The sequence below is a fragment of the Vibrio sp. 05-20-BW147 genome (genome assembly GCF_013369385.1).
Taxonomy (GTDB): domain Bacteria; phylum Pseudomonadota; class Gammaproteobacteria; order Enterobacterales; family Vibrionaceae; genus Vibrio; species Vibrio floridensis.
Window position 1 is genome coordinate 115,343 of sequence record NZ_SZTO01000004.1, and the last position, 57,671, is coordinate 173,013.

General features: G+C 45.6%; 49 protein-coding genes (2 of these 49 running past the window's edge). 13 read left to right on the forward strand and 36 right to left on the reverse strand.

Features of this window, described 5'->3' with window-relative positions:
• The 8 genes in view from FC652_RS04925 to FC652_RS04960 are tightly spaced (at most 12 nt apart) and all read right to left on the reverse strand, a layout consistent with a single transcriptional unit that may run on beyond the window.
• Positions 1-243, reverse strand: the 5' portion of a protein-coding gene (locus FC652_RS04925) for a glycosyltransferase family 4 protein (RefSeq protein ID WP_176297695.1). It extends 960 nt beyond the left edge of the window; 243 of the gene's 1,203 nt are visible here — the first part of the coding sequence; its start codon is at positions 241-243; the stop codon falls past the left edge of the window.
• Positions 240-1,238: a glycosyltransferase gene (locus FC652_RS04930; RefSeq protein WP_176297696.1), complete on the reverse strand. Its 999-nt coding sequence runs from the start codon at positions 1,236-1,238 to the stop codon at positions 240-242. The genes FC652_RS04925 and FC652_RS04930 overlap by 4 nt, the downstream gene beginning before the upstream one ends.
• Positions 1,231-2,658 carry a capsular biosynthesis protein gene (locus FC652_RS04935; protein WP_369597878.1) on the reverse strand — a complete coding sequence of 476 codons (1,428 nt, stop codon included), beginning with the start codon at positions 2,656-2,658 and terminating at the stop codon, positions 1,231-1,233. Before FC652_RS04935 ends, FC652_RS04930 begins: the two co-directional genes overlap by 8 nt.
• Complete coding sequence (locus FC652_RS04940) at positions 2,655-3,899, reverse strand: lipopolysaccharide biosynthesis protein (RefSeq protein WP_176297697.1); 1,245 nt, start codon at positions 3,897-3,899, stop codon at positions 2,655-2,657. The genes FC652_RS04935 and FC652_RS04940 overlap by 4 nt, the downstream gene beginning before the upstream one ends.
• A gap of 4 nt (positions 3,900-3,903) precedes the next feature.
• On the reverse strand, positions 3,904-6,054 hold the full coding sequence (locus tag FC652_RS04945; protein WP_176297698.1) for a polysaccharide biosynthesis tyrosine autokinase: 2,151 nt from the start codon (positions 6,052-6,054) through the stop codon (positions 3,904-3,906).
• A gap of 1 nt (position 6,055) precedes the next feature.
• Positions 6,056-6,634 (reverse strand): polysaccharide biosynthesis/export family protein, encoded by a 579-nt coding sequence (locus tag FC652_RS04950; RefSeq protein WP_176297699.1) that lies wholly within the window; start codon positions 6,632-6,634, stop codon positions 6,056-6,058.
• 12 nt (positions 6,635-6,646) lie between these two features.
• Positions 6,647-7,939, reverse strand: coding sequence for an outer membrane beta-barrel protein (locus FC652_RS04955; RefSeq protein ID WP_369597879.1), 1,293 nt, complete (start codon positions 7,937-7,939; stop codon positions 6,647-6,649).
• Positions 7,923-9,338 carry an undecaprenyl-phosphate glucose phosphotransferase gene (locus FC652_RS04960; protein WP_176297700.1) on the reverse strand — a complete coding sequence of 472 codons (1,416 nt, stop codon included), beginning with the start codon at positions 9,336-9,338 and terminating at the stop codon, positions 7,923-7,925. Before FC652_RS04960 ends, FC652_RS04955 begins: the two co-directional genes overlap by 17 nt.
• 767 nt (positions 9,339-10,105) lie before the next feature.
• Between FC652_RS04960 and FC652_RS04965 the strand changes: the two genes are divergently transcribed.
• From FC652_RS04965 to FC652_RS04980, 4 genes are all read left to right on the forward strand, one after another.
• Positions 10,106-11,653 carry a sodium:alanine symporter family protein gene (locus FC652_RS04965; protein WP_176297701.1) on the forward strand — a complete coding sequence of 516 codons (1,548 nt, stop codon included), beginning with the start codon at positions 10,106-10,108 and terminating at the stop codon, positions 11,651-11,653.
• A gap of 546 nt (positions 11,654-12,199) precedes the next feature.
• Positions 12,200-13,945: an ABC transporter transmembrane domain-containing protein gene (locus FC652_RS04970; RefSeq protein ID WP_176297702.1), complete on the forward strand. Its 1,746-nt coding sequence runs from the start codon at positions 12,200-12,202 to the stop codon at positions 13,943-13,945.
• Positions 13,945-15,720: an ABC transporter transmembrane domain-containing protein gene (locus FC652_RS04975; protein ID WP_176297703.1), complete on the forward strand. Its 1,776-nt coding sequence runs from the start codon at positions 13,945-13,947 to the stop codon at positions 15,718-15,720. Before FC652_RS04970 ends, FC652_RS04975 begins: the two co-directional genes overlap by 1 nt.
• 288 nt (positions 15,721-16,008) lie before the next feature.
• Positions 16,009-16,557 (forward strand): hypothetical protein, encoded by a 549-nt coding sequence (locus FC652_RS04980; protein WP_176297704.1) that lies wholly within the window; start codon positions 16,009-16,011, stop codon positions 16,555-16,557.
• Positions 16,558-16,631: 74 nt separating this feature from the next.
• On the opposite strand, the gene FC652_RS04985 is transcribed toward FC652_RS04980, so the two are convergent.
• The 4 genes from FC652_RS04985 to FC652_RS05000 form a co-directional block, all read right to left on the reverse strand.
• Entirely contained in the window at positions 16,632-17,108 is a 477-nt protein-coding gene (locus FC652_RS04985; protein ID WP_176297705.1) for a Dps family protein, read from the reverse strand.
• 137 nt (positions 17,109-17,245) lie between these two features.
• A complete protein-coding gene (locus FC652_RS04990; RefSeq protein ID WP_176297706.1) occupies positions 17,246-18,388 on the reverse strand; it encodes an HD domain-containing phosphohydrolase in 1,143 nt (380 codons plus the stop codon).
• Between the two features lie 366 nt (positions 18,389-18,754).
• Positions 18,755-19,960, reverse strand: a complete 1,206-nt coding sequence (locus FC652_RS04995) for an aromatic amino acid transport family protein (protein ID WP_176297707.1) — start codon at positions 19,958-19,960, stop codon at positions 18,755-18,757.
• A 175-nt stretch (positions 19,961-20,135) separates the two neighbouring features.
• Positions 20,136-21,047: a diacylglycerol kinase family protein gene (locus tag FC652_RS05000; RefSeq protein ID WP_176297708.1), complete on the reverse strand. Its 912-nt coding sequence runs from the start codon at positions 21,045-21,047 to the stop codon at positions 20,136-20,138.
• Positions 21,048-21,366: 319 nt separating this feature from the next.
• Between FC652_RS05000 and FC652_RS05005 the strand changes: the two genes are divergently transcribed.
• Complete coding sequence (locus FC652_RS05005; RefSeq protein WP_176297709.1) at positions 21,367-22,635, forward strand: HD-GYP domain-containing protein; 1,269 nt, start codon at positions 21,367-21,369, stop codon at positions 22,633-22,635.
• 109 nt (positions 22,636-22,744) lie between these two features.
• On the opposite strand, the gene FC652_RS05010 is transcribed toward FC652_RS05005, so the two are convergent.
• Positions 22,745-23,347: a 2OG-Fe(II) oxygenase gene (locus FC652_RS05010; RefSeq protein WP_176297710.1), complete on the reverse strand. Its 603-nt coding sequence runs from the start codon at positions 23,345-23,347 to the stop codon at positions 22,745-22,747.
• Positions 23,348-23,566: 219 nt separating this feature from the next.
• On the opposite strand from FC652_RS05010, the gene FC652_RS05015 reads away from it, so the two are divergent.
• Complete coding sequence (locus FC652_RS05015) at positions 23,567-24,526, forward strand: DUF4382 domain-containing protein (protein ID WP_176297711.1); 960 nt, start codon at positions 23,567-23,569, stop codon at positions 24,524-24,526.
• Between the two features lie 143 nt (positions 24,527-24,669).
• Complete coding sequence (locus FC652_RS05020; protein WP_176297712.1) at positions 24,670-25,614, forward strand: LysR family transcriptional regulator; 945 nt, start codon at positions 24,670-24,672, stop codon at positions 25,612-25,614.
• Positions 25,615-25,625: 11 nt separating this feature from the next.
• Here the strand turns inward: FC652_RS05020 and FC652_RS05025 are convergent, their stop codons facing one another.
• From FC652_RS05025 to FC652_RS05045, 5 genes are all read right to left on the reverse strand, one after another.
• A complete protein-coding gene (locus FC652_RS05025; RefSeq protein ID WP_176297713.1) occupies positions 25,626-26,531 on the reverse strand; it encodes a YjjW family glycine radical enzyme activase in 906 nt (301 codons plus the stop codon).
• An 8-nt stretch (positions 26,532-26,539) separates the two neighbouring features.
• A complete protein-coding gene (locus tag FC652_RS05030; RefSeq protein ID WP_176297714.1) occupies positions 26,540-28,099 on the reverse strand; it encodes a YjjI family glycine radical enzyme in 1,560 nt (519 codons plus the stop codon).
• A 118-nt stretch (positions 28,100-28,217) separates the two neighbouring features.
• Entirely contained in the window at positions 28,218-30,956 is a 2,739-nt protein-coding gene (locus tag FC652_RS05035; RefSeq protein ID WP_176297715.1) for an EAL domain-containing protein, read from the reverse strand.
• Between the two features lie 201 nt (positions 30,957-31,157).
• Positions 31,158-32,462: an inosine/guanosine kinase gene (locus tag FC652_RS05040; protein ID WP_176297716.1), complete on the reverse strand. Its 1,305-nt coding sequence runs from the start codon at positions 32,460-32,462 to the stop codon at positions 31,158-31,160.
• Positions 32,463-32,578: 116 nt separating this feature from the next.
• The gene (locus FC652_RS05045) at positions 32,579-32,845 is read right to left on the reverse strand and encodes a hypothetical protein (protein ID WP_176297717.1); all 267 of its coding nucleotides are present in this window, start codon (positions 32,843-32,845) and stop codon (positions 32,579-32,581) included.
• A gap of 191 nt (positions 32,846-33,036) precedes the next feature.
• Here FC652_RS05045 and mnmA point away from each other — a divergent pair, with 191 nt between their 5' ends.
• The 3 genes from mnmA (at position 33,037) to purB (ending at position 36,308) form a co-directional block, all read left to right on the forward strand.
• A complete protein-coding gene (gene mnmA, locus FC652_RS05050; RefSeq protein ID WP_176297718.1) occupies positions 33,037-34,161 on the forward strand; it encodes a tRNA 2-thiouridine(34) synthase MnmA in 1,125 nt (374 codons plus the stop codon).
• 10 nt (positions 34,162-34,171) lie between these two features.
• Positions 34,172-34,789, forward strand: coding sequence for a high frequency lysogenization protein HflD (hflD, locus tag FC652_RS05055; RefSeq protein WP_011080746.1), 618 nt, complete (start codon positions 34,172-34,174; stop codon positions 34,787-34,789).
• Between the two features lie 148 nt (positions 34,790-34,937).
• A complete protein-coding gene (gene purB, locus FC652_RS05060; protein ID WP_005460028.1) occupies positions 34,938-36,308 on the forward strand; it encodes an adenylosuccinate lyase in 1,371 nt (456 codons plus the stop codon).
• Between the two features lie 176 nt (positions 36,309-36,484).
• Here the strand turns inward: purB and FC652_RS05065 are convergent, their stop codons facing one another.
• From FC652_RS05065 to htpX, 9 genes are all read right to left on the reverse strand, one after another.
• Positions 36,485-37,018, reverse strand: coding sequence for a DUF3833 domain-containing protein (locus tag FC652_RS05065; protein ID WP_011150013.1), 534 nt, complete (start codon positions 37,016-37,018; stop codon positions 36,485-36,487).
• 1 nt (position 37,019) lies between these two features.
• Positions 37,020-37,583 carry a chalcone isomerase family protein gene (locus FC652_RS05070; protein ID WP_045620172.1) on the reverse strand — a complete coding sequence of 188 codons (564 nt, stop codon included), beginning with the start codon at positions 37,581-37,583 and terminating at the stop codon, positions 37,020-37,022.
• Positions 37,540-38,055, reverse strand: a complete 516-nt coding sequence (locus FC652_RS05075) for a DUF2878 domain-containing protein (RefSeq protein ID WP_176297719.1) — start codon at positions 38,053-38,055, stop codon at positions 37,540-37,542. Before FC652_RS05075 ends, FC652_RS05070 begins: the two co-directional genes overlap by 44 nt.
• A 4-nt stretch (positions 38,056-38,059) precedes the next feature.
• Entirely contained in the window at positions 38,060-39,316 is a 1,257-nt protein-coding gene (locus FC652_RS05080; RefSeq protein WP_176297720.1) for a cyclopropane-fatty-acyl-phospholipid synthase family protein, read from the reverse strand.
• A 35-nt stretch (positions 39,317-39,351) separates the two neighbouring features.
• The gene (locus tag FC652_RS05085; RefSeq protein WP_176297721.1) at positions 39,352-40,125 is read right to left on the reverse strand and encodes a DUF1365 family protein; all 774 of its coding nucleotides are present in this window, start codon (positions 40,123-40,125) and stop codon (positions 39,352-39,354) included.
• Entirely contained in the window at positions 40,122-41,414 is a 1,293-nt protein-coding gene (locus FC652_RS05090) for an NAD(P)/FAD-dependent oxidoreductase (RefSeq protein WP_176297722.1), read from the reverse strand. The genes FC652_RS05085 and FC652_RS05090 overlap by 4 nt, the downstream gene beginning before the upstream one ends.
• Positions 41,415-41,430: 16 nt before the next feature.
• Positions 41,431-42,156 carry an SDR family oxidoreductase gene (locus FC652_RS05095; RefSeq protein ID WP_176297723.1) on the reverse strand — a complete coding sequence of 242 codons (726 nt, stop codon included), beginning with the start codon at positions 42,154-42,156 and terminating at the stop codon, positions 41,431-41,433.
• Positions 42,153-42,572, reverse strand: a complete 420-nt coding sequence (locus FC652_RS05100; RefSeq protein ID WP_176297724.1) for a nuclear transport factor 2 family protein — start codon at positions 42,570-42,572, stop codon at positions 42,153-42,155. The genes FC652_RS05095 and FC652_RS05100 overlap by 4 nt, the downstream gene beginning before the upstream one ends.
• Positions 42,573-42,813: 241 nt before the next feature.
• Entirely contained in the window at positions 42,814-43,680 is an 867-nt protein-coding gene (gene htpX / locus FC652_RS05105) for a protease HtpX (RefSeq protein ID WP_176297725.1), read from the reverse strand.
• Positions 43,681-44,012: 332 nt separating this feature from the next.
• Here htpX and FC652_RS05110 point away from each other — a divergent pair, with 332 nt between their 5' ends.
• Positions 44,013-44,180: a hypothetical protein gene (locus FC652_RS05110; RefSeq protein ID WP_176297726.1), complete on the forward strand. Its 168-nt coding sequence runs from the start codon at positions 44,013-44,015 to the stop codon at positions 44,178-44,180.
• 89 nt (positions 44,181-44,269) lie between these two features.
• Here the strand turns inward: FC652_RS05110 and bioD are convergent, their stop codons facing one another.
• Genes bioD through bioB form a run of 4 tightly spaced genes read right to left on the reverse strand, consistent with a single transcriptional unit; the run spans position 44,270 to position 47,952 of the window.
• A complete protein-coding gene (gene bioD, locus FC652_RS05115; RefSeq protein ID WP_176297727.1) occupies positions 44,270-44,953 on the reverse strand; it encodes a dethiobiotin synthase in 684 nt (227 codons plus the stop codon).
• Positions 44,950-45,759, reverse strand: a complete 810-nt coding sequence (gene bioC / locus FC652_RS05120) for a malonyl-ACP O-methyltransferase BioC (RefSeq protein WP_176297728.1) — start codon at positions 45,757-45,759, stop codon at positions 44,950-44,952. Before bioC ends, bioD begins: the two co-directional genes overlap by 4 nt.
• Positions 45,759-46,916, reverse strand: coding sequence for an 8-amino-7-oxononanoate synthase (bioF, locus tag FC652_RS05125; protein WP_176297729.1), 1,158 nt, complete (start codon positions 46,914-46,916; stop codon positions 45,759-45,761). Before bioF ends, bioC begins: the two co-directional genes overlap by 1 nt.
• Entirely contained in the window at positions 46,900-47,952 is a 1,053-nt protein-coding gene (gene bioB / locus FC652_RS05130) for a biotin synthase BioB (RefSeq protein ID WP_176297730.1), read from the reverse strand. Before bioB ends, bioF begins: the two co-directional genes overlap by 17 nt.
• A 141-nt stretch (positions 47,953-48,093) precedes the next feature.
• On the opposite strand from bioB, the gene bioA reads away from it, so the two are divergent.
• Complete coding sequence (gene bioA / locus FC652_RS05135; protein ID WP_176297731.1) at positions 48,094-49,371, forward strand: adenosylmethionine--8-amino-7-oxononanoate transaminase; 1,278 nt, start codon at positions 48,094-48,096, stop codon at positions 49,369-49,371.
• A gap of 61 nt (positions 49,372-49,432) precedes the next feature.
• On the opposite strand, the gene serS is transcribed toward bioA, so the two are convergent.
• From serS to lrp, 5 genes are all read right to left on the reverse strand, one after another.
• Positions 49,433-50,740, reverse strand: a complete 1,308-nt coding sequence (serS, locus tag FC652_RS05140) for a serine--tRNA ligase (protein ID WP_011080763.1) — start codon at positions 50,738-50,740, stop codon at positions 49,433-49,435.
• A 91-nt stretch (positions 50,741-50,831) separates the two neighbouring features.
• A complete protein-coding gene (locus tag FC652_RS05145; protein WP_080608758.1) occupies positions 50,832-52,181 on the reverse strand; it encodes a replication-associated recombination protein A in 1,350 nt (449 codons plus the stop codon).
• Between the two features lie 6 nt (positions 52,182-52,187).
• Complete coding sequence (lolA, locus tag FC652_RS05150; protein ID WP_176297732.1) at positions 52,188-52,784, reverse strand: outer membrane lipoprotein chaperone LolA; 597 nt, start codon at positions 52,782-52,784, stop codon at positions 52,188-52,190.
• Between the two features lie 72 nt (positions 52,785-52,856).
• The gene (locus FC652_RS05155) at positions 52,857-55,802 is read right to left on the reverse strand and encodes a DNA translocase FtsK (protein ID WP_176297733.1); all 2,946 of its coding nucleotides are present in this window, start codon (positions 55,800-55,802) and stop codon (positions 52,857-52,859) included.
• A gap of 143 nt (positions 55,803-55,945) precedes the next feature.
• Complete coding sequence (gene lrp / locus FC652_RS05160; protein WP_176297734.1) at positions 55,946-56,440, reverse strand: leucine-responsive transcriptional regulator Lrp; 495 nt, start codon at positions 56,438-56,440, stop codon at positions 55,946-55,948.
• Positions 56,441-56,595: 155 nt separating this feature from the next.
• Between lrp and ald the strand changes: the two genes are divergently transcribed.
• On the forward strand, positions 56,596-57,671 hold the 5' portion of the coding sequence (gene ald / locus FC652_RS05165; RefSeq protein ID WP_176297735.1) for an alanine dehydrogenase. Its footprint extends 49 nt past the window's final position; the window shows 1,076 of its 1,125 coding nt (coding positions 1-1,076); the start codon lies at positions 56,596-56,598; its stop codon lies beyond the right edge, outside the window.

Consider the following 57,671-nt stretch of genomic DNA (forward strand, 5'->3'; position numbering starts at 1 on the left):
GGCTTCACGATTGTGGATAAAACGCCAAGCGGTTTGAATACTACTTAGGATCCCATGCCCTTGGTGGTAATCCACGTTTTCAACAAAGAACTCGCTGTATTGCGAAGGCCAATTTTTTTCGTGTTGCATTGAAAAATCGACGATTTCAACTCCCGCGTTTTCAAGCATTTGCCTCTCTTGGAAAAACACCGTTTCCGCTCCACCTTTCATAAAGAAGAACTTATTCACTAATACTATTTTCATTTGTCGTTCGCCTTAAGAATCGTGTTTTGAGGAGCGATATACGGATCTTTTTGTGCGCAGAAAAGACCTCTAACTAAGCCAGCAGAGAAGACACTGAGATTAATCACGCTCTGAAGTGCGTCGCGCAGCGAGCGATTCTTCACCGCTTTCAAGAGGAAAAAGGCGATTAACGGCAATAGCGCGAGCAAGATCAGCGGCAGCGCCATGCTTAGCGTGGCCAAGAGTAGAAAAAATAGGTAGAGCGTAAATATCGCTTCATTTTTTACTGTGTGTAATGCATCTAGAAAATGCGCTTTGCCCCATGCACTGCGCAGTAACTCTCCGGGAGCAAACAGGTATTGGCTGCGCCAGCGGTATTTGAGTAATTGCCAAGTCGACATTTCATAGGAAGTATGGTGAAAGTACGGCACTTCAAGGCGATGGAGTTTATAGCCCGCTCGATTGAGCCTCATGCCGAGTTCCGCTTCTTCATAGGCGTGAAGATTACGGTTAGTCAGGTAACCAATCTCGTCAATGGCGCTTTTACGATATAGGCCACCGCCCCCAAGATGACTGCAATCTCCAAGCGGATAAATTTTGTTTAGCCGTTGCTTGCGAGACTTAAATTCATAGCTGACCGCATCATCCATTTCAACCATGCCTGCAACACCTGCATAGTGGGGATGAGATTGTAAAAAGCCCAGCGCAGCATCGATAAAGCCGGAGGCCAGTTGCATGTCACCATCCATGAGCAGCAAAAACTGCCCTTTAGCGTGCAGATAACCGAGCTGATGACCGACGCCACAGCAGCGCTCCTCACCATTGACTAAGCTCACCACCGTTGCGCCTTCCGCCAGAGCAATGGCTTGGGTTTCATCACTCGACAAACTGTCGGCCACCAAAATTTCATAGGAGCAGTGAGCCAAATCACGACGAATACTGGCGATGGTTTTCGCTATTCCCAATGCTTCGTTGTAAGTTTTAATGATGACACTGATCAACGGCTGTTCATTCATTATGCTGTTCTCTTTGTGGATGGTGTGACGTAACCATGCTGTGGTTATTCAAGGCGTAATATTCCAAAACGGACTTACGATTGACCAAGAGTGCTCCAAGCGAAAAATAAAATAGGAACTGAAGCATGGGCACTAACATTAAAATTTGACTGTAAGGGATGCTCATCAACCCCGCTAAAACGAAGGCAATAAACGCCGGTTGAGAGGCAACCATGCGGCGATCTTCGATCTCTAGCTGCGCTTGTTCTAACGACGCTTTCGGTAACGCAATCCACAATATGGTGCCAACCGGAAGCATAAACAGCAGCACACCGACAATGCCAAATTCCCACAACATCATGCTCAGCGACGTGGAATCCAGCAGCACATTGAACACTTGGTTAAGAAAACCAGGGGCAACCGAGCTGCCATGGTTTGTTGCGTTCAGCCCATAGCCAAACAACTGGCTAGGCACTCCATAAAGACCACTGTTTTCTAGCCAAAAAAACAGTGTCGTCATTCGGCCAAGCTCACCTGAAGGCAAGATGTAGTGTGGGTCGAACACATAAGAGAGCGAGTCTAGGAAAATGGTCAGCGCCCCTTTGCTCGGATCCCCACCAAAAGCAGAAGCGTACGAGGCTGCTAAAATCAAAATGGCAGCCGTAATGAGCACAAGCATGCCGAAGAGAATAATCAGCACCATCTTAAAGCCATATCGGCGCATTCCTTTGACATAGCTAGGCGCGAACCAAACAAAGGCCAGCAGCAGCGGTGAAATCAAAATGACAAACTTGATTTCACCCAAAATACAGAGGGTGAATGCCGCAATAATATGAGCAGCCGTACTGAGTTTACTGGCCACACCATGTTTGTACTCAGACAGTTTAAGCAGCATGATCAACAAGCAAAACAAGCCTAGAGCAGCGGTGTTGCCACCGCCCATTGGATCACCACCAAACGTACCCACCACTGAATCCCATTTTTCGTATTCACCTAACGCCGCCACGCGCTTAGGCAACACGATCATCACTTGATAAAGGATCACCGGAAACTGCAAATAAAAAATCCAATACAGTGATTGTGTAACACGATAGATTTGCGATTCACGACAGAATCCCAGAGCCAAACAGAACGTGACCAATGCCATCGCAAGTTCATTTTTGAACCCGACAATGGTGACCGTTAGGCCATTTTGCAAAAAGGTGGAGAGCAATGAGACGATAAAAAGTGCAAGCAACATCAGCACAATGCACTGTTCTTTCGCATCCAATGCAAAATGGCTGAAACGCGTTTGTAACAGCAACAGTAGCACCATGCAGCAAGCGAACAAGAAAGGCAGCCAAAGAACAGCGCCAACGCCAGTGAAATACTGAATCAAACCACAAGCAACCAAGGTAATCCAAGTGAACGCTTGTAGATATAAGCCATTGTTGACCATCACGCGTCTCTCACTCCCGTGGACGCTAACTCGCCGTCAGCCATCGAATGAGCGCGCGCATTCACCTTGCGGTAAATGAAGGCATAACGCAGCGCAGAAAGCAGTGCAAAGGCGATGATCGAAGCTTCATAGCTTGGGTAAAAATACGGCATCACAACGAAGGCGAACATCACCACCAATAGCTGTTCAAACTGGATTCGAAGGAAATATTTGGGTGAACCAAACACCAGCTCGACCACTGTTAACGGACAGATCGCCAACGCGGTAAACAGATACGGCAACATGTATTGAGACGTCGGTACGGAGTCAAGCCATTCATGGCTTACCCATCCTTGCTCAGTAGCAAAGGCCATCACCAGTGGATAGAGCAAAAACACCCCGGCGGTGGCGAAACACCCCAACAAAAGGAGAAGCTTTCTCACTTTTAGAAACTCCGCAAAGTTAAAGCGGTGCTGCCTAAAATCAACTGACCATTTAGAGAAAATTGAATGACGAACGGCATTGCCTACAATCACCACAGGCGAAAGGCAAAAACGGCTAACTACCGCGAAATAGCCAGCGGTGAGCGAAGAAAACCAAAATGTAATCAACACAGTGGGTAAGTTGCCATTGACCATCGCCAATACTTCAGCACTGCCAATACGGCTAATATGTTGTCGGTTCGCCATAAAAAATTGGACGTTGCCAGAGAGCGAAAAGTGGCACCACTTGAAATGCTTAAATGACAGGGAATAGACCAACCATAACAACAGCAACGCGCTCAAACCGACCACCCAAGCCCAATAGATTTGCTGCGGTTGTGTTGAAAAATAGACACAACTCGCCACCAGCAGTGATATGGTCAAACGCTGCATCGCCAGTTGCGTCATCTTTTGATCACGCATGAGTAGGTTTTCAGATATCAACACCCAAGCGTGCGCCAGCGTCAAGCCGTACACCAACAGAAATGATTGTTCAAATAGCACCACTACCAACGAAGCATAAGGTAACGCGAGCATTGCGGTTTGGATGAAACAGAACACGATATTTTGCGGCAACTGTTCATCACTCTGCTTTGGCAGTAACAGTTGCGTGGCAAAAGTGCACACTTGCGCGCCAATTAACACCACACTGTAAGTCAGCGCATAAACGCCCACTTCGGCCATGCCAAAACGGTATGAAATCAACCAAATCGAAAAGGCGCCAATCACTTGCGACAAGATGGAAGAGCTGGCGACCGTAGTGATGCTTTTTATTAAACTCATGCGCTTAATCTTCCGAGCCTAATGCGGTGACACTCCCTTGTGCGATGTATCGCAATGCCTCTTCACTTTTCAGATTATCTGCTTCAACTAGGTTCAGAACGCCGCCAATTGGGGGCATCTGCACGAGTGCTAACTTCTCGATATCTTGGACAATTGCATTCGCCGCTCTCTGCTGTGCTTTCAACACGACAACGACACCGTCCAACAGTTTTGCCAGCAGCTGGGCATCTTTGTTCTCATTCAAGTTCGGTAAGTTGACCACAATGCGGTCATAACGCATCGTTAACTCTTCGAGCGCTGACGCCAAAGTATCTTGTGCGAACAGCACCAGTGGAGATTGTTCTAAATGGCCTCTTGCCAAGAAATCACCACCTTGCTGCATTGGTTGCGTGTATAACTCAAGCGTATCCTGTTTCGTTAACCATTGGGCAAAACCCACGCGTTCTTCTAACTCTTCCGTCAAAAACTCAGCCTGTTGAGAGAGCGACTGCTGACTGCGGTAATCCAAATCCAGCAACAGCGTGCGTTGATGGCAGGCTAAGCCGTGGGCCATTAGCTGTGCCACTGTACTGGCTCCTTCCTTTGCACAACTCGATGTCACCCCAATAAGGCGTACTTTGGGTGCACTTAGCTTAATTGCGCTGTTAATGCCATGAATCATCTCCATCGCTTCCGCGTTGCCAGCAAGCAATCTGACCAAACCAGCCCTATCCAACGCTTGATCAAACACTGGCAGATCACCAAGAGCCGCTATGCCTAACTTCGTCGGTAATTGCTCTAGCGACTCAATTCGCTTGTTCATCGCTGCGCGGATAATCACATACAAGGTTGAAACAAGCAGTGACAACACAAAAACCATGGCAATCAGTAGTTTTTTATTCGGTTTTTGTGGACGATCTGCTGCAACCGCAGGATCGTAAATCAAGGCGTCAGGCTCGCGATATTGCGCTGAGAGCGTTTGTTCTTTGCTACGTAAGAACAACTGCTTATAGAGATCTTCGGTTTTCTGTAAATCCAGCTTCATGCTGTCGTACTGGTCTCGCTTAGCCACCAAGGTACGGAACTGCTTCTTCTGTTCATTAAGTAGTGCTTTGTAACGCGACTCTTTGCTCAATGCCGCTTGATACTGCTTATACAAACCATCCTTGAGTTCACTCAGTAGATTTTTGGTTTGTGTCTCTATGGCTTGAATCTGTGCTTGCGCTTCCAGCACTTTATTGTGTTTTGGCCCATATTTATTCTGTAAATCGTACAGTTTACGTTTCGCTTGAATCATAGCGATACGCAGATCTTGTAATTGTGGATGGCTGGAGATTTCAGGAATCGCCGCCACGTCCTCCAGAGGCGCATCGAGGTTTTTTAGCACGATCTCATACTGAGCTTGCGCAGCGAGGCGACGCTCTTTCGCATCGGCCAGCTTGTTTGTCGTGATGCCAAGCTCTTCAGTTTCAAACCCATCAATACCACGGAAAGTGAGTAAGCCCTCTTTGTTTAAAAAGCGCTCCATCTCCTTTTTCTTCTCCGTCACTTGCTGACGTAGCTCATCCATTTGGACTTGGTTCCAATGCTGCGCAGTCTGGGTTTTCGCTACTTTTTGGTTTACTGAGTAATCGATGAACGCTTGTGCAACACCATTGGCAATACGAGCCGCTTCTTGTGCATCCTCTGATTCATAGGAGACATAGACTAACTGAGTTAATCGCACTGCCGTAAAAGTTAGGTGTTTACGCAGTGTTTTGACTGCGTTATCCATACGTTGTTGTGGGGACAATAACCAGGTTGCTGATGCATCTTTCAACTTATCATCACCATTGTATTGCGCATTTTCATCCAGCTTAAGTTGACGAATTGCCTGTTCAAGCACAACACGAGATTGCATCAGGTTGAACTGAGTGTCGTAGTAGTAGGCACGGGTCGAATCATACCCATCCACTTGTTCTATTGGCGTCGCATTGTCTGCTTGCGCTTTGAGCAGAACCACAGAGGTCGATACATATTTTGAACTCATCGACATGATGAGGGGCACCGCTGCACCAGTGACGATCATGGTAAAGATCACCACCTTTAACGCGTGCTTTTTCAAACCTTTAACGAGTGGTGAAAAATCGATACTACTCTCGACCTGCTGGCCACGTTTTACCATTCCATTTGCCATATTAGAAAAAACTCTGTTCCACAATTACAGTGTCACCCGGGTTCACTGGGTGGGTAAGTTCAACGTTTTCGATGAGCTCGAGTGTGGCTCCTGAACGAATATTGATATCATCTTTGTCCGCACGATCAGTAAAACCACCAGCCATCGCGATGGCCTGCTCCACCGTTAAACGAGGCTGATATTCATAGCCACTAGGCTGTTCAACTTCTCCTGCGATGTAAAACAGACGGAACGATTCCAGATTAATGGTCACCATTGGGTTTAAGAGATAATCACCACGCAGACGATTTTCTATCTCGGCTTCGATCTCGCCCGGTGTGCGCCCAGTCAACCGCACTTCTCCGATATAGGGGAAGTTCACTACACCCGCTTTACCGACTTTCAATTTCATCGACAAATCGTCTTCACCGTAAACGATGATCTCAATTTTATCGCCAGTACCCAGCTGATAATCCTCGGCCAAGTCTTTGTTTTCTGACTGCACTGATTGCTCGTCCGTCATATTGGCCAACGAGCTCGTCTCTGCGCACCCCTGTCCAAGCCACAACATGGCGAATAACAAAACCAGTATTCTTCGCATTCTCTTTTACCTTTATATCTGCAACTTAAGTTGCAACTCGATGTACGATTGGTCGTAGCCAAGTTGGCGTGTTATCCATTCGCCCGTTTCATTTTGGCCAATGTAAAATCGGTCAGTTGCTTGATTGGAATCCAACTCATTCCACTGATAATTCAGCTCCAAACGAACCGACGGCCTAAAATCATACCCTAACGATACTTTGACCAAATTCGTCTCATCACGTCGATCGGTGTTGGGCATTCGATAATCTTCGGCTTCATAGCCATATTCGACCCGCGATGACAAGCGATCTCGCCACCAATGGTGTTGCCACGCAATCCCGTAGTGACTGTTGAGGATGAATCCGCCCTCTTCACTGGGATCCTTGACTCTTTGCCACGTATACAGCGTTAGCATTGAATGTTTCACGGGGTGCCAATTGGCTTCTAGGTTCCAGTTAACCCCCCGAAACGTTTCCGCATCATTGTTGTTCGGGAAGCTTTTTTGCAATAATGCTGCTTCCGCCTCTACGCTCGTTTTCCCTGTTTTTTCGGTTTTTAAGCCAAACAGTAAGTAGTACTCATTGCTGTTTTTCTGCTCATTCGCTTGGTAACTGCGTTGATTGATGATCACGCTATAACGAAAGCGGCTCTCTTTGCTCACTTGGTCAAATAAATCGACCACCAAGCTATCTTCTTGCCATTGCTGTTCTTCAACGTAGTGAAAAAAGTGGCTACTTGCGTTTTCAATATCTTCGGTATCTCGGAAAGTCAGCTCTTTTCGTTTCAACATCACTTCAAGCTTTCCTTCACCATCCAATGAGCCATAGCTATAGCGCATACTGGTATCAAACATGCTGTTTCTTAAGCCATGTTGAGAGAATCCGTATTGCTCAAATTGCTGTTGGGTAAACCCTTGTGTCAACTCATCCCCACGTTCTTCTTGACCGTAAGTTTGCGAGATCCCCCATGTTAGCCCATGTTTTTGGCCGAAACGCCATTTGCCTTCAAACTGAAAAAAGTGATTTGTGTAATCATCCGCTGGCGAGTCGTCGTATTGCCGATAATCACCACGGTAAGCCAGCAAATAGCTATCCTCCCCTCTTCTGCCCATGGCTTGAAGATAAGGAGCCAGCGCCGCGTAACTGGATTGCTGAGCTTCACTCTCTACTTTTTGGTAGGAAACGTTATCGTTAACACCATAACTTGCAGCCACTTGAGATTGAAAATCGAGCCCAGTCATGTCAATGTGCGATTTGGGTTCCAACTCCGCCTGTACGGGCAAACAGATGAACAAGCCTAACCAAGCACTAGTAAGCGGTTTCACTCACAAACCCTTTGAAAATCGTCATAAAAATAATTTTTATATCTAGCCACAAGTTCCAATTTTGCATGTATTGGATGTCGTACTGAACTCGCTTTTCCATTTTATCCACCGTTTCGGTTTCACCACGGTATCCATTGATTTGTGCCCAGCCTGTAATACCTGGCTTTATCTTATGTCGAATCATATAGTTATCAACAATTACACGATATTCTTCATTATGTGCCACCGCATGCGGGCGGGGACCGACTATCGACATCGAACCTTGCAACACATTGATAAATTGAGGTAGTTCATCCAACGAAGTGCGACGAATAAATGCGCCAAACTTGGTTACACGTGGATCATTTTTTGTCGCCTGTGTGACCACACTTTCGTTTTCCATCACTTTCATCGAGCGAAATTTCCATACTTTTATCTTTTTACCGCCAAGTCCATAGCGATCTTGTTTAAACAAAATCGGACCGGGTGAACTCAGCTTTACGCCTATCGCGACTGCCGCCAGCACGGGCAAAATTAATAAAGTGATGAGCGAACCAATAACAATGTCTTCAATGCGTTTTACAAATGCACCAACGCCGTCAAAAGGTGAGCTAAAGACACTGAAAGTTTGAACGCCACCGACCGACTTAACCTGAGAAATCGACAAGTTATAGGTGTACAAATCCGGCACAAGGTAGGTGTCAACGGTACTGTCAGAAAGCGCGTCGAGGTAATCACGGATACGATCTTTGGCGATCATCGGTAACGCAATATAAACTTCTTCTAGTTCGCCATTACGTGCTTTCTCAATAGCCAAATCCACTTTGCCACAATATGGCACTTGGCTAAGATAGCCAAAACGTTCTTCGTCACGATCATCATAAAAGGCGACATCCAGCCTCTCTGTCGGCGCATCTACGAAAAGAGATTTTGAGATCGCCAATCCGGCAGGGGTTAAACCAATAATGGCCACTCGTTTGGTCTGATTGGTGTACTTCCTAAATAGGCGAACAGCACCGATGATGGAGATTCGCAATGCCAGCGAAACCAGAAAAATCAGCAAATACCAAGTATTGAAAAGTGCATTGGTGAGATTACTGACAGTGACCCCTTCCATACCCGCAAAAGCATGACGGACGAGATCCATCAGGATGGCTGACAGCACCATAACCAACAACAATCTCATCGAAGAAAGGCGCATACGTCGAATGGTTTTGTCGCCATAGAGCTTAAAATACTCACCAACCAGCAAGAACAAAATGGACAAAACAAATGAAGCCATAACATCAATGGCCGTTTCTGTTTCGCCCATCCATTCAACTAAGAAAGACAAAGAGAGATTAATTAGAAGGAAATCAGCCACTTTAAGTAAAGTCGCGTAGCCGTCATCGGCAAACTTTAACGCTTTGTTTGGAGTCATCAAAAACCTGTCTACAACTTGGGCGAATAACGCACTAGATAGAACTCGAACCGTTCTATAAAGAAACTCTGAATGAATACGAATAATTGGTGGCAATGTACAAAATATTGACACTCTCACTGTCAAGAAGTTGTCAAATTAATAACTCAAATAGCCAATATTCATCACTAAAATAGTGTACCCGTGCATTTCATAACACGTGATTATGCGACACTAAGCATCTAATGACATACTAACTCAAATGCCTAATCATGTGTGACCCGTCTAAGTGTAAACATAAGAATATATTGATTTTTTTGCGCTAGGTAACAATAAACGAACATTGACCTTAAGTGTTGGTATGGCGATGACATCGCTCACCATTCAAACTTTCGTTAACCACACTTAACATCGCGTTGTCGTAATAACTATCTGATTTTGTACGTCATCAGGTGTTAGCTGCCATTCATGATGATCAGGATGGATTCCTTTCTCTGAAAATTTACTTATCAACAAATAAATCACTTAAATTCAAGCAATATCTCAATCGATATCACAGATTGTTTCATTGATCATAAAACCATCAATACGTGTTGCAAATTTGTTAGGGTTCGGAATAATGCACTTGTTACAAAAAAGTAACAACACAACATCACCTATAAACACAAATAATAGAAATGCGCCCACATTCACCCAGAAAATCCTACAGCACGCCTCGACGCGCAAAAGATTTTACACGGGTTGAAGTAGGTAAAAATACACACATTCGTAAACAGACAGGATACACAATGGTAAAAAACATTATGCTGGCCATGTTAGGCAGTACTGTTGCTATTAATGCATCAGCAGCCGGCTTGGATGAAAAAATCAATGAAGTCGTGGCACCTATCGTCAGCCCCTTTGTTGGAATGATCTTCTCGACCATTCCATTCCCATTTTCAGACGTGCAGGTACCTTGGATTGTTTTATGGTTAGTCGTTGCCGCCACTTTTTTTACCGTTTACCTCGGTTTTATCAACTTTCGTGGCTTCAAGCACGCCATTGATCTCGTCTCTGGTAAATACTCCGACCCGAAGTCTAAAGACCAAGGTGAAGTTTCTCACTTTCAAGCCTTGACCACAGCCCTTTCCGGTACGGTTGGTCTTGGGAACATTGCCGGTGTTGCCGTCGCGGTCTCTATCGGTGGTGCTGGCGCCACCTTCTGGATGATCCTGGCAGGCCTATTGGGTATGTCGAGCAAATTTGTTGAGTGTGCGCTCGGCGTGAAGTATCGCAACACCAATCCAGATGGTTCAGTGTCTGGTGGTCCTATGTACTACCTCAGCAAAGGCCTTGCCGATCGAGGCAACGCGGCGTTTGGTCGAACACTTGCGGTACTCTTCTCCGTATTTGCCATCGGTGGTGCTTTGGGTGGCGGCAACATGTTCCAAGCTAACCAAGCATTCAAGCAAGTGGTTGAGGTGACTGGCGGAACCTCGTCGTTTCTTGCTGACAAAGGTTGGTTGTTCGGTTTAATCCTCGCAGTGATCGTTGGTGTGGTGATCATCGGTGGTATTAAATCCATCGCGAAGGTAACGGAAAAGGTCGTCCCCTTTATGGCAGGTATCTACGTTGGCACCGCATTGATCATTATCGCGATGAACTTTGACCGCATTGACGATGCTTTTGCCGCGATTTTCAACGGTGCATTTACCGGCGAAGGGATTACTGGCGGTGTGATTGGTGTATTGATTCAAGGTTTCAAACGAGCAGCGTTTTCGAATGAAGCGGGGGTGGGCTCGGCAGCAATTGCCCACGCAGCGGTGAAAACCAAAGAACCGATGTCAGAAGGTTTCGTTTCGCTCCTTGAACCCTTCATCGATACCGTCGTGATTTGTACTATGACCGCCTTGGTGATCATTATTACTGGTTACTTGGATAACGGCTCTGGTCTCGCGGGTGTTGAATTAACTTCTGCTGCTTTTGGTAGCGCCATCAGTTGGTTCCCTTATGTACTAGCCATTGCAGTAGTATTGTTCGCGTTCTCAACCATGATTTCTTGGTCTTACTATGGTCTAAAAGCGTGGACATATCTGTTCGGCGAAAGCAAAACGGCAGAACTTATCTTTAAAATCAAATTCTGTGCTTTTGTGGTGATTGGCTCCGCAATGAATCTTGGGCCGGTGATTGATTTCTCTGATGCGATGATCTTCGCTATGGCATTGGTGAACATTGTTGGCCTGTATATTCTTGTTCCGGAAGTTAAACGCGACATGAAAGACTACCTTGCGCGCCTAGCCGCAGGCAAAGTCTATAAAGTGCAACAAACCTCGATGAACAAACCAACCGAGGCGTGATCCACACGATTACTCGTTAAAAAGTAGCAGCTTCGGCTGCTACTTTGCTTTAACCAGTCGTTATACATTTACGCCTTAAATGATGATAACTCTCTATCATTGTCACAATAACTAGTTAATACGCTCGCCCCACTACTACCAAACCAACATATGCGCTACTTTGTGCCGTTTTTCAAACTGAGCAAAAAATCACCTTGTTTTTCCCTTCCAACATAGAATAATTGAACCTTCCCAATGAGTTTTTCTTCTCTATTTCATTCGACAATAGGTTTAACTGCGTTTCACAACACGTAAGTCTGAGTTCACTGATTGGGCCTTTACTTTTCAACTTGATCCGATGGTTTTCATTTCCATCAGTCAAGTAAATCAACAACTATGCTCAACTTCTCTCTTGTTTCATCAAGCAGCAGCGTTAGGCGACATAACAATAATCACTTTCGTGTCTTTGCCAAACGGTATAACGGCTTTTACTGAGCCTTTGTCACCTCAAAAATTCGGCAAACCAGACACAACACATTATAAAAACAACAGGTGCAGGAGGCTCTAGTGAAAATATTTTGGCAGTTAAGGTGGTTCTTCAGGCTAAGGTGGAAGCATTATCTTGGCTCTATTCTTCTTTTTGCGCTTATTTCCGCAATGCAACTGGTCACACCCAAGGCGGTGGGACACATTGTTGACGGTATTGTAGAGAAAACCATGAGCACTTCGGAAATGCTGCAATGGTTTGCGGGGTTATTTGTCATTATCCTCGCAATCTATGGCTGCCGCGTGCTTTGGCGTATATGGTTGTTTGGTGCGAGTATTGAGCTGGGCAGTATTCTGCGCAATCGCCTTTATCAACATTTATCAACGCAACCTCCTCGCTTTTTTGAACGCTATAAAACCGGCGATCTCATGGCAAGAGGCACTAATGACGTAAAAAATATCGTTGTCACCGCGGGTGAAGGGGTATTGACTGCCGCAGATTCACTGATTACGGGCATTGCAGTGTTGATCATCATGATCACCCAAATCAGTTGGAAACTCACCGTGATGGCACTATTGCCTATGCCTTTTCTGGCCATCACGATTTTCTACATCGTGAGAGCGCTCCATCAACGTTTCAAAGTCGCACAAGAAGCTTTTTCTGAACTCTCGGATCTGACCCAGGAATCACTCAATGGCGTGAGAATGTTGCGCGCCTTTGGCTTGGAAGAGCAAGAACAAGCACGCTTTGAGAAAATGGTCGATGAAACGGGTGACAAGAACATTGCGGTCGCGCGCGTGGACGCACGATTTGATCCCGCCATACAACTCTCGATCGGGCTCTCTTTCTTCCTCAGTATCAGTGTTGGCGCATACTTGGTCCACCTTCAAGAAATTACGCTTGGTGATTTGACCGCTTTTACCATGTACCTAGGATTAATGATTTGGCCAATGCTCGCATTCGCCTTCTTGTTTAATATTTTGGAGCGTGGCGCGGCTGCCTGGAACCGCTTAGATGAGATATTCCAGCTGCAACCGGAAATTCAAAGTGGTTCCGAGAACCTTTCAAGCATTGCGCAAACGCTACACATCGACGTGAATGATTTTCATTGGAACAACGATTTACCCGCTGCACTTTCTCAGTGCCACATCAGCCTAAAACCCGGCGCTATGCTTGGCATTGCAGGCCCGGTCGGCAGTGGCAAATCGACACTGATTGCCTTACTCCTCAGGCAACAAGAGTTACAACATGGTGATATTCGCTATGGTAACACCTCCATCGCTCAAGCGGATCTCGAACAATGGCGCGGCAAATTTGCCGTCGTCAGCCAAACTCCATTTTTGTTCTCTTGCTCTATTTACGAAAACATTGCCCTTGGCCACCCAGAGGCAAGTGAAGAAGAGGTGCACCGCGCGGCGAAGTTCGCCTGTATTCACGATGATATTTTGAAGTTTCCTAACGGATACGCCACGGAGGTCGGTGAAAAAGGCATTACGCTTTCTGGTGGACAAAAACAACGTATCGCCATCGCACGAGCGATGCTGCTGAACGCAGAAATTATGATCTTAGACGATGCGCTTTCCGCCGTTGATGGCCGCACCGAGCATGAAATCTTGCGCAACCTCGAGCAGCATTATCGTCACCAGTCTTTGATTGTCATTGCTCATCGTTTAACGGCTCTCGAAAAAGCAGATGAAGTTGTGGTCTTCAACCATGGCCATATAGTGGAAAGAGGCACGCACTTCCAGTTAGTCGCCAATCAGGCTTGGTACGCTGAGATGTATCAATATCAGCAACTCGAACAAGCCATGGAGGAGGCAAAGTAATGAAGAAGTCGACGATAAAAAGATTATTTGCCTACCCATTTGCTCAACCAAAAGCGATGATAACAGGGCTGCTTTTCCTTTTAATTGCTGCCGTCAGCAACGCCGGTGGGCCTTGGCTTATCCAGCATTTTATTGATGAGAACATTACCAAAGATAACTACACGCAACAAAGTTTGTTGTTACTTGGTGGTGGCTACCTTGCCCTGTTGTTGTGCTCATCGCTGTTTCAATACCTTCAAGGTCTTCAGTTTAATATCATTGCCACAGGTATCATTCGCACCATACGTAAACAAGCGTTTAGCAGTGTCATCAAACAACCACTGTCCGCTTTTGATTACACCCCAACAGGGAAGTTGGTCTCACGTTTAACCAATGATACGGAATCACTTCAACAGTTTTACGAGCTGTTGATCGCCTCCGTGGTAAAGAACCTCGTGATGATCTTAGTCATGCTGGGCGTTATGCTGATCTTAAGCTGGCAGCTGACGTTAGTTGTTTTAGTTTTGCTGCCCGTTGTGGTTGCTTTTATGGTGCTATTTCAAAAGCTCAGCACCCATGCATACCGAGTGATGCGTGACTTGCTCACCGACATCAACGGCAACATGAGCGAGTCAATCCAGGGGATGAGTGTCATCCAATTGATGAGACAAGAAAAGCGTTTCAACACTCGTTTCAATCGACTCACTGAGCAGCACTTCAATGCGGGGAGAAAATTGATTAAGCTCAATGGCATTCTCCTGCGCCCATTGATGGATCTTCTTGCTGGTATCGCTTTGTTGACTCTCGTCGGGATTTTTGGTTTCAGCGGAACAGAGATGATCGGCGTCGGCGTTCTCTATGCCTTCATCAGCTACTTAGGCCGCATTACCGAACCTCTGATTGAAATGACGCAACAACTGGCGCTGTTACAGCAAGCTTTAGTGGCCAGTGAACGGATTTTCGAGATGATGGATTCGCCAGAGCAACAGTATGGAGACGATCGCACTCCACTGAGCACCGGTGCGATAGATATCCGTAGTTTGAACTTTAGCTATGATGGAAAACAAAAGGTTCTAAATGGATTGAATATCGAGATCAAACACCAGAATTTTGTCGCATTGGTAGGCCATACTGGGAGCGGAAAAAGCACATTGGCTTCACTATTAATGGGATTTTACCCCGTTTCTGAGGGTGACCTGTTGCTCGATGGCAGACCGATTGCAGCGTTGAGTAAAAGTGTACTGCGAAAAGATGTCGCCATGGTGCAGCAAGACCCTCATATCCTGCCAACATCCGTGCGAGAAAACATCGCGCTCGGAAGAGAAGTGTCGGATGAAGTACTTTGGCAATCGCTTGAACAGGTGGGCCTTGCTCAACAAGTGAAACAATATCCGCAGCAGTTAGACACACCACTCGGCCAAGGTGAAACCAATCTTTCTGCAGGACAAAAACAGCTACTGGCGATGGCCCGAGTGCTTATCGCAAAACCGAAAATCCTCATTCTTGATGAAGCGACAGCAAACATCGATTCAGGCACAGAAGCCTTGATTCAGAAAAGCTTAAAAGCGCTTCGCCACGATATGACGTTAGTGGTGATTGCGCATCGCTTATCGACCATCATGGATGCAGACAAAATTGTCGTACTCCACCACGGAGATCTTGTCGAAATGGGCAACCATCAACAATTGTTGGCTCTCAACGGGCGCTATGCTCAGATGTATCAGCTCCAACAAGCAGGCCAACATATTCGCGAAATCGAGTTGCAAGAGGAACAAACGCTAGAACCAGCTTGCTAATAAGTAGACCGTGCCAGTGTTCTGGCACGGCTTATCTTTCCGTTAATTCAGCCTATTGATTAACACTTTTACAATTTCCTGTTTTGTTTACAGCGATAAACCACTCGCAATTTGTGAGTTACTTATTGTACAATTTTGCCATCTCACAACTTAAACTGCTTGAGTAGCCGTTAAATGCTAACGCTAGGGTGAGATCGTCAGTGTCTTTCATTAAAAATAATTACTCCATCAGAAAGACTGGTTGTTATTCGTCATATCTATCACCTTTAACTACTGTGTAATGTGTCCATGAACGAAGACAAGTTTACGAATATTTATCGCCTACCGGGATCACTGCAGATTCGCATAGCGAAATGGCAACAAACATTTCGCGGCACCTCCGATCTCGTTTTGCATCAAGCACTGACCGTGCGTAACAAGCAATATCACAAGCCAGACTTTTTCCCTAAAGGGTGGTGTATCCCATTAGTCGAGGAAAGTGAAAGTTCGATAACGCACCATGGCAAATATATTCAAACGGCAATGAGAACCATGGTAGACCGAAAGGTTTCTTACAAGCGTGTGTTTCTCTCTCGCATGCCGTTAGAAGAAGCCGAAAAAGCGATAACTCTATTTAAAAAAGAGTGGATATCGAAACACAACAAGATTGCGCGACAATATAACCAAATAAAAAAGAAAGAGTTTATGAACTATGCATGGGAAGAACTCGAAACACTCTACCCTTCTATTCCGAAAGAAAATTTTGATAAGCAGTTATGGAATCGATTGGTTTTGAAAGAGTTTGGCCCAGAGAAGAAATATAACAACCCATACTTCGTCAAAAAAGCCGATTTTTAGTTTCCTATTGCCTATTTCAACATCATCAAAAAAGCCCTATGTATGGCTTGTCACCGTAAACCAAACGACCTCAATTATTGAAGATAAGCGTTTAACATCCACAAAAGCTTTTCTTGCTCACGAATGTAGTCCCCCATCAGAGCTGCAGTTCCTTCGTCTTCAGCCTCACCCGCATGCTTGAGAATTTGACGTTGTTGAACCAGTAGCTTGCTAAACCCATCCACTAAGCCCATAACAGATTCTTGCCCAGTAAATACATCTTGATGTTCTGCGATATCACTATTGAGCAAATAGGTACTAAAGCTGTGTTTCGGCGTATAACCCAATGTCAAAATACGTTCTGCGAGCTCATCAACTTTAACTTGTAGATCGGTGTAGATCTCTTCAAATTTGATGTGCAGTTCAAAAAACTGCTGCCCTTTGATGTTCCAGTGATAACCGCGAGTATTCATATAGAGCACTTGATAATTAGCAAGCAACTGGTTTAGCTGCTCCGCCAATGCTTTAGCTAGCTGCTGATCGAGACCGATGTAGTTTGTTTTATTAGACATAGCATCACCCTTTTAATTTGGTTAGAGAAGCCACTCTTCTCTCAATGGGTGTAGTCTATGAAAAGGCGATAAAAAGGTAAAAGCGATTAAACCTATAAGTTCAATCGCTTTTGCCTATTTAAAATTCCTACGGGATCTTAGTAGAAACCATCTTTGGGATCGTGCTCAGGAAATTGAGCGATGATCGCTTTGAGTTGCTCTTGATGCTCTCGCAAAGCGTTGACGCATCCTCTATCAACTTTTCCTGCGATCACCATTTTCTCAAGCTCCAACAAGGCGTGAGTAATTGACCAAGCTTGCCGGTAAGGGCGATGTGTTGTCAAAGCATCAAAGATGTTGGCCACAGAAACAATTCTTGCGGCAGGCGGAATATCTTCACCTTTGAGGCCGAAGGGATATCCAGAACCATCTAAAAACTCATGATGGTACGCCATAATTTGCGTAAGAAGAGTGATGCTTGGATGATTTGGGTTACCCAGCGACTCCAGGATGCGATCCATAATCTCTATGCCGTTTTCAACATGATTGCGCATGGTACTTCGCTCCGATGTATCAAGCGTTTCTGATTTACAGATCAAATCGATGGAAAGGCGTACTTTGCCTAAATCATGGAAGCGCGAAAATAGAGAAAGGTGCTCGATGGTTTCATCATCTAACAGCCAGTCGTTAGCCATCTCAGTGGCGATGATGCGTGTGTAATGACTGATGCGCTCTTTGTGTGCGCAAGAATCTTTGTGGTAGACAGGAAACAGTGCTTGCGTTCTTTCTGCGCACCCCGCAATCGCATGAACAATCTGGTATTCGGAGACGATGGAAAACTTCACCATGTCAATGTATGGTTTTACTTTCTCGATCAAGCTTTCATCGAAGGCATTTTCTTGACGGGAATTAAGAAACAAGAATCCAACAAATTTGTCTTGCTCAAAACATGGGATAGCAATGGAAGAGCGATATCCGACGCTCAATAATGACGTTACGTGCTGACTGCTGCTCAGTAAGTGTAAATTACCCACAATGCGAGATTTTCTCTCCTCGACACAAGTTCTTAGCATGGGTAATTCCGAGAGAGGAGCACTAAAATGAGCAAGGTCTGTGTAGTGCCCACAACTGTCTGCATAGGTTTTCAACACTTGTTCTTCTTCATCAAATAATGCAAAGGAGATTCTATCGATACTCGGTTCATGAATTCTCATGCGATCTCGAATATTCTCAAGTTGCTCGTTCAATGAGTGAGCATGATGAAAATAGGCGCAATTGCTCATTTCACTTAGCAGTTCCATTCCTAACTCCTTTGCACGCAACACTAGGTAGGGGATTACCCCACCTAATGAAAACGCCGATTTTGTCTCCCAACAGAGTAAGTTTAGGAAAAAATTGGCCAATACGCCTACATGTTAGCGCTCTTTCTTAAGAGACTTTGATCTCAATTTATAAACCGATTTTTTGGCTAAAATTAAGTCATTTATTTTAATGTAATTATCGGAAGTAACGCCAAAAACATGACTGGTCTTATCTCAACGGCAGATCACCGAGATTGGACGATTTCGAGGGCTTTTACGGGAAACTCAGCATCACCCCTTGCATCACCAGCGGTAAAGACAACGATCAAAAAAGGCTGGATAATTTCCAGCCTTGTCTTGTTTTTTCTACCCTAATGCAGGTAACACACCAAAGCTGATGAGCAGTTGAGCACCGACAATCACAATGCCCACGATACCGGTTAGCATAAGCGTTGCTTGCCCACCTACCACTTGGTAGCGATTCATTTTATCACTCTTTTTTCTCACTTTTCTCACCATGACTATTGGTAGAAAAATAGCCAAGATCGCCAATGCGATAGCAGCATATCCGAGCGCCATGATAAAACCTTGTGGGTAATACAGCGCAAACATCAATGGTGGAGTAAATGTCACCAACGCTGGTACAATTCGATTTTGTGTTTTCCCTTGCTTCTTAATCACATCACCCAAGAACTCAAATAAACCCAAGCTCACACCCAAGAACGAGGTCAATAGAGCAAGGTCTGCAAAGACGCCTACCAATTGGCTCAAATGAGATTGTTGAACTTTGGCAGCCAACTGACCAATCAAAGCGCTCAGCCCAGCGTTTTCGACCAGAGTTTGCTGATGAATAACACCCAAAGTCACTAACTGCCAAAAGATATAGATCACTAATGGGATCGAAGAACCGACCACGATTGCCTTACGCAATGCATTAGTGTCACCATCGAGGTAGTTAACGATAGCCGGGATACTGCCGTGAAAACCAAACGAGGTGAAAATCACCGGAAGTGCCGCGACAATCAAGCCTTGCTGCATCGGCATACTTAACAGGTAAGACTCAGTCACATTCGGGGCAAGAAAGAACAAAACGGCCGTCATCGCTGCAATCTTCAACCCAAACAGCACTCGGTTTACCTTATCTACCATTGCCGTACCAACAGTCACGACAGCGGCAACGATCAAAGTAAACACTATCGTGCCAAGTGGCGCATTCAGCTCAATATTCAAAGATTGTGCGACTCGCTCAGAAAATTGTGCGCCGCCTCCTGCAATATAGGCAGCGCAAAGCGCATAAAACAAAAACAGCATGGCAAAACTTGCAATCCATTTGCCTTTTTCACCAAGAATTTGTTTAGCCAAAGTGTGCAAAGTAGCATTGCTGTCGGCTTCTTGGTGTAACTCCACCATAAGCAATGCGGTGTAAGACATTAGGGCCCAAAAGCCAACCATGATCATGACAGAAGTTGAGAAACCAATTCCAGCAGAAGCAAGGGGTAAGGCCAACATACCAGCACCAATTGTGGTACCAGCGATAATCAAAGTACTACCAAAAATCTTTGAACGGCTCATGCGTGTATTCTTATGTTTACAGTTTTATTTAATACTTAGAGATTCGTGGTGAAAAAAAGGTCACCAACCAATCAACAAACTGGGTAAGTGGCGATTCTGTAGTACTTTCATATTAAGATCAAGCAAAATGTAACGATAAAAAACCACAACTGTAAATAAAATTAAACACCCAAATTTAACTCATTGAGAGAACATGTATTGCCTTTGGCACAAGCTCCACCTTCGCAGGTAAATTACCGACGAGTTCTCCATCACACTGAAACTGACCATTACGCTCACTATCGATATAGAAGGCGGTGTTTTTCTCAACCGAAACCTTTGGATGTGTATCAATTCTGCCGTTTAATAAATAGGGCAAGCTGAGTAACCGATGAACAAATGGCATGTTGTGGATCGCGACTTGGTGAATGTGGCCCGACTGGTGAAAGGCATCGGGCGAGAAGTCCATACCGGCACCACCGTATCGACCAATGCAGTACATCGCCAACAAATAGCTCTGTGCTTGTGTCTCTTCATGCTTCTGCTGCGTTCGAATCGACAACCATTCTCCTTGATAGGCATAGAGAGAAGAAAGCAGAGTGGAATAATAGCGCAGTGATTTCCCCCCCGCACAGCCCATCTTTTGTAAGATGTGGCAATCTAACCCGCACCCCGCCATGTTGATGAACACATGTCGTTGTGTATAGCCTTCACCAAACGAGACCAAGCCCAAATCGTGTGCTACCACAGTGCGTCGCAGTAAAAAATCGATCCAGGCTTGAGGTTGCTGAGGAATTTTATGGTAACGAGCCCAGTCGTTGCCCGTTCCCTGCGGCGCGACAGTCAAGACAAACTCGCTTAACGGCAACTGGCTTTCATACAGTCCCTGAAGAAGCTCATTGACGCTACCATCGCCCCCTATCGCGACAAAAGCTCGTTCGCCTTGCTGGGCCAACTCAAAGCTAAGTGCTCTTGCGTGGCCTTGGTACTCCGTGAGATGAAAGCGATACGCAATCTTATGTTTTACCAATAATGGTTCGACTTGCTGCCAAAACTTCAACGCTTTACCACCACCAGCAAGTGGATTAAGAATAAAATTCCAGATCATATGTCCTTAACTTCAAAGATTTCATCAAGATCAGTCGCCATATTAAGCGTTAGAAAAACAGCACAAATGCCATTATGGAACAGTTGTGATCAAACACCCTCTTTTCTTCGCCTTACTCACTAATTTGTGACCATTTAGACGACAAAGCTCCGATACACCTTGCCGCAACCAGATCAGACCACGAAGCAAAAACAATACTTAGTTCAAAATACTGAACAATCACCTGTATCAAAGATGATAATTTAGCGATTTCCTTAGTATTATTAATGAAAATTATTACAAACAAACAGAATTACAATAACGTATCGTCGGAATAAAAATGGAAAACAAACATCATTCAGATTCACTGCATTTTGAAGTCGATCTGAAACACGCATTAATTTGGGTAGCGAGAGCCCTAGATTACGTGGGCGTTGACGACACTCATCATAACCATCGCGTCGCTTATATGGCTTACAAATGTGCGCTTGCGCTTGGCTGGGATTTAAAAAAGGCAGAATTTAGCTACTTCGCAGGTATGGTGCACGACTGCGGCGTATCAGAGACCAAAGAGCACCTAATGCTGCTGGAAACACTGATGCCGCAAGACGCGCAAGCGCATTGCATACGCGGTTATCAGTCACTGCAGCAATGCAACATTCTCGCTCAGTTTGCTCTGCCTATTCTCTATCATCATACGCATTGGAAAGAGTTAGAATCGCTGGATCTTTCACCTTTTAACAAGGATGTTGCCGCACTACTTTACCTTTCGGATCGACTCGATTTCCTCCGAGCACAATACACTGGTGATTGCCACAGCGATTTGGTCACCTTACACGAACAAACCATCGCTGATACGATCCGTGCGAACTCGGGCACTTTGTTTCATCCTGGGATGTGCAATACCATGATCAAACTGATCATGACCGATGGCTTTTGGTTTGCAATGGAATCCGAGAACATCGAAACCATCGGTTTAGGGTTTTCTCATATTGACTGGTTGCAGAAGCAGTTAACGCTATCTGATCTGGTGACGCTCGGACTGTTTCTTGCCCGCATCGTCGATGCTAAAAGCCCTTTTACCTACCAACACTCGCAAAAAGTGGCAGAGCTCGCTCGCTTTTTGGCTGGCAAACTTGCGCTTTCAGAATACGATCAAGAGATGATTTTTATCGCCGGACTGGTTCATGATATCGGCAAACTCAAAACTCCAGACGAGATTCTCCACAAGCAAGGCAAATTAAGTGATCAGGAATACACGCGGATAAAACGCCATACCATCGATACCGAACTGGCTCTGCATAAAGTCTTTCCCAACTCAAAAATCGCGGAATGGGCGTCGAATCATCATGAACGACTAGATGGTTCTGGTTATCCATACCACAAGACCGAAGAAGAGCTCGACCTTCCGTCACGCATTATTGCTGTAGCGGATGTCTTTCAAGCGCTATCACAAGATCGGCCGTATCGAAACCGGATGACAGAAGAAGAAATTGAGCCGTTGATGCAAGCGATGGTCGATAATGGCAAGCTCTGTCCAGTCGCTTTTGCAACATTACAACGCTATTTGCACCACTGCTACAAGATGTCAATTCAACACAACGAGTGACGTGCTGGATAGCATTTTTCCCCTCAAGAGTCTCCACCAGTTCGAGCTCTTTCCTTCATATAGACGAAAACCGCCAAATGGGCGGTTTTCTGTTGTAGATGTTGACCAACTACTTCGAAATATCCAAGAGGTTATCTCTCACGCCATTAATGCGGAACCAACCTGCAATGCTGTAGCGGTTAATGTGGCTCGTCAGCACTTCATGAGGAAACATTTCTGAAAGAAACACAACTAATCGCCCACTCACTGGTGGCACTTTCTCTAGTAACTGATCGTCCAAATCGTAGACTAACAACTCGCCACCATCGCCCTCATTCCAGTGCTCATTCATATAAAACACCGTTGTCAGCTTGCGATTTTCCTGGCCTTGAAAGCTGTCTAGATGCTTTTGATAAAAATCCCCAGGTTCATACTTGGCAAAATGCGCTTCATACTCAAACAACCCAAGGTAAAGATAGCGATTAACACTCAATCTGATCTCTTCCATCAAGTCGAGATAGTGATCGACCGCTACTTCTTTATCACGTTTAATCCACTGAATTTTGTCACTGCGAATCTTAGTTGCTTCAACCAAGTCCTCATTTCGGCCAATCCGCGCCTGTTTCCATTGCGATGGTATCGCCTCACGCAGTTGTGCAACTGATTTTGGATCGAGAAAATCATCCCAAACGTAATAGCCGTGGGTGATTAACGCATCAATCAACTTCTCCATTTTCACTCATCATCCGCACCATATTTTGGCGTGCTGTTTATAGCGGGGAGTCGAGATGGAAGACAGACAATAATTCTTATCGTCAGGATTAGAGGTCAAGATGATTCCATCACTAGGCAATTGACATTCTCTTTACCGAAACCTTGCAGCATGCCGTCTTGCGTAGCCAATTGTTGACTATAATTGATAATACCATCAGTTGTAATGAGATATGGAAAGATGAATGGACTTACAAAATCGGCTGTTGCTTCGGTGATAGCAGCAGCACTACTTGCTGGTTGTGGAGGAAGTGACGGGGGCAACACGGCCAACGTTTCCTTTTATGTATCAGATGCACCAGTTGACTATGCGAGTTCGGTAACGATCGGATTTACTCAAGTTGAATTGGTTGACAACGAAGGAAATTCTGTCTTTCTCGACGTTGTCCCTTCCAATGGCGCAGACTACCAACAAATTGACCTCTTAGATTATCAAGGCAGTGATTCTGCTTTGATTGTAAGTAGCCAACCCGTTCCTGTTGGCAGCTATAAAGAACTCATTTTGCACATAAGTAGCGCAAACAACGTCAACTATGTGATTGATTTGAACGGCGAACAACCTTTGAAACAGCCGAGTAGTAAGTTAAAACTAGGTAGTTTTGATGTCACCTCTGAAGCGGTTCAACTGTATACAATTGAGTTTGATCTTCGCCAATCGCTGGTGATGCTAGGCAATCAAGGTAATAACAATGGTTACATCTTAAAACCTCATGGTGTATCGATTGTTGCGAATGCATCGGCTGTGAGCATTTCAGGCACGGTCGACAACAACCTGCTTACGGAAGATGAAAGCTGTACGGTCGATAGCAAAAGTTTTGTGTATCTTTACCAAGGCGAAGACCATGACAGTGCAAATCTGATTGATTTGGTTGATGAAAACGATGAAGAGTTTAACTCACAAAATCCGTTACCCGTAGGCGCTGTTAAACCGCTTGCCTCCACGGGGTTAAACGAGAATGGCGAGTATGCTTTTGGCTTTTTAAATGCCGGAACCTATACCCTAGCCTTCAGTTGTAATGCGGGTGGGGATGACCCTGTTCAGTATGACGGCACATCGATTCCATTACCAACTGGCCAAGTACACACCATTGAACTTTCCGCTGGCGAAAACGGGACAATTGACTTCAACCCTCTGCCATAAACCAGATCAAATATTGAATAACCGTGACTTTACATCAAAAAGTCACGGTTATTTATCGAATCGGCAAAATCAATGATCGGTAGAGGTTGTTTCGCTTTGAAAATGTGGTGTAATCCCTCAAACGTTCAATAGACGCCCTTTTTATGGATTACATCTCTCTTTCTCGCATTAGTCTAAAGCACCTTACGGTCCTGCATGTATTGCTCACAACACACAGTGTCACCAGTGCAGCGGAACAATTATGTGTGACCCCATCTTGCGTCAGCAAAATCTTGTCGCAGCTTCGCAATGTTTTAAATGATGAACTGTTTTATCGTGATGGCACACAGTTGATCCCCACTTCGTATGCACTGAGTATTGGGCCGGCTATTCATGGCATTCTATCGAGCATGAACGGGGTCATTCACCAAGGAACATTTGATCCCAAGCTATATAACGGGACATTTTCCCTTTCCATGCGTGAAAGCACGTTTGAAGTATTTGCTGAAACCTTCAGCGACATTACCGCTCAAACACCGAACGCACACCTCCACATTTACGCCAAAGAACAACATGGCTTTGAAGCGTTATTGCGCGGACAAGTGGATTTTATTTTGCTGCCTCACGACATTAGCCAGCCTCCAACCATGAACAAAGAGTTAATTTGGCACACCATCATGCGTGACGAAATGATCTGTTTGATGAACGCTGAACACCCAGCGACGCACACTCGGTTCACCATTGAGGATTACCTTTCATTTCAACATGTTGGCATTCACGATAAAGAACTGGCCATTCCTTACTTTGAGCAGACATTGATTCAGAGTCATAAACCAAGAGAGATCGCTCTGGCGGTTGCGGATTTCGGGGCAGCCGCAGTCATGTGTCATCGAACACCGTTACTCTTTACCTGCTCAAAGCTCTGGGCAGACACAGCCTTGCAAGCCAAAGGGCTAGTAAGTCGCACTCTCCCGTTTGACTATGGACAAGTGGCGTACAGTTTGGTCTATAACAAACAGAGTTTGAATGACCCCGCTTTGACTTGGTTAAAAAATCAACTAATGACCACAAAAGCACGCGCGTCAAAGCTTCCAGCTTCTATCGTTTGAGATGAGGCGAATTAGGAAAGAGAAGAGATCGAGGATTGATACTCAGAAGTTGCCGGCAATTGTATTACGTGGGGAAGCCGTGCACTGAGTAGACACGCGAAATGAATAAGCTCGCTCGGCGTACACACTGGCCATTGCGTCGCCTCTCCCTTCACACCGTGGTGACCAAAGGCATTGAGGCGTATTTTTACGTTACTCGGCAGCGTGGCGAGAAAAGCACTTAATGCTACGAACTCACTATCCAGATCACTGCGTCCGGGAATATGCAGTAAGCGAATTTCATGTAGCTTACCTAGCTCAACAAGATGTTTTATTGACAATATGACTCTGTGATTATCACGCCCGACCAACCAATGGTGTGTTTCTGATTGCCATGCTTTTAGATCAATCATTGCCCCATCGAGATACGGGCTGATGGTTTCCCAGCCATGAGTTGCGAGTGAACCATTGCTGTCAATAAAACAGCTCAAATGCGCCAATTGAGCATCGTTTTTTATCGCTTTGAACAACTCGCGGACAAAACCGAGTTGTAAGGTTGCTTCCCCACCGGATACCGTCACACCACTGATGAACAGATGCTGTTTCCGTATCAAATCGACCATCTCTGACACCGTCCACTCTTTAATTTTTGGATTTGAGTGATACGGGCAAACCTCGAGACAGTGGTCGCAGTGGGAGCAAACCTCTTCTAGCCAAACAACGCTGTTGTTTTTCTTTATAAGGGCACCTTCAGGACACGCTGTCACACAGTCACCACAATGATTACAGTGTCGAATCGTATGCGGATTGTGACAGCTCAAGCAGCGGAAATTACATCCCTGCAAAAATATCACTAGGCGGTTCCCAGGCCCATCAACACAAGAGAAAGGCAGAACTCGACTGACTTTCCCCTTCTTGTTGAACTGAACAGCTAACATCAGACTATTCAGCTCGACTGTGCCGCGCTTTGATAAGTCGGCATGCTTTCCATGCTAATGACACGTGCGCGTCGGTTTAAAATGGCGGTATTTTTGGCTGCTTCTGCGGCGAGGAATGTCGTATTACTTCGCGATCCACGCTGGGCAAACTGTTCGATCTCCGACAACTTCACCATGTACCCCGTTACTCGAATTAAATCGTTGCTTGCAACGTTGGCGGTAAACTCTCGATATCCTGCCGCGAGTGCACCTTTACAGAGGTTAAACATCGCCTCTGGGTTGCTTTTCACGGTTTCATCAATGGTCAAAATATCACTAATGCCCGATGGGTAATAAGCATGATGGGGGGCATTGGCTAAGATATAGCTGACAGGATCAGGCTCTTCCCCATAGGCAATACGCACGCCCGGTGTTACCCCTAAATCTAAGCTGATACCGCCTTGGGCGTGCAACAAAGCGCGTTGCTTCCAGCCGTGTTTCACAGGTCGAGCCTCTACAAGCGACGCCAATGTTTTTGAAATTTGCACCCCCAATTGATTGGCAGAATCATCCCAACCGTAACGCCCTGGCAGCCCCTCTTTAGTCAACAAGATGGCAACCGCTTCTGCCATGCCGTAAATACCGAACATTGGCGCAAAACGTGCCTCATCAATCAGCTTCTCTTGCACCAAAAAGCCGCTAAAGAAACCAGATTGCTCATGCAAATAGGCGGTGCGTGCATCCATCAGCTCTATGACTAAGTCTGAGTAACTCGGCAACACGGTTTCGATGAAATGAGCAATGGAATCAGCACGACATGCAACTTCTTTTAAGTTGAGGCGAACGAGTGTGTTTGCGCCTCCGGCCAGTGGCAGAGAGTTATAACAACTGACGATACCGAACTGTCTGTCACCGTAGGTTGCGGCGTGCATTGGGTAATTGGCGATGTGTGGTTTGCTGCATTGGCAAATATTACTTGTCGCGATGCGAAGCAAATCTTCTGGCGTCACCTCAGGATCGTGCATAAAGGTGAGATTGGGGGCAATTTGCTTAAGTTCCGCATCCACTTTTAAAATTGTGCGACACACAATGTTGTCAGTCGGGCCAATGTTGACGTGCATAAAGGCATCAGGCAAAGTGCGGTCCAACATGATCCAAAAGCGTTTGATTTTCTTATAAAGCTGCTCGTCACTGAGTGCCCCAACAAAGGGCAATAACAGCTCATCCAGTTGACCCAAATACACAGGGATATTGGTAACAGAAGGCACGTGGTGATAGAGAATGGTGAGCATATTGAGTGCGTCATCCAACTCTTCCGCCGGGGCGAGTTCGAGAAACTCGCTACCTTGACTTAGAAAGCGAGCGTAGTCAGGTAATACGTAGCGCGGTTTAAACGGCGCATTGCCTTCGAACATATCACAAATGATCCCCTGCTCCATGGCTTCATTCAACGCTTGAGAAACTGGCGCATAATCCAAAAGACCTTCTGCTTCTAAAGCAAGAAACTGGTTCTTTTGTTTAACCGTTAAGTTTCGGTCATTGATGATGGAGGTCAAACGTGCTTGGACGAGGGCTAAACTACTGCTCATAAAGGGAAATCCTACTGAATTTTATGCAGTCTAGCCCTAATTGATAGTTTCCACTATTGAAAAACTAAGAATGAGTTATTTCCGATTTGGAAAGTACCATTACCCCGCGAAATCTGATCTATTGATGGGCAAAAGTGTTCAACGCCTCTTGCTCAGGCATGGGCTTGTAGAAGTAATACCCTTGGATCTCGTCAATATTCCAGATTTTTAGTTTACGCAATTGGCTTGCTGATTCGACCCCTTCAGCAACGGTCGTTAAGCCAAGTTCTTTCGCCATACCTGCAATACTCCGAATCAAGGTCCGCGCTCGGTCATTATTTTCGATTTGGTCGATATAAGATTTATCCAATTTCACAATATCTAGTGGGAATGAGCACAAGGTACTGAATGAGGAATAACCCGTACCGAAATCATCTAAGGCTAACTGAATACCCATCGATTTGATTTCGCGAGTTCGTTCTAAGGTCTCAGATTCAATCCCCAGTAAGGTGCTTTCTGTGATTTCTATGACAAGCTGCCCGCGACTAATGCCAAACTCATCCATCACTTTGCGAAGCAAATCGGGTAAATGGGCATGATAAAAATGAATAGCACTGAAATTCACATGGACGGTTAACGGACTTAGTCCTTCTTCGACACGCTGTTGATTGATAACGGTGATAAAGTGACATGCTTGACGAAGAATCGATTCCCCAAGTTCGACAATAAGGTGATTTTGTTCAGCGATTTCAATGAATAAATCCGGTCGAACAAAGCCCAACTCTGGATGACTCCAACGAGCGAGTGCCTCAAAGCCATTCACCTTGCCGCTATCTGTATCAACAATCGGCTGATAATAAGCGGTGATAGCTTCGTCACGTATCGCTTGCGCTAAGTCGCGATTGATCACTAATGTGCTTTGAGCTTGCTTTGCCAGCGCCTGATCAATGTGTATGACTTCCGTCACCGGGGTATGTTGAAAATGTTGTACGGCGTAGGAAGCGGCCTGCAGCAAGTAGCCCAAGTGTTGATGAGTAATCTCAGGATCCAAAATCGCGACTTGGGAACTGAGGTCGAGCTCCACCCCCAAGATCTGAGTTTTGCGCGACATCACATCAATAAAACGAGTTGCACATGAAATGGCATTGTTGCACTGCTCAATCTCTTCGATCACCGCAATAAATTCAAACTCACTGATTCGACCAACTTGATAGGATGAAAGCTGCTCGCCAAAAACGGAAGCGATGTAACTGATGGTGTCGTCAAAAATAAGATGGCCATAGACTTCGGAGATTTTTTTCAACCTAGCCACTGAGATATACAGAAACGAAAACTGATTCGGTCTATTCTCAATTAGATCATCGAGCCTACTGAGCAACGCTGGACGATTAAACAGTCCCGAGACCGGATCGCGACCGACCAAATCGTTGATCATTTTTGCCTGTTTTTTCTGCTCACTCATATCACTAACCGACAGCATTAATGCCTGTTGGTTTTCGTGATGGATTAGGTTCACATCGATAAGACACTCTATTTCCTTGCCACTTTTATTCAGCATGATCGCGTCAAAATGTGTGACACCGTTGTTCAGTGCACGATACATCTGCTCAACACGGCACTCCGGTTGGTTGTCCTCGACTTTACATAAGATATTCAGATCTTGATTAACCAGCTCCACCTTGTCGTAGCCTAAAAGTTCAAGAGCAGCTTGGTTGATATCGATGATTTCTCTGTCCACCACCAATAACATGCCCATCGTTCGGCTTTGATAGAGAGCATCAAATTTTTGCAGCGTATCTTGCAGTTTATCCTGAGTTAACGAGGTGTTCTCCGCCAAAATTTCTACCAGTTGGGTAATGCGCTCGAGTTCATCACTACGACGATGAGACAAATCGTCCAATTGATATTTGGAGAATAGCCGCATAACACTTTGCTCGAAATCCGCAAAGCGTGTTGACACGCGTTTCTTAAACATGAGGAATGTAATAAAACCAATTAAACTAGCAAAAAAACCTGCAGCACCGATGAGATAGAGAAATAGAGATTGCCCTTTGACATAGTGAGAACGCTCTTCTGTGGTTTTAAGATAAACCACAGGATTTCCAGAAATCCCCTCTATCGCAGACCATTTCATCACCTTCGTTTGCGTTCTTTGCAGCCACTCATTGGATGAGATCGCCGTCAGTTTATCCAGCGGTAAAACTGTGTCTGATACGGCTAATAATTGGTTATTGGCCGTGAGAATCGCGTCGAAGTTCCCTGGAAAACGTTGGGTTAAGTTTTGTCCCCAGATTAGCCAACCACTTGTGGCCGACGTGCCTTCACTATCACGAACCGGAGTCATGCTGATCACCCAGAGCGAGTCTTGCAAAAGCACCAGCCCAGCGTTACTTTCGCGACGAACATCTAAAGTACGATTCATTGCGTCAAAATGTTGTTGAACACTGGCGTCATTCACCACTTGCTCAACCAAGTGATTGACTGCACTGCCGTCCTGAAAACGCACTAATGAATCCAACACTTCGCCCTCTAACGTGAGGAAGATCATCATGTCGAGGCTCAAGGTATCCAGCGTCTCTTGATACAAGTTCCTATCGCGATACCCTTCCACATTTCCATTGATAAAGAGCTGATTAGTCTCGTCCCAGTACGCCCAGTCATAGGAGCGCGCTTTTTGCTGGCTAACCATCATTTCAATCACCGCTTTTGCTTGATGATTGGCATGATTAATTTCATAGTTCTCCAACTCATTTAAGCTGTATAAAAAAAACCAACGAGTAACAAACAGGGTGCTGAGAATCACGCCAGCCACACCAAACCCAAAGTAGAGTGCGGTACGGCTGCGTAGTGTGAGATGTAACAAGCGAAATCGAGTCATTTATTCTAAGGTCAACTGACCGAATCATTATTGGTGTAATTGTTTAAAGTGTAAGACAAAAATCCGCTAAATGATTTGCGTTAGGTTCAATTAATCAAAAAGCGCACATCACAACGTTGGAGACGACTTCAACCTAAAACCATCGTTAGGAATAAATGATAGAGAATAAAAAAGCGACCGATGTTTGGCCGCTTCTGATGGTTATCTTTCCCAGTATGCTTCTTCTAAGCTATCTTCGCGTTCAGGTAGACCCCGTGAGAGTCGCGGTGAATGCTGAACCAACACTTCATAACTCGCTCGGTTTGCATATTTACAAACTTGAGAGAACGACGAATAGGTCAAAAATTCGTGAACATGCTTACTTGAGTTAGGCACGTTTTCCTTGTGGTATTTGTTCGCCGCCATATCGTGCAGTACCGCAGAAAGTGCAGCATCCCCCGCTCCATTGGTATTCTTAATTTTCTCTGGACCGCCCATGTATGGAGAGATATGCGAGTAAACTCGAATTGGGTTCTCACAAGACGCCTTTTTCGTCGGACGGCTAAATTCATAACGATTGAACTCAGCGATCGAGCCCGGAAGTAGTGGCAACGATGTTTCACGTTTCGCGCTGTCTTCTGTGTAACCCGCCATGAATAGGCCAACTGGACCTGCCGTGCACAGCACTAAGTCCGCCCACTCTAATGTTTTATCCGATGCCGCAAGAGGGTCCGTTTCGCCCGTCAAAGCCTCGGCTTCATCTTCATTCATCGCAACCACAGAAACATGCTCACGAATAAAGTCTTGCCAGAAAGTTGGGTCGTCTTGAATCACGAACTTAGTACCAAGGGTCAACACAACGGGAACATCGTATTTCTTCGCGTACTCAATTGCTTTCATTGTTGCTTCCGGCATAGGGTCACCATCTTTACAACGGATTAAATACGCCGTTAACACCAATGCAGATGCCTTCTTGAAGATCTTTTCAGGGATACTTTCTGGCTGAAGTTGGTTCATTTGTCCTTCGCTAATCGCAAAAGTGCGTTCACCATCCTCAGTAATTAACGCGAAACAGCGACCAATCGCCCCATCAACCCCTTGCAGATAATTAAGATCCATACGGCTTGATGTGTTACATAAATAGCGGTAACCATAACTACCAATTTTAATGTCTTGGCTCATAACACCAAGCAGAGTCGAACGATCATCCGCCAACACAGAGTAATTATGCAGCGTATTGCCGATAGTTCCGCCCGCATACTCGTTGGTAATTAGATTCTCTTGTTTTAGTTGTTGATATAAAGCTTCCGCTTTTTCATCATCAATAACGAGAGAGTGCCCCTTACTCAAACCATATTTTTCAATCACTTCCGACGTCACTTTTGCTTCAATATCCACCAGAGTTTGGTCGATACCGATAATATGAGTACGCGTCATTTTCTTGCTTTCCTGCGCCTGACTCACTAATGGGTCACGTGCATGTACGGGAAAATAGTGTTTTGATTTGCGCTGTCCGGGAAATTTCATAGTGTTTGTCTGAGTACGGGGTTAAAAGAAGTGCGGATTCTAACTCGCACTCCGATAAGCAGCAATAAAGGCAATTATAGCAAACGTTTGCATTGTGCTTTTTTATTTATGCTGCTTTATTCGCCTTCCATAAAGCCAATATCTGGTAGTTGATCTAAGTGCTCGCTGTAACGTTTGAGATCAAATTGGCCATCATTTTTCATCACATCGAAGATTTCGATCGACATGGCACATGCCATCATTGCAACTGCATCTTCACGAGGCGTGCCTGTCATCATAAGGCGCATTAACGTTTCTTTGACTTTGATTGGGTTTCCGTCCTGAAGCTGATTTTCGATGATCTCAATCAGGTCGGCTTCTTGCATAAATTGTTCGTCTGTCATTTTGATTACTCTCATTTGGTTTGCCTGCACTATGCCACAGTTATCACTCCAGCTCCTTGTAAAATTGGGTCTTCATCGACCTTTTGCTGAAAAAACCAGCGAAAACGAATTGTGATTGCGATCTCGGATCTGTCACCCGTTTCTGCTTTCTGTTAGAATTCGCCTCCAGTTAATTTTAAGGGTGTTGAGTAATGTCTGATAACAGCCAAAAGAAAGTCATCGTTGGTATGTCTGGCGGTGTTGATTCATCGGTTTCTGCCTATCTTCTAAAACAGCAAGGCTATCAAGTTGAAGGCCTATTTATGAAGAACTGGGAAGAAGATGACAATTCTGAGTATTGTACTGCGGCAGAAGATCTCGCCGATGCTCAGGCTGTTTGTGACAAACTTGGCATTCACCTACATAAGATCAATTTTGCGGCAGAATACTGGGACAATGTATTCGAATATTTCCTTTCCGAATACAAAGCGGGTCGTACACCGAACCCAGATATTCTTTGTAACAAAGAAATTAAGTTCAAAGCATTTTTAGAGTTCGCTGACGAAGTACTTGATGCCGATTACATCGCGATGGGTCATTATGTCCGTCGTTCTTTCCCTGAAAATGGTGAAAAACCACAGATGCTGCGTGGTTTAGACGGCAACAAAGATCAAAGCTACTTCCTCTACACGCTAAGTCACGAACAAGTGGCACGTAGCCTCTTCCCTGTTGGCGAGCTGGAAAAGCCAGAAGTTCGTCGCATAGCGGAAGAACAAGGCCTGATTACTGCGAAGAAAAAAGATTCTACCGGTATCTGTTTTATCGGCGAACGTAAGTTCACCGATTTTCTAAGCCGCTACTTACCAGCTCAACCGGGTAATATTGAGTCGCCAGAAGGCGAAGTGCTTGGTCAACACCAGGGTTTGATGTACCACACGCTAGGCCAACGTAAAGGCCTACATATTGGTGGCCGTAAAGGCGGTGGCGGTAACGAAGAACCATGGTTTGTTGCAGACAAAGATCTTAAACGTAATGTGTTGATTGCCGTTCAAGGACAAGATCACCCGATGCTGAAGTCCGAAGGCCTTATTGCTTCTCAGCTTCATTGGGTAGAACGTGAGCCAATTCGCGATGTGGTGAAATGCACGGTGAAAACTCGTTACCGTCAACAAGATATTCCTTGTACAATCATCCCTATTGATGACGAAAACATTAAAGTGATTTTCGATGAACCTGAGATCGCAGTGACCCCAGGTCAATCCGCTGTTTTCTACCAAGGTGATGTTTGTCTTGGCGGTGGTATCATCGAGAAACGCATTAAATATACTCAAGCTTAGGAGTCGTTACGTGGCGAATACACTTTATGACCGTACCATTGCTTTTGCTGGCATGTGCCAAGCTGTGGCATTAGTTCAGCAAATTGCGAGAAACGGACATTGTGATCAAGATGCCTTTGAAACTTCTATTAAAGCAATTTTGAATACCAATCCAGCCAACACACTTGATGTGTTTGGCAATGAGTCACAACTCAAACTGGGTTTGGAATGCTTAGTAAAAGGGATTGATAGTACCCCCACTGGTAGCGAAGTGACTCGCTACCTCATCAGTTTGATGGCGTTAGAGCGCAAACTGATGGGCAGGAATGATGCGATGTCACAACTTGGCGATCGTATTCAGATGGTACAAAGACAGACGGAACACTATGATCTTTTTGAAGAACAGATGATCAGCAATGTGGCCAGTATCTACCTCGATGTTATCAGCCCTATCGGCCCTCGAATCCAAGTGACAGGGACGCCGACGGTATTACAACAAACATCGAATCAACACAAAGTACGTGCGTTACTCCTTTCTGGTATTCGCAGTGCCGTGCTTTGGCGTCAAGTTGGCGGTCGACGCCGCCATCTGATCTTCGGCAGAAAGAAAATGGTTGAGCAGGCGCAGATCCTGCTGGCTAGAATGTAATTCGACCATCATTAGCTCGCGCCAGACGCGAGCTAATTGTTTTGGTCAAAATCACCTTAGCGCAAACGTTTGCGCAATATTCGTGACAATTGCCACAGTTATTGGTATAAAGCTCGCGAAATTTTGAAACCCAATTCAGGAGAACATCATGGAACTGTCAGCATTGACTGCTGTTTCACCAGTAGACGGCCGTTACGGAAGCAAGACAATTGCGTTACGCGAAATTTTCAGTGAATACGGTCTACTAAAGTACCGTACTATCGTTGAAATCCGCTGGCTACAAAAGCTTGCTGCTACTGCTGAAATTGCAGAAGTGCCAGCGTTCAGCGCAGAAGCAAACCAATTCCTCGACGATCTTGCTGCTAACTTCTCTGAAGCAGACGCATTACGCATCAAAGAGATCGAGCGTACTACTAACCATGACGTTAAAGCGGTGGAATACTTCTTAAAAGAGAAAGTCGCTGACGTTCCTGAGCTTCACGCTGTTAACGAGTTCTTCCATTTTGCCTGTACTTCTGAAGACATTAATAACACCTCACACGCTTTAATGCTTAAAGAAGCACGTGAGACGGTCATTCTTCCAGAAATTCGCAACCTGATTGACGCAATCAAAGCACTTGCTGTTGAATACCGTGACATTCCTCTTCTATCTCGTACACACGGTCAGCCAGCTTCTCCATCGACAATGGGCAAAGAAATGGCAAACGTGGCGTACCGTATGGAGCGTCAATACAAGCAAATCGAAAACGTTGAGATCCTAGCGAAAATCAACGGTGCGGTAGGTAACTACAATGCACACCTTTCTGCTTACCCAGAGCTCGATTGGCACAAATTCTCTGAAGAGTTCATCACTGAATCTCTCGGTGTTACTTGGAACCCTTACACCACGCAGATCGAACCACATGACTACATCGCAGAGCTATTCGATGCTGTGGCACGTTTCAACACGATTCTGATCGACTTCGACCGTGACGTTTGGGGTTACATTGCACTAGGCCACTTCAAGCAAAAAACCATTGCTGGCGAGATCGGTTCTTCAACCATGCCACACAAAGTTAACCCAATCGACTTTGAAAACTCTGAAGGAAACCTAGGTCTTGCGAACGCAGTGTTTGGTCACCTAGCACAAAAACTGCCAATCTCTCGTTGGCAACGTGACCTGACGGACTCAACAGTTCTCCGTAACCTTGGTGTGGGTGTTGGCTACGCAATCATCGCTTACACATCAACGCTTAAAGGCATCAGCAAACTGGAAGTCAACCGTGACGCGCTTCTTGCGGAACTAGACAAGAACTGGGAAGTACTTGCAGAGCCAGTACAAACCGTTATGCGTCGTTACGGCATTGAGAAGCCATACGAGAAGCTAAAAGAGCTAACTCGTGGTAAGCGTGTAGACGGCGAAGCAATGCGTAATTTCATCGACGGTCTTGAGCTTCCTGAGCACGAGAAAGCACGTCTAAAAGAGATGACGCCAGCAAACTACATCGGTCAAGCTATCGAGCTGACAGACAAGCTGTAAGAGAATCGAGAATCGAGAATCGAGAATCGAGAATCGAGAATCGAGAATCGAGAATCGGATAATTGTGAGGGTTGACGTGAAAGCGTCAACCCTTTCTTTCTTTAGGGCGAAGAGATAAGGCTAGACTCCTAAAGCGAAGCGTTCCCGTATCTCGGAGCGCAGCGTTCCTAACTATTTTATTGCCTCTGGAAAAACAACGTAATTGTCCCTACCTCTACGCCAAACTTCTTAATCTTGGTGAGATTAAACACATGCTTTTCATCTTGGCGATAAAGCCAATCATCAAAGGATACCGTCAAGCTTGAACCATCGACTTGCAGTTCAAAATCATAGCGCCATTGCAGTGCATTACCCAGCTCCATTCCCTCAGCGACTCCGATGATATCATCAGCTTCACCTTGATAGAGACCATCGGACAATCGGGTAATCCGCCAAATGCGCTGATCAATCTCACCATCGTCAAAAACAAAATCTTCAACGAGCGTCAGTGTGTTATTGTCAACAGAACCAACAATCTCAACCTCAAAGCGTCTGGTTTGTTTACCGCTATAGTCTTGCACCATGCCCCAAGCTTTCACATTTCCAGAAAAATACTCAAACAGTTCAAATTTTGGGGATGCTTGCTGGTAGTCCTTAAGGTCACTCGAACAGCCGACCAAAACGTTCAATGTCATAACAAGCAAAACGATAAAAACATTATGTTTGTTCATCTTATTGATTCCATCCGATTAATTTTGCTCGCAAAGAGGGATATTGAGTTTTTGGCGATAACCAAATCGCGAGGAAAGCATCGTTAAGCTCCTGATCAGCCACATCACCGGCCACTTCAGCTTTGTCACTGTCATGTCGAATAAAAAGCAAACGCCCTTTTTCTCCATCAGTAATGTAGGTCAGTTTGTCGCCTTTTTTGATGTTGGGAAAAATCAGCTCGAGGCTATCTCTCCACGGTTTTTTCGCTGTGATACCCATTTTTTGCCACTGCTCTTCCGTTGCACTGAGTAGATCCTCACGTGAAATATCGCGTAAGTATCGAATCTCCAAGGCGAGGGGATGTGGCGTAACATCTGCGTTCACCTCGAACTCACCATTTGGTGTAACCAACTTAGAATCATAGATATCAAAGACAAACCAGCTCAATCGTGCCTCCCCAACGGTCTGCCACTGCTGCCAAGTCTCAATGTCTGCTGCTCCTGTTTGACCATACGAGCTAGACGAAAAACCTAGCAAAATACTAAGAAACGTACTCCGAATGACACAACTTGCTTTTCTCATCATGGCGAAGAACCTTAATGATAAAGAGCGTGATGATTGCCCATTCTAAAAACACAATTGATGCCGTTATCAACACGCTGTAACCGTAAGCCACCGCATTGAGTTTATAACCTGCGTAGTAACTTAAGCAGCCCCCCAATGCACCTACTGTTAATACGTAAAACGGAGCAAAACGGAGCAAAATTCTTTTCACTTGATAAGCGTACCAAGCAAAAACTACCCATAAGCTTAAAAGCCAAACGGGTAAGAAAGTCGACGTGAACTGAAAAATTGAGAGGTATTGATTGAGCGAGTCGACTAGGCAGCCGACCACGGCAATCAAAAGCGTTGGTTTCCAGGTTTTTGGGTCTACTCGGTACTGATACCCTAATGTCATCAAGGCAAAGCAAAGTGTGACCCATTGCCACTGCTCAGTGCCAATAACCGCCATAAACCAAACGAGATTGAACCAAACAGAGGCGAGAATAAGAGCCATGATACTAGGCTCTTTGAAGCGTCATGTGTACGGTACTGATGCTACGAGCTAAGAATCCCCCCTCACAATAACTAAGGTAGTAACGCCACATACGAATGAATCGCTCGTCATACCCTAGTCTTTTGACTTGCTCTTCAGCGTGGTTAAAACGTCGGTGCCATTCTTGTAATGTTTTTGCGTAATCCATCCCAATATCAAACAAATCCCTAATCACTAAATCACTGTATTGGGTCGTGGCTTGCGCCAGTGAAGTCACTGACGGCAAAAATCCACCTGGGAAAATGTATTTTTGAATAAAATCGACGTTGTTACTGTAATATTCGTAACGTTGGTCGGCGATGGTAATCGCTTGTATTGCCATCAAACCACCAGGTTTTAATAACGACTGGCACACCTTGATGTAAGAAGGTAAATATTGCTTACCTACCGCCTCTATCATTTCGATAGAAACCAATTTATCAAACTGCCCAGTTAAATCTCGATAATCTTTCTTCAATAACTGAATACGCTCAGTCAAACCTCTTTCTGCAATCTGTTGTTTTACGTAGTCATATTGCTCATCTGAAATCGTCGTGGTTGTCACCCGGCATCCATAGGTTTCCGCCATGTATATCGCCATTGCCCCCCAACCTGTGCCGATTTCAATCACCTCATCACTGGGTTTTAATTGCAATTGCTGACACAAGCGATCCATTTTATTTATTTGTGCTTGCTCTAATGATTCACTATCCGAGCGATAAAGGGCTGACGAATATAACATTCTCTCATCCAAGAATACTCTGTAGAGGTCATTACCAAGATCATAATGGGCATGAATATTTTTACGCGAGTTTTCCTGCGTATTTCGATTGCTCCAATGACTGAGTTTGTACAGCAGTTTGGTGACCCAGCTACTTTGATTTTCTAATCCATCTAATGCATTCAGATTGAGCGCCATTAATTTCATTAACGAAGTTAAATCTGGACTGTCCCACCAACCATCCATATAGGCTTCACCCGCTGCAATACTGCCCCCCCGCATTAAACGCGAATAAAATGCCGGGTGTTTGACTTCTATTGTTGCGCTAATTGCCACACCCGGCTTGTGATTGTGGCCCCCTACAAAGCGTTCACTACGCTCTTGAGTGTCACTTTGAAAACTTTCAATGACTGTTAAAGTGCCGATTTCCATGCGTTGTAAGCATTTAAATATCAGAGTCCTAGCCGCCTTTTGTGCCGTAGATAATGGAGAGGTCAATGCCATCGAAGAAGTATTTAACATGCAGAATTCTCCCTAACTTTATTATTCTTCACAGTTTAGTTGTTACTCTCAGTCCGGTTGGCTGGAGAGCGGTATTTGGGATGCGAGTAAAATGGTGCACCTTTTTTCCACAGTTTGAACGCATGCCAGTAAATCCCTACCAACACTTTTACTGTTTGAATAGGCGTTACGATCAGTCGTTTTAGCAAATTGCTACTAGAAAATGGCTCTGCGCTCATCGCCATAGTGGCATCAAACTGTTTATTTTCTTTGTGGCATTCCAAATGAATATGTAACTTTTCACTGAGCGGTTTAAGTCGCCAAATATAAGACTGTTCAATGGGGTTAAAGGGCGAAACGTGAAATGCTTTGGTCTGTTTCCAGCCAAAAGACGAGTCATGTTCATCCGCAGAAATAGCGTAATAATGACGCTCATTCCAAGGTGTGTTACTGACTTCCGCCAGTAAATAGCGCCAGTGTTTCTTCTCATCAAAAACGTAGTAGAAATTAACCGGGCTAAAGTAGAGCCCAAGATAGCGTAGGTGACACACCGCGATAACCCTACCGCTGACTGACTCTCCGGTGAGCTCTGTGATTTTCTCTTGCACTGCGCGTTTGAGGCAGCCCTCCCCTAAATAGTCGCTGCGTTTAAATCGCGCCCAATGCCACCAGCGAGTGCCAAACCCCCACACTTCTTTTTCAAGCTGCGTTAACTCGTCCAAGTCGATCGCTGGCATGAACAATTGATAATTCAAACTATGCTCTATTGGGGTAAAGCGGCGGTGCCGAACATTACCCACAAACAGACGACTACTGATGGCCATGCTCACGCCGCCCCTTGGTGAAAAGAAGTCGCCTCTTCTTTCGCTTGCACAAGGTTGATGCCTCGCACCACATCCAAGGCGCTGCGAACGCCATCTTCATGGAATCCGTTGTACCAATACGCACCACAAAACCATGTGTGATTTCGCCCTTGAATGTCATCTCGTCTCTGCTGTGCCGCGATCGACTCTGTGGTAAATACCGGATGGTGGTAAACAAACTTACGGATAACTTTGTCTTCGTCTATCTTGTCGCTGCTATTGAGCGTCACGCAAAACGTATGTTCTGCTTCAATGTGCTGGAGAATGTTCATGTTGTAGGTTAACGAAGGTAAGCGTGTGTCTTCTCCTTCCTTACCATCGAGTAAATAGTTCCACGATGCCCACGCAGCCTTTCTGCGAGGCAGCAAGCTGTCATCTGTATGCAAAACAACCTCGTTGGCTTGATATGCCATACGCGACAAAATCGAGGCTTCATCACAGGAAGCATCCTCCAATAGCGACATCACTTGATCGCTGTGACAGGCAAAAATAACGTGATCAAAACGTTGTGCTTCTCCTGCCACATATAATGTGACACCCGTTGAGTCACGGATCACTTTTTCAACTGGACAGTTCAAACGAATGCGATCAGAGAAGTCCTTCGTTAGTGGCGGGATATAAGCTTTTGAGCCACCATCAATCACGTACCACTGTGGTCGGTTGGTGACATCAAGAAGGCCATGATTGAGAAAGAAACGTAGAAAAAACGTAAGCGGAAATGCACGCATATCCGCTAAGGTCGATGACCAAATCGCAGCCCCCATCGGCAAGATATAGTTGTCGCTAAAATAGTCACTAAAGCCATGTGTATCTAAGAATTCCCCAAGTGTTTGTTGGGCAATATCGTTATGTTTCGCAGACGCTTTTGCCAGTTTGTTAAAGCGCAGAATTTCAAAAATAAAACTGTAGAACTGCGGTTTAAACCAGTTCCTTTTTTGGGCAAACAGTGTCGCCAGCGTGTGGCCATTGTACTCCAGTCCATTGCTGTCATTGCGAACACTAAAGCTCATTTGGGTTGCACGCCCAGTCACACCAATTTCATCCATCATATTGATGAAATTGGGGTAGGTTCGATCGTTATAGACGATGAACCCCGTATCGACCGAGTAGTCTTTACCGTTGAGTGCAAAATCGATCGTCGCCGTATGCCCTCCAATGTAATCATTGGCTTCAAACAGTGTAATGTCATGCGCTTTGTGCAGATGGTAGCCACATGTTAATCCGGAGATGCCTGTACCTATTATTGCAATTTTCATACATTATCCTTTGAATTTATTGGGCAATTAATTTTGAAGCTAACGCCTTCTGCCAACGGTAAGGCAGTAACGCAAGTAACCGAATAAGAGCGGTAAACCGAGCGGGAAAATAGATGTGCTGCTTCCCGGATGCCAATTGTTGCCGAATCGCCTTTGAGGCTTGTTCAACCGTGATGATCATCGGCATGGCAAACGTGTTTTTGTCCGTCAGCGGAGTGGAAACAAAACCAGGAAAGACAGTGACAACATCAATGCCCTTGGCTTGAAGATTGAGCGACAAGCTACGCGCAAAATACCCAATCGCAGCCTTAGACGCGCCATACGCTTCCGCTCTTGGCAGGGCGAGTTCCGAAGCAATAGAGCCGACAATCACCACCTTGTGTCCAAGTTGAAAATGGGTTTGGCTGGCCTCGATACAGTTCACCACACCAAAAACATTGACGCTGAACACACGTTGCATCAATTGGGCATCAACGATGCCATCGTCCATGTATTCACAATCACCAGCGTTAAATAGCCAAACGTTTGGTATAAAGGGCAGCACCGATAATGCCTCTCGCGTTTGCTGGTAATCCGTGACATCAAAACTGATCGTTGCTATGGCGGAGGAATAATGTTCTAGCTCTTGGAGAACTTGACGATTGCGCCCACATGCAATCACTTTTGCACCTTCATCAGCAAAATCTTTCGCTAGCTGCTTGCCAATCCCTGATGTCGCACCGGTAATGAGCACTGAGTTCATTGCCCTAACCTCTGCTTTATGGCCCGAATGATCCCACCCAGTAACGGAAGGTTTTCATAGAGCATTTCGCCAAGGTCAAAATAGTCGCGGTGGTATATCACTTTGCCCTCATGAAACTTCAAATGGGAGACGCCTTTCACACTTACCGCCTCCCCTTTTTTCAACTTCGGATGCTTTAGTGTCATCGTCCACGTAAGAAAGCCAGATTGGTCGACTTGCTGGTGTTCATGAATGTCAAAGCGACAGTCAATCACATTTTCATACAATGATTGGAAGTAGTCCTTAAGCGCAGACCAACCTTCAAGCCGATGCGCCGCATCTTCAAATACGACCTGTTGGTGATAGACATCGGCTAAAAGATCTAAATTTGATTTACTCAATGACTGGTAGACATTGCTAACCGCTATCACATCCATATTGCCAACTCCACAAGAGTTAAAGTATTAAAAATTAGCCACATATAAAACGTAGACTAGCCCACATCAGTTACACAATTAAATTTGTATATCATGCGGTAATACGTTAACTAAGACTATTTGGATCATGCCTCCAACAAAAAAGGCTTGGAGTTTTCTCCAAGCCTTTCGTTCATCATTACTCACAAGAAGGTTGCTCCCATTGGAAGCTATTATCCACGCTCGTGATTACTCAATAACATTAGAAGTTACGTAGCGCTGCAATACGTTTGTCTAGCGGCGGGTGGCTCATAAGCAGTTCCGTTAGAGATTGCTTACCGTTAATACCAAATGCCATCATGGTGCCATCCAGTTTTGATTCTTGGCTCATTTTTAGACGCTCTAGAGCCGCTATCATTTTCTCTTTACCAACTAGACGAGCGGCACCCGCATCGGCATGGAATTCACGATGACGGCTATACCACATGGTGATGAAGCTCGCGAGGAAACCAAACACCAGCTCAAGCGCGATAGAAACCGCGAAATAGACCATCATGTTTGACCCTTCGCCTTCTTCGTCACTGTTGTTTGAAGAAACGATATTTGCGATAAAACGAGATAGGAAGATAACAAAAGTGTTCACGACACCCTGCATCAACGTCATGGTCACCATGTCGCCATTGGCAATATGGCTCACCTCGTGTGCCAGCACCGCTTCAGCTTCATCACGTGTCATGTTATGCAGCAATCCTGTTGACACCGCCACCAGAGAATCGTTACGTTTTGCACCTGTCGCAAATGCGTTGATGTCTGGTGAGTCATAAATAGCAACAGTTGGCATACCAATGCCCGCTTGTTGAGCTTGACGGCTTACCGTTTGCAACAGCCAGTGCTCGGTCTCGTTACGAGGACTCTCGATCACCATACCGCCAACAGAGCGCAGTGCCATCCCCTTTGACATCATCAAGGAGATAAGTGCACCACCAAAGCCAAATACCGCAGCCATCACCAATAAACCTGAGAGGCTTCCTGGCTGCATTCCAGTTACAGCATAAACAATGTTCAACACGACGCTGAGGACTAAAACCACAGCAAGGTTGGTAATCAAAAACAACATGACTCGCTTCATTACTTTTCTCCAAAGAAGCTTATTTATAGTGAACGCCAGTAACACTGACCTCTTTTGCTAATAGATATAGTCTAATTTGTTTAAAAACAAGGTTAAGCGATAAATTGCAACATTTGTTTACCAAGTTGCGCGACTCAATAACATCGGAAACACGTTAGTTTGCTATACACACCCTCCTGTGGGTTAGACTTTTGTCTTATTGTGCTTCTCGTACTTCATGCTATTTTCAATAGCAGAACTTAATCTTGTTCCGACACCAATGTTAAAGCCTACTTTAAAAAGTTTGGCAAAGGCGGGACAAACCTCATTCCATGTTAACAAAGGACATGATCATGGTAGAAGCTAACAACTATCAAATGGCTATTGATTTATTGTGCTGTCACCTAGGGATTACGGAAGAAGAAGCAAAGCAACAGCTCGGTATTTCGACAGAGCAGCAGGTTGCTCGTCAGATTTCTGATACCCAACAAGCACTGATGGGCTTAGTTCAAAACAAGTAAGCGAAGAACTCTGCTTGTAATGGAAAGCAAAAGGGCTGCAATGAAAATTGCAGCCCTTTTGAGTTGTCTCGCTAAACACTCAACGGAACTTAGAGCTCAACTAACGCATCGACATTGATATACTTACCCAAATCCTTGCGCTTCGCACTTGGAATGTATGGGATTTCGCCCAACTTTGGCACTGCCAATCGTTCTTCCAACATATCAATAATCTCGGCGTAATGCTCGGTGCCAGGATTGACACGATTCGCCACCCAACCTACTAAGTTCAAACCGTCTGATTTGATCACTTCCGCTGTGAGTAACGCATGACTCAAACAACCCAACTTGATCCCAACGACAAGCACTACGGGTAAATTCTCTTGCTTCACCCAGGTTGATAAACTGTCGGTATCCGATACCGGAACACGCCACCCACCCGCACCTTCAACCAAAACAATGTCAGCATTCTCTTTATGCTGTTCAAGTTTGTCACTTAGTACTTGGTAATCAATCTCAACGCTTTCATGCTTGGCTGCAATATGTGGAGAGGCGGGTAACTCTAATGCGTAGGGATTGATGTCATCGTAAGCCACTTCAACAGTTGCGGCTTTTTGCAGATGCAATGCGTCCGAGTTTCGCCAACCTTCTGCGGTTTTGTCACTCCCTGCTGCGACAGGCTTATAGCCAATCGTACGCAGATCTTTGGCCGCTAATGCGTGAAGAATGGCTTTCGATGCCACGGTTTTGCCCACATCGGTATCCGTACCTGCAATGAAAAATGCCTTCATCATAACTGTATAACCCCTAAACAAACCTTATAACTTGCCGGTACTTGACCCAGATGGTTCTGAAATGTCTGGTACTCTTGCTCAACACTTCGAAGCGCCTGTCGTGTTGTTAAACCATGTGAGCGACCGCTCACGTGATTTGCGCCGATCCCCTTGAGGTCACGCATCACTGCAAACGCTGATTCGTACCAGACTGTGATATCGGTCAAGTCTAAGTGATGGTTATGACTATGAGATTGCGCTAACGCAATTTTTACCTGATTGGTAGAGATAAAACGGTTGACGTGTTGATATGTATCAATTTTCGCCCAAGCGTGTTTAAGCTCTTTGAGTGAGCCATCCAACAAAGTCGAGAACAAAATCTGCCCTTGCGGCTTTGTTACTCTGTTCATTTCCCTCAGCGGCACCGATAAATCATCACACCACTGCAAGGCCAAACTGCTAAAAACAGCATCAAATTCATTGTCCGAAAATGGCAGGGATTCTGCATCCGCTAACCGGTAGGCGACGTTTTCTTCACCGCATCTCGCTGCGGATTGCGCCAACATCTCTATCGAAAGGTCAGCGCAAACTACTCTCGCGCCCCTTTGTTGTAACTGCTGAGAAAAATAGCCCGTACCACAACCTAGGTCTAACACTCTCCAACCTGATAAATCTTCCGGTAACTTGGCAAGCAATCGATGTCCGACATCACGCTGAAACGCGGCATGTTGATCATAGGTTTTGGCCGCTTTACCAAAAGCTTGCGCAATGGCCAACTTGTCTGCCTGAGTATCATCAAAAGAGGGATACAACTGTGCCTGTTCCATTACATCTCCCCAGAGTTCATTAGTAACGACTTCGCTAATGTCTGAACATGCTCTTTCTTGTGATTTGCCGACAAGGTAATCCTTAAACGAGCACTGTTTTGGGGCACAGTCGGCGGACGGATTGCCGTCAACCATATCCCCTGCTCACGACAGCGTGTGGCAACATTTAGCGCAGTTTGGCTATCACCTAAAATCCAAGGTTTAATAGGTGTTGCGGTGGCCACAAAACTACTGTGCTCACCCAATAGCGCGTCAAACTGCTGTTGCAACTCGTGGAGTTTTTCTCGTCGCCACGATTGCTGTCTGATCATCTCTATCGCATGGGTAAGCGCAAAGGCTTGGGCAGGTGGAATCGAAGTAGAATAAACATGATGTCGTGCAAGTTGCGTAAAATAATCCCCTGTTGCTTGATCGGTAAGAACCGCAGCCCCAGAGAGACCAAAAGCTTTACCAAAAGTCACCACGAGGATGTCTGGTTTGATACCTACCTCTTCGCAACTGCCTCGCCCTTCTTCACCGAGAACGCCAATACCGTGTGCATCATCCACCATCAGTGCAGCGTTATGTTGTGCAGCCAACAACGCAATCTGTGCTATCGGTGAGCGATCGCCATCCATGCTAAAAACGCCTTCAGTGACGATCAACTTCGGAGATGAGGCCTGTTTTAACAACCCTTCTAACGAAGAGAGGTCATTGTGCTTAAAACGTTTCATTGTCGCAGGAGAAAGCATGCCAGCTTCCATTAACGAAGCATGATTTAACTTGTCCTGCAGCAATAAATCGCTTTTCTCCAGTAAACTGAACAACACCGCTTGATTGGCCGAAAATCCTGAGCCAAATAACACCGCACTTTCATAACCAAGCCAGTCACACAGAGAGGCAGCTAAATTACTATGGGCGGGCGTGTAACCCGTCACCAACGGCGATGCGCCACTTCCACAGCCGTATAGACTTAAGCCTTGTTGCCAAGCATGTATCAACGACTGGTCATTGGCCAAACCGAGATAGTCATTGCCAGAAAAATTGAGATAGCGCTTACCTTGATGCTCTAAAACCGTTTGGTTTCCAGAAAAGATCACCGAAGTCTGACGATTCAAGCCCTGATCACGTCTTGTTTCCAGAGCTTGAACCACGCGTGATTTAAACGCTCGCGTCATAAAACAGGTCATCTTTTGTTGGACGGGCAGCGACACGCTCAACCACTCGGTCTAACAGTTCATTTTCAGCGATCTCATCGGGTTTTTGCGAGACTTGCTGACTGTTGATACCCAGCTTGTTAAACAGCAGCATATCTTTATCTTCAGATGGGTTTGGCGTTGTGAGTAGTTTACAGCCGTAGAAAATAGAGTTTGCGCCCGCCATAAAACATAAGGTTTGCATTTGTTCATTCATATTCTCGCGCCCTGCCGACAAGCGAACCGCAGAGGTTGGCATCATAATACGAGCAACGGCAATTAGGCGGATGAAGTCAAACGGGTCAACCTCTTCAGCGGTTTCCAAAGGTGTCCCTTTGACTTTAACCAGCATGTTGATGGGAACACTTTCTGGATGAGTAGGCAGATTCGCCAATTCAACAAGCAAACCTGCTCGGTCATTAGCGCTTTCACCCATACCGATGATGCCGCCAGAGCAGATCTTCATTCCCGCGTCACGGACATGAGATAAGGTATCTAGACGATCTTGATACGTGCGGGTGGTAATAATGTTTCCATAATATTCTGGCGAGGTATCGAGATTGTGGTTGTAATAATCCAAGCCAGCGCTTGCAAGTTGCTTTGCTTGTTCTGGCGTTAGCATACCCAGAGTCATACAGGTTTCCAGCCCCATATCTTTGACGCCTTTGATCATGTCAGTCAGCAGAGGCATGTCGCGTTCTTTCGGATTCTTCCAAGCTGCTCCCATACAAAAACGAGTCGAACCGGCATTTTTAGCCTTTTGCGCGGCATCCAGAACACGCTCCACTTCCATTAATCGTTCTTTTCCTACATCCGTTTGATAACGAGCGCTTTGCGGGCAGTACTTACAATCTTCTGGGCAAGCTCCCGTTTTTATTGAAAGTAACGTGCTCACCTGAACATAGTTGGCAGGATGATATTGACGATGAACTTGTTGAGCATCAAACAACAAATCCATAAAAGGCTTTTCCATCAGCTCACGTACTTGTGCATGAGTCCAGTTATGACGTACTTCCACGTGTATTCCTTGCTTAATAGTTAATCTAGTCATTTTAGTTTTGTTGACAGTCTACCGAGTCTCGATAAACTGTCAACAAATCGGAATAATCAAAAGTTTACATGTGATTATTTATTGCACAGGTTAATCATGGACATAGTTATGGATTTGGCCTTCGACCGCCAGCACATCTGGCATCCCTACACTTCGACTCTCACACCTCTGACCTGCTATCCAGTGGTAGCAGCAGAAGGCATTTATCTAGAGTTTGAAGACGGTAGTAAAGTGATTGATGGTATGTCTTCGTGGTGGTCGACCATTCATGGCTACAATCACCCTCATTTGAATCAAGCGGCACATCGTCAAATTGATCAAGTATCCCATGTGATGTTTGGTGGTATCACTCATCAGCCAGCGATCAGTTTGTGTAAAAAACTACTATCTTTGGCGCCAAACAACCTAGAGCATGTCTTTCTCGCTGATTCAGGCTCAGTGGCAGTGGAGGTTAGCTTAAAAATGGCCTTGCAATACTGGCACGCAAAAGGCGAGCGCAGGCCGAAGTTTTTGACATTACAGCATGGCTATCATGGTGATACCTTTGCAGCAATGTCGGTCACCGATCCCGATAACTCGATGCATTCACTCTACAAAGGCTTTTTACCAGAGCACATCTTTGCGAAGTCACCAACTGGTGGCTTTTGGGATGAGTGGAAGCCAGAAGATCTCACTGACTTTGCACAGAAGATTGAACAGCACCATCAAGATTTGGCCGCAGTGATTCTCGAGCCCATTGTACAAGGCGCGGGAGGGATGCGTATCTACCATCCAAAGTTTCTAAAAGGCGTGCGAGCACTTTGTGATCAGTACGGCCTACTGCTAATCGCAGATGAAATTGCCACTGGTTTTGGCCGTACCGGCAAGCTGTTCGCCTGCGAGCACGCCGATATCCAACCGGACATTCTGTGTGTCGGTAAAGCACTGACCGGCGGCTACATGACCCTTTCCGCCACTTTAACCAGCAAACACGTCGCAGATACGGTTTGTGGCGGTGAAGCAGGCTGTTTCATGCATGGCCCAACCTTTATGGGCAATCCACTCGCCTGCGCTGTTGCAACTGCCAGTTTGGAGTTAATAGAGCAAGGTCAATGGCAGCAGCAAACCAAGCAAATTGAATCGCTGTTTTCTGAGTTACTGCCAAAACTTGAAAAATACGACTTGGTGAAAAACACCCGTTGGTTAGGCGCGATTGGCGTAGTGGAAACACATCGACCAGTGAATATGGAAACCATCCAAGCCCTGTTTGTTGAACAAGGCGTTTGGATTCGCCCCTTTGGCAAACTGATCTATATGATGCCGCCATTTATTAGCGAGCCGGCTCATATAGAACAATTGGTAAACGCCATTGAAACCGCACTTCAGCGTGCCGAGTGTTTTGTTTAGCACGAGATAATAAAAAACCCAGCACAGTGGCTGGGTTTTGATATTTTTTATGGTTAATCAATTAACCGATGTGCGTTGCGCCGCCCATGTACTTCTGAAGTACGGTCGGAATAGCAATACGGCCATCTGCTTCTTGGTTGTTTTCTAGAATAGCAACCATGGTACGACCTACCGCCAGACCAGAACCGTTTAGTGTGTGTACAAGTTCAGGTTTCTTCTCGCCTTTACGACGGAAACGCGCTTGCATACGACGCGCTTGGAAATCCCACATGTTTGAACAAGACGAGATTTCGCGGTAAGTGTTCTGAGCCGGAACCCACACTTCCAAATCGTAAGTTTTGTGCGAGCCAAAGCCCATGTCACCGGTACACAATAGCACCTTACGGTAAGGCAACTCTAGAAGCTGAAGCACTTTCTCAGCATGGCCAGTCAACTCTTCTAGTGCATTCATCGAATCTTCTGGTTTGGTGATTTGTACCAGCTCGACTTTGTCAAACTGGTGCATACGAATCAGACCACGAGTGTCACGACCGTACGACCCTGCTTCTGAACGGAAACACGGCGTGTGAGCAGTCATCTTAAGCGGCAGATCAGCTTCATCAGAAATCGTGTCGCGAACAAGGTTCGTTACTGGTACTTCTGCTGTAGGGATAAGAGACAGTTTACGTGGCTCTTCATCACTTGCCTTTTCTGTCAGCGGCTCTGTGTGGAAAAGATCTTTACCAAACTTTGGTAGTTGGCCCGTACCAAACAAGCTGTCTGCGTTCACTAGGTAAGGCACATACATTTCCGTATAGCCATGCTCTTCAGTGTGAAGATCAAGCATAAACTGAGCGATTGCACGGTGTAGGCGAGCAAATTGACCTTTCATCACGATGAAACGCGCACCAGTGATCTTAACTGCGCTGGCGAAATCTAGACCGTCACCCATTTCACCTAGGTCAACGTGATCTTTTAATTCGAAGTCGTAAGACTTTGGCTCACCCCAACGCGAAATCTCAAGATTATCGTTCTCGTCTTTGCCATTTGGCACTTCATCCGCAGGAATGTTTGGAACAGAAAGGATGATGTCATCTAACTGTGCCATCACCGCGTCAAGTTCGATTTTTTTCGCATCTAAATCAGAGCCCAATGACCCGATTTGTTGCTTGATCTTTTCTGCTCCTTCTTTGTCACCAGCCGACATCAGTTGACCGATTTGCTTGGAGATGGAGTTACGCGTGGATTGTAAATTTTCAACTTCTACTTGAATGGACTTACGTTGTTCTTCAAGTTTACCGATTGTCTCTACGTCTAGCTTAAAGCCACGACGTGCCAGTTTAGCAGCTGTTTCATCCAGCTCTGTACGAAGTAATTTAGAATCCAGCATTGTTAATCCTATGCTTTTTGTTGTGAAGGTACGCACCCAATCCTGTCGAGCACGTTGAAAAAATTAACCGAACAAATGTATCCAAAAATGCCTACTTTTCATAGCGCTTTTGTGGGCTATTTGCGTCTAAATTAGCCAAGTAATCTAACTTTTCAGCGATTTTGCTTTCTAAGCCTCGATTTGTTGGCTGATAGTACTTGCGATCAGCAATTTCGGCAGGCAAATATTGTTCACCAGCGGCGTAGGCTCCTGGTTCATCATGAGCGTATCGATAACCTTCCCCATAACCGAGATCTTTCATCAATCCGGTCGGTGCATTACGCAAATGGAAAGGCACTTCAAACTCTGGAAGATTATGTGCATCCGACAGCGCTTGCTTCCAAGCGGTGTAGACCGCGTTACTTTTCGGCGCGCACGCAAGGTAAACGATCGCCTGTGCAATTGCGCGTTCGCCTTCTGCGGGTCCAACACGGGTAAAGCAATCCCACGCGGAAAGTGCCACTTGCATTGCCCTCGGATCCGCATTGCCCACATCTTCAGAGGCAATGGCCAGCAAACGTCGCGCGATATAGAGTGGATCACAACCGGCAGCGATCATTCTCGCCGCCCAATAAAGTGCAGCATCCGGATTTGAACCACGGATGGATTTGTGCACGGCAGAGATTAAGTCGTACCAAATGTCGCCTTTATTATCAAAACGAGAGACTTTCTCCCCCGCTACTTCCGCCAGTAGCTTTAGCGTGATCGCTTTTTCACCCTGAGCATTGTCTTCTGCCATGTCATACAGCAGCTCAAGATAGTTAAGAGACATTCGCGCGTCACCATTGACGAGCTCAGCCAGACGCTCCAGAACATTATCAGCAAAGTGTGCAGGTGTATTACCCAGACCACGTTGTTTATCGTTGATCGCTTGGTTTAACGCTAGTGAGATTTCTTCTTTGTTGAGTGACGTAAGCTTATACACACGAGCACGTGACAATAATGCATTGTTCAGCTCAAACGATGGGTTTTCTGTGGTCGCGCCGATAAAGGTCACCGTCCCATCTTCAATGTGAGGTAAGAAGGCATCTTGCTGTGATTTATTAAAACGATGCACCTCATCCACAAATAAGATGGTGCGACGACCCGCCATTTTGTTCTCGCGTGCTTTTTCAATTGCGGCACGAATTTCTTTCACGCCGGACGTGACCGCAGAGACGCGTTCAACTTCCGCGTTGGCGTAGTTTGCGGCTACTTCCGCTAATGTTGTCTTGCCTGTACCTGGAGGCCCCCACAAAATCATTGAATGAATGTGGCCGGCCTCTAGCGCGCGACGTAATGGCTTACCAGGGCCTAAAATATGCTGCTGACCGATGTACTGTTCGATCGTTTCCGGTCTCATACGAGCAGCAAGGGGACGAAAATCTTCGTCCCCTGAAAAATCTAAGGTGTAATTTGACACTGGCGATTAGTTCCTTTGGTCATCCACTTCAACCCCTTCAGGGATGTTAAAGGTGAAGCGGGCAGCTGCAGGCTTTCCTAACTTGATATCGGTAAACTTGAAGATGCCTTTTTGCCCATCTTGTTCAATGACATTAAAACCATGCACTATCCCTTTTGCATCAATATCAATTTGGAACTGCCCCTGGGTAGAGTCTGCCGCTTTCGGCACGAGAGTGAACACATTACCATCTTGTGTGATTTGATAGTTTTCCCAATCACTGGACTGATTACGAGTGAGTAAAACAAACGGTGTTTGTTGTACAGCTTGTTCTTGCCAGTAAATGCTTACCTGTTCAATAAATGGGCTGTAATACCATAAGGTTTTTCCATCCGAAACCAACAGGTTTTCATCCGGTAAAGAGGTACTCCAGCGAAACAGGCTTGGTCTGGCAATATCAACGCTGCCTTCCCCTTCCATCACGACTTCACCCTCTGGGCTTGTCACCGTTTGGTTGAAGTTTGCGCTAAAGCCATCATTCATGCCTAATCTCTGATTAAGCTCTTGCTGTGGATTTGCCAATGCTGATGCGCTAAGGAAAAATACAACTAACCATTTTTTCATTTTTATCCCTATTTACGGCTAAGGTTTAAAAGGAGTTGCACGTTTTGACTCCTCCTTCTAAACGAAAGTTCATTATTCTCTTGGTGGTGCAGGAGCCAGCACTTCTCGGTTGCCATTATGGCCCGGTGCACTGACGATCCCTTGAGCTTCCAACTGCTCTACAATACGCGCCGCACGGTTATAGCCAATTTTGAAACGGCGCTGAACGCCAGAAACCGAACCACGACGTGACTGAACAACATGTTCAACCACTTGATCGAAAAGGGGATCAAGGTCTTCATCGCTCTCCATTTGTTCGCCAGGTAGCAAACTTTCTGGCCCCTGGTCACCGCTGATGATCTCGTCAATGTAGTTTGGTTTACCACGCGCTTTCCAGTTGTTTACAACCGCATGCACGTCATCATCAGAGGCAAAGGCACCATGCACCCGGATGGTGTGACTCGAACCCGGAGGCAGGTAAAGCATGTCACCCATACCCAATAGCGATTCAGCACCGCCTTGATCGAGGATGGTACGAGAGTCGGTTTTGGTGGAAACGGTAAACGCCACTCGTGTTGGAATGTTCGCTTTGATCAGACCTGTAATGACATCTACCGATGGACGTTGTGTCGCTAGGATCAAGTGGATACCCGCCGCACGCGCTTTTTGCGCCAAGCGTGCGATCAACTCTTCCACTTTTTTGCCGACCACCATCATGAGATCCGCAAATTCATCCACAACGACAACGATATACGGCAGTTTTTCTAATAATGGTGGCTCCGTATCCATGCTATCCCCTTCTTGCCAGAAAGGATCGTGAATAGGATGGCCCGCGTCTGCCGCCATTTTCAGTTTCTCATTAAAACCTTTAATGTTACGCACGCCCATCACAGACATCAGTTTGTAACGACGCTCCATCTCCCCAACACACCAGCGCAACGCGTTGGAGGCATCTTTCATGTCAGTGACGACTTCCGCTAATAGGTGTGGAATGCCTTCGTACACCGAAAGCTCCAGCATTTTCGGGTCGATCATAATAAAACGCACATCTTCTGGGCTTGCTTTATAGAGCATGCTAAGAATCATGACGTTTACCCCAACAGATTTACCCGAGCCCGTGGTACCCGCCACCAACACGTGAGGCATTTTCGCCAAGTCTGCGACCAATGCTTCACCCGCGATGTCTTGACCTAATACTACGGTCGTTGGCGATGTTGCATTCTTAAACTGTGGGCTATCAATTACATCTGAAAGATAAACAGTCTGTCGACTCATGTTTGGTAACTCTAGGCCAACATAAGGCTTGCCCGGAATTACCTCCACGACTCGAACAGCGATGGCGGAAAGTGAACGCGCTAAGTCCATGGATAAGCTCGAAATGCGGCTAACTTTAACCCCAGGAGCAAGGTCAAGCTCAAAACGGGTAATCACAGGTCCAGGGAAGATCCCAACCACTTCCGCGGTGATCTTGTAGTCGGCCAGTTTAGACTCAACCAAGCGAGCAACTTGCTCTAGCGCTTCTCTATCGATGAAATTTTCACGTTTCTCTGGATGGTAAAGCAACTCAAGCGTCGGTAATGGCTCTTTAGGAACAGGTAGCGTAGTATCCTGTTTCATCAAAAACGGGTTCTGCGTCGCCGCCATATTTTGCTGCGCTTTAGAGACCATGTTTTGGAAGGCGACCACATCTTGATCTTGATCTTGGTCTTCGTCATCCTGAGTATCTTCGACAGACGGCTCTTCCTCTTCATCTGAATAGTCAACTGACGCGTCTAGTGATGGAGTCTCAAGTCGACTCGGTGCGCTCACCTCAATGTCTTCCTCTAATCGAGGTTGTCGTACGATTTCTTGTTCCGATTCCGTAAAAGCAACAGTGACAGGTTCATCAATTTCTTGAGATATTTTGTCCAACTCCACCATTGATATAACGTGCTCGTACTCCTCAACGTCGACATTGAAATCTGTGCCTTCGTCATGATTCGCTAGCAATGTCTCTTCTTTCTCTGACCGCGCAGCATCGCTCTGCGAGACGACAGAGTCAAAGAACTCCTCCATCAACGGCTCTGGCATATCGTTGGCGTGCATTGCCTCATGTTCAAGCTCTTCAATTGTTGCATTAAGCTTTCTGGCCCTTTCAAATGGCGAATCTTGGAAACTGTCTAGGTCATCGGAATCCACTTGATACTGCACTGTATTAGGCATGTGAATGGGGTATTCTTTACGAGGCGCAGGAACGTGAAAAGAAGCTGAAGTAGGTTGAGGCTCAACGACCATCTCTACCTGTACATTTTCATCTCGTTCAGGGACTGCAACACCTTCCTGACGCACAGGCTCAGAAAGTTCATCGTCTAAAGAGATTGTATTTAGCTTTGGAGAAAGCACTTCTGCTTGTTCACCGCGAATTCGATTTAGAAGCCATTGGCACGCATTTAAGGTAACACTGCCGACGCCTTCAACGATGGACAACCAAGAAATGCCTGTGAGTAGGGTGAAACCCGCTCCCCAGGCAAACAATAGTACCAGAGTGGTACCGAGCAAGTTCAAAGTTGGTAACGCAAGGCTATTGAGAACATCACCAAGTACACCACCTGATGAGAAATACCAAATATCATCAAAGTTGATGTCTGCTAAACCACAACTGGTCAAAATAAGAATCGCTAAACCGAGTAAGCGAGTACCCCATAACATAAGATCAATCTGCTCATCCTCTTCACGCTTACGACAGAAAATCCATGCTGCGATAATAAGCAAGATAGGCAGTGGATAGGCAAGTAAGCCAAAAGTAAAAAAGAGTGTATCTGCAACCCATGCGCCAAACTGGCCACCCGCGTTACTGATATCACCTCCCCACGAGGTTTGTGACCAAGATGGGTCTGCGGGGCTAAAGGTCAATAAAGAGATAGAAAGAAATACGGAGCTGAGCACTCCTAAAATTAGACAGCACTCTTTAAGTCGTTGAAAACCGTTCAGACGCAGAGACTGCACCTCTTCGCTTGTTTTAATAATGGTTTGTACTTTTTTAGCGTTCTCTTTGAACATAAATCAACTTGAATCATTTTGACTGAAACATTCCGAGCGGCAAATGCCGCTCGAATTCATAAGTCGATTTAACCATATCAAAAGGAAAAACCCAACGCTTGGAAAGAGAAAGCAGCGAGTTAAGCCACTTTCCTTACAAGAATTTAACGTGTTTTAATCACGAGCTGATTGGTTTGCTTCACTTCTTCCATAACTACGTAGGTACGAGTGTCGTTTACACCGGGTAAACGAAGTAGTGTATCACCAAGTAGTTTACGATAAGCACCCATATCGGATACGCGTGTTTTCAACAAATAGTCGAAATCACCGGAAACAAGATGGCACTCTTGAATATCATCAAGCTTTTGAACCGCTGCGTTAAACTGTTCAAACACGTCTGGAGCACCACGGTTTAGTGTGATTTCCACGAATACAAGTAATGAAGCATCAAGATACTGTGGGTTCAGCAACGCTGTGTATCCAGTAATATAGCCTTGACGCTCTAAACGACGCACACGCTCTAAACAGGGTGTAGGGGAAAGACCCACACGTTTAGAAAGTTCTACGTTTGAAATGCGACCGTCTTTTTGCAATTCATTCAAAATATTGCGATCGATACGGTCTAAATCCTTGGACGGCCTTTTGTAGTTATCTACCATTTTTTATTCCACCTTATTACTTCCTTGCAAAAAAATATACTACAACTTTTTAATATTCAGTATCAAATTTTGCCACATCACATCTATACTAGGCACAAATTCGACATTACACCCTACACATAGTCAATACAACCATAATAAATCGAGGAGTCAGGATGATTATTGGCGTTCCAAAGGAAATCAAGAACCATGAATACCGTGTTGGTATGATCCCAGCCAGTGTGAGAGAACTGATCTCACATGGTCACCAAGTTTTTGTCGAAACCAATGCCGGTGCTGGCATCGGTTTTTCAGACGATGATTACATCGCTGTAGGCGCATCCATTCTTCCTACTGCTGCTGACGTATTTGCCAAAGCAGAAATGATTGTAAAGGTCAAAGAACCTCAAGCTGTTGAGCGAGCCATGCTCAAAGAGGGGCAAATATTATTTACTTATTTGCACCTAGCTCCAGATTTTCCACAAACTGAAGAGCTAATCAAGAGCAAAGCTGTCTGTATTGCCTACGAGACTGTAACAGATCATATGGGTCGCTTACCACTACTTGCTCCAATGTCTGAAGTTGCAGGTCGAATGTCAATCCAAGCTGGTGCACAGACGCTAGAAAAATCTCACGGTGGACGTGGGTTACTTCTTGGCGGCGTACCAGGTGTGGAACCTGCAAAAGTTGTCGTCATTGGCGGCGGCGTAGTGGGTGCTAACGCAGCTCGTATGGCAATTGGCTTACGTGCGGACGTCACAATCCTTGACCGCAACGTTGATACTCTTCGTAAGTTAGACGAAGAATTCCAAGGCCGTGCTAAAGTCGTTTATTCTACAGAAGATGCGATTGAGAAGCACGTTCTAGAAGCCGATTTGGTTATCGGAGCGGTTCTGATCCCCGGTGCGGCAGCACCTAAACTTGTGACCAAAGAACACATCGCGAAGATGAAACCGGGTTCTGCGGTGGTTGATGTGGCTATCGACCAAGGTGGCTGTTTTGAAACATCACATGCAACAACGCACGCTGACCCAACTTATGTTGTCGACGATGTTGTCCATTATTGTGTTGCCAACATGCCAGGCGCGGTTGCTCGCACATCAACATTCGCACTAAACAATGCGACGCTTCCATACATTGTCAAGCTTGCAAACAAAGGCTACCGCGACGCATTACTTGCCGATAAAGGCTTTTTGTTGGGCCTTAATGTCATCCATGGAAAAGTGACATGTAAAGAGGTTGCTGAAAGTTT

What these genes read in the sequence shown, in the direction of transcription:
- FC652_RS05080 (WP_176297720.1), bottom strand. Translation starts at nt 39,316, where the DNA reads ATGTTAAATACTTCTTCGATGGCATTGACCTCTCCATTATCTACGGCA.
- serS (WP_011080763.1), bottom strand. Translation starts at nt 50,740, where the DNA reads ATGCTGGATTCTAAATTACTTCGTACAGAGCTGGATGAAACAGCTGCT.
- bioF (WP_176297729.1), bottom strand. Translation starts at nt 46,916, where the DNA reads ATGACGCGAGCGTTTAAATCACGCGTGGTTCAAGCTCTGGAAACAAGA.
- FC652_RS05015 (WP_176297711.1), top strand. Translation starts at nt 23,567, where the DNA reads ATGAATGGACTTACAAAATCGGCTGTTGCTTCGGTGATAGCAGCAGCA.
- FC652_RS05030 (WP_176297714.1), bottom strand. Translation starts at nt 28,099, where the DNA reads ATGAGCAGTAGTTTAGCCCTCGTCCAAGCACGTTTGACCTCCATCATC.
- FC652_RS04930 (WP_176297696.1), bottom strand. Translation starts at nt 1,238, where the DNA reads ATGAATGAACAGCCGTTGATCAGTGTCATCATTAAAACTTACAACGAA.
- FC652_RS05010 (WP_176297710.1), bottom strand. Translation starts at nt 23,347, where the DNA reads ATGGAGAAGTTGATTGATGCGTTAATCACCCACGGCTATTACGTTTGG.
- FC652_RS04985 (WP_176297705.1), bottom strand. Translation starts at nt 17,108, where the DNA reads ATGTCTAATAAAACAAACTACATCGGTCTCGATCAGCAGCTAGCTAAA.
- lolA (WP_176297732.1), bottom strand. Translation starts at nt 52,784, where the DNA reads ATGAAAAAATGGTTAGTTGTATTTTTCCTTAGCGCATCAGCATTGGCA.
- FC652_RS05040 (WP_176297716.1), bottom strand. Translation starts at nt 32,462, where the DNA reads ATGAAATTTCCCGGACAGCGCAAATCAAAACACTATTTTCCCGTACAT.
- FC652_RS04965 (WP_176297701.1), top strand. Translation starts at nt 10,106, where the DNA reads ATGGTAAAAAACATTATGCTGGCCATGTTAGGCAGTACTGTTGCTATT.
- FC652_RS05020 (WP_176297712.1), top strand. Translation starts at nt 24,670, where the DNA reads ATGGATTACATCTCTCTTTCTCGCATTAGTCTAAAGCACCTTACGGTC.
- FC652_RS05100 (WP_176297724.1), bottom strand. Translation starts at nt 42,572, where the DNA reads ATGGATGTGATAGCGGTTAGCAATGTCTACCAGTCATTGAGTAAATCA.
- FC652_RS04940 (WP_176297697.1), bottom strand. Translation starts at nt 3,899, where the DNA reads ATGAGTTTAATAAAAAGCATCACTACGGTCGCCAGCTCTTCCATCTTG.
- FC652_RS04960 (WP_176297700.1), bottom strand. Translation starts at nt 9,338, where the DNA reads ATGACTCCAAACAAAGCGTTAAAGTTTGCCGATGACGGCTACGCGACT.
- FC652_RS04990 (WP_176297706.1), bottom strand. Translation starts at nt 18,388, where the DNA reads ATGGAACTGCTAAGTGAAATGAGCAATTGCGCCTATTTTCATCATGCT.
- FC652_RS05090 (WP_176297722.1), bottom strand. Translation starts at nt 41,414, where the DNA reads ATGAAAATTGCAATAATAGGTACAGGCATCTCCGGATTAACATGTGGC.
- FC652_RS05045 (WP_176297717.1), bottom strand. Translation starts at nt 32,845, where the DNA reads ATGACAGACGAACAATTTATGCAAGAAGCCGACCTGATTGAGATCATC.
- bioA (WP_176297731.1), top strand. Translation starts at nt 48,094, where the DNA reads ATGGATTTGGCCTTCGACCGCCAGCACATCTGGCATCCCTACACTTCG.
- bioC (WP_176297728.1), bottom strand. Translation starts at nt 45,759, where the DNA reads ATGGAACAGGCACAGTTGTATCCCTCTTTTGATGATACTCAGGCAGAC.
- FC652_RS05110 (WP_176297726.1), top strand. Translation starts at nt 44,013, where the DNA reads ATGGTAGAAGCTAACAACTATCAAATGGCTATTGATTTATTGTGCTGT.
- FC652_RS05065 (WP_011150013.1), bottom strand. Translation starts at nt 37,018, where the DNA reads ATGAACAAACATAATGTTTTTATCGTTTTGCTTGTTATGACATTGAAC.
- bioD (WP_176297727.1), bottom strand. Translation starts at nt 44,953, where the DNA reads ATGATGAAGGCATTTTTCATTGCAGGTACGGATACCGATGTGGGCAAA.
- FC652_RS04945 (WP_176297698.1), bottom strand. Translation starts at nt 6,054, where the DNA reads ATGGCAAATGGAATGGTAAAACGTGGCCAGCAGGTCGAGAGTAGTATC.
- FC652_RS05035 (WP_176297715.1), bottom strand. Translation starts at nt 30,956, where the DNA reads ATGACTCGATTTCGCTTGTTACATCTCACACTACGCAGCCGTACCGCA.
- FC652_RS05070 (WP_045620172.1), bottom strand. Translation starts at nt 37,583, where the DNA reads ATGATGAGAAAAGCAAGTTGTGTCATTCGGAGTACGTTTCTTAGTATT.
- FC652_RS05005 (WP_176297709.1), top strand. Translation starts at nt 21,367, where the DNA reads ATGGAAAACAAACATCATTCAGATTCACTGCATTTTGAAGTCGATCTG.
- FC652_RS04980 (WP_176297704.1), top strand. Translation starts at nt 16,009, where the DNA reads ATGAACGAAGACAAGTTTACGAATATTTATCGCCTACCGGGATCACTG.
- FC652_RS05155 (WP_176297733.1), bottom strand. Translation starts at nt 55,802, where the DNA reads ATGTTCAAAGAGAACGCTAAAAAAGTACAAACCATTATTAAAACAAGC.
- FC652_RS04950 (WP_176297699.1), bottom strand. Translation starts at nt 6,634, where the DNA reads ATGCGAAGAATACTGGTTTTGTTATTCGCCATGTTGTGGCTTGGACAG.
- FC652_RS05000 (WP_176297708.1), bottom strand. Translation starts at nt 21,047, where the DNA reads ATGATCTGGAATTTTATTCTTAATCCACTTGCTGGTGGTGGTAAAGCG.
- htpX (WP_176297725.1), bottom strand. Translation starts at nt 43,680, where the DNA reads ATGAAGCGAGTCATGTTGTTTTTGATTACCAACCTTGCTGTGGTTTTA.
- FC652_RS05075 (WP_176297719.1), bottom strand. Translation starts at nt 38,055, where the DNA reads ATGGCTCTTATTCTCGCCTCTGTTTGGTTCAATCTCGTTTGGTTTATG.
- mnmA (WP_176297718.1), top strand. Translation starts at nt 33,037, where the DNA reads ATGTCTGATAACAGCCAAAAGAAAGTCATCGTTGGTATGTCTGGCGGT.
- lrp (WP_176297734.1), bottom strand. Translation starts at nt 56,440, where the DNA reads ATGGTAGATAACTACAAAAGGCCGTCCAAGGATTTAGACCGTATCGAT.
- purB (WP_005460028.1), top strand. Translation starts at nt 34,938, where the DNA reads ATGGAACTGTCAGCATTGACTGCTGTTTCACCAGTAGACGGCCGTTAC.
- FC652_RS04995 (WP_176297707.1), bottom strand. Translation starts at nt 19,960, where the DNA reads ATGAGCCGTTCAAAGATTTTTGGTAGTACTTTGATTATCGCTGGTACC.
- FC652_RS04975 (WP_176297703.1), top strand. Translation starts at nt 13,945, where the DNA reads ATGAAGAAGTCGACGATAAAAAGATTATTTGCCTACCCATTTGCTCAA.
- FC652_RS05095 (WP_176297723.1), bottom strand. Translation starts at nt 42,156, where the DNA reads ATGAACTCAGTGCTCATTACCGGTGCGACATCAGGGATTGGCAAGCAG.
- FC652_RS05025 (WP_176297713.1), bottom strand. Translation starts at nt 26,531, where the DNA reads ATGTTAGCTGTTCAGTTCAACAAGAAGGGGAAAGTCAGTCGAGTTCTG.